The 56,424-nt window shown below is 62.1% G+C and carries 55 protein-coding genes and 1 pseudogene (2 of these 56 running past the window's edge); 27 read left to right on the forward strand and 29 right to left on the reverse strand.

The annotated features are described in order from the left end of the window. A protein-coding gene (locus P3T17_RS30140) for a LysR substrate-binding domain-containing protein (protein ID WP_429410182.1) crosses the window boundary here: on the reverse strand, positions 1 to 594 show its 5' portion. 417 nt of this gene lie to the left of the window's left edge; only the first 594 of its 1,011 coding nucleotides appear in the window; its start codon is at positions 592 to 594; its stop codon lies beyond the left edge, outside the window. 261 nt (positions 595 to 855) lie between these two features. On the opposite strand from P3T17_RS30140, the gene P3T17_RS30145 reads away from it, so the two are divergent. The 3 genes from P3T17_RS30145 (at position 856) to P3T17_RS30155 (ending at position 2,728) form a co-directional block, all read left to right on the forward strand. Beyond that, on the forward strand, positions 856 to 1,437 hold the full coding sequence (locus tag P3T17_RS30145) for a TetR/AcrR family transcriptional regulator (protein ID WP_074268750.1): 582 nt from the start codon (positions 856 to 858) through the stop codon (positions 1,435 to 1,437). 219 nt (positions 1,438 to 1,656) lie between these two features. Then, complete coding sequence (locus P3T17_RS30150) at positions 1,657 to 1,821, forward strand: hypothetical protein (RefSeq protein WP_254369102.1); 165 nt, start codon at positions 1,657 to 1,659, stop codon at positions 1,819 to 1,821. A gap of 40 nt (positions 1,822 to 1,861) precedes the next feature. After that, positions 1,862 to 2,728, forward strand: a complete 867-nt coding sequence (locus P3T17_RS30155) for an aldo/keto reductase (protein WP_429285723.1) — start codon at positions 1,862 to 1,864, stop codon at positions 2,726 to 2,728. A 90-nt stretch (positions 2,729 to 2,818) separates the two neighbouring features. Here P3T17_RS30155 and P3T17_RS30160 read toward each other — a convergent pair whose 3' ends face one another. Beyond that, positions 2,819 to 3,628 carry an SDR family NAD(P)-dependent oxidoreductase gene (locus tag P3T17_RS30160; RefSeq protein WP_074268752.1) on the reverse strand — a complete coding sequence of 270 codons (810 nt, stop codon included), beginning with the start codon at positions 3,626 to 3,628 and terminating at the stop codon, positions 2,819 to 2,821. Positions 3,629 to 3,767: 139 nt separating this feature from the next. Here P3T17_RS30160 and P3T17_RS30165 point away from each other — a divergent pair, with 139 nt between their 5' ends. Together P3T17_RS30165 and P3T17_RS30170 are read left to right on the forward strand one after the other, a co-directional pair. Beyond that, complete coding sequence (locus P3T17_RS30165) at positions 3,768 to 4,718, forward strand: GlxA family transcriptional regulator (RefSeq protein WP_429410185.1); 951 nt, start codon at positions 3,768 to 3,770, stop codon at positions 4,716 to 4,718. Positions 4,719 to 4,871: 153 nt separating this feature from the next. Then, positions 4,872 to 5,601 (forward strand): annotated as a pseudogene (locus tag P3T17_RS30170) (hypothetical protein). Positions 5,602 to 5,690: 89 nt separating this feature from the next. On the opposite strand, the gene P3T17_RS30175 reads toward P3T17_RS30170, so the two are convergent. From P3T17_RS30175 to rhaM, 8 genes are all read right to left on the reverse strand, one after another. Further along, complete coding sequence (locus P3T17_RS30175) at positions 5,691 to 6,515, reverse strand: NAD-dependent epimerase/dehydratase family protein (RefSeq protein ID WP_429410187.1); 825 nt, start codon at positions 6,513 to 6,515, stop codon at positions 5,691 to 5,693. Positions 6,516 to 6,581: 66 nt separating this feature from the next. Further along, a complete protein-coding gene (locus tag P3T17_RS30180; protein WP_429285726.1) occupies positions 6,582 to 7,889 on the reverse strand; it encodes an MFS transporter in 1,308 nt (435 codons plus the stop codon). 389 nt (positions 7,890 to 8,278) lie between these two features. Further along, a complete protein-coding gene (gene rhaS, locus P3T17_RS30185; RefSeq protein WP_122158912.1) occupies positions 8,279 to 9,286 on the reverse strand; it encodes a rhamnose ABC transporter substrate-binding protein in 1,008 nt (335 codons plus the stop codon). 90 nt (positions 9,287 to 9,376) lie between these two features. Continuing rightward, complete coding sequence (locus P3T17_RS30190; protein WP_429410189.1) at positions 9,377 to 10,390, reverse strand: ABC transporter permease; 1,014 nt, start codon at positions 10,388 to 10,390, stop codon at positions 9,377 to 9,379. Then, positions 10,383 to 11,447 (reverse strand): ABC transporter permease, encoded by a 1,065-nt coding sequence (locus P3T17_RS30195; protein ID WP_074268758.1) that lies wholly within the window; start codon positions 11,445 to 11,447, stop codon positions 10,383 to 10,385. Before P3T17_RS30195 ends, P3T17_RS30190 begins: the two co-directional genes overlap by 8 nt. After that, the gene (locus P3T17_RS30200; protein WP_429410192.1) at positions 11,444 to 12,973 is read right to left on the reverse strand and encodes a sugar ABC transporter ATP-binding protein; all 1,530 of its coding nucleotides are present in this window, start codon (positions 12,971 to 12,973) and stop codon (positions 11,444 to 11,446) included. The genes P3T17_RS30195 and P3T17_RS30200 overlap by 4 nt, the downstream gene beginning before the upstream one ends. Before the next feature lie 95 nt (positions 12,974 to 13,068). Next, entirely contained in the window at positions 13,069 to 13,962 is an 894-nt protein-coding gene (locus P3T17_RS30205; RefSeq protein ID WP_429410194.1) for an amidohydrolase family protein, read from the reverse strand. A gap of 17 nt (positions 13,963 to 13,979) precedes the next feature. Continuing rightward, positions 13,980 to 14,303: an L-rhamnose mutarotase gene (gene rhaM, locus P3T17_RS30210; protein WP_429410197.1), complete on the reverse strand. Its 324-nt coding sequence runs from the start codon at positions 14,301 to 14,303 to the stop codon at positions 13,980 to 13,982. 207 nt (positions 14,304 to 14,510) lie between these two features. On the opposite strand from rhaM, the gene P3T17_RS30215 reads away from it, so the two are divergent. Beyond that, positions 14,511 to 15,536: a LysR family transcriptional regulator gene (locus tag P3T17_RS30215; protein ID WP_429410199.1), complete on the forward strand. Its 1,026-nt coding sequence runs from the start codon at positions 14,511 to 14,513 to the stop codon at positions 15,534 to 15,536. A gap of 11 nt (positions 15,537 to 15,547) precedes the next feature. Here the strand turns inward: P3T17_RS30215 and P3T17_RS30220 are convergent, their stop codons facing one another. From P3T17_RS30220 to P3T17_RS30240, 5 genes are all read right to left on the reverse strand, one after another. Continuing rightward, positions 15,548 to 16,330, reverse strand: coding sequence for an SDR family NAD(P)-dependent oxidoreductase (locus P3T17_RS30220; protein ID WP_429410201.1), 783 nt, complete (start codon positions 16,328 to 16,330; stop codon positions 15,548 to 15,550). Positions 16,331 to 16,421: 91 nt separating this feature from the next. Next, positions 16,422 to 17,600 (reverse strand): L-rhamnonate dehydratase, encoded by a 1,179-nt coding sequence (gene rhmD, locus P3T17_RS30225; RefSeq protein ID WP_074268764.1) that lies wholly within the window; start codon positions 17,598 to 17,600, stop codon positions 16,422 to 16,424. A 73-nt stretch (positions 17,601 to 17,673) separates the two neighbouring features. Next, positions 17,674 to 18,996 carry an MFS transporter gene (locus P3T17_RS30230; protein WP_429410203.1) on the reverse strand — a complete coding sequence of 441 codons (1,323 nt, stop codon included), beginning with the start codon at positions 18,994 to 18,996 and terminating at the stop codon, positions 17,674 to 17,676. Positions 18,997 to 19,206: 210 nt separating this feature from the next. Next, positions 19,207 to 19,959 carry an SDR family NAD(P)-dependent oxidoreductase gene (locus tag P3T17_RS30235; protein ID WP_074268766.1) on the reverse strand — a complete coding sequence of 251 codons (753 nt, stop codon included), beginning with the start codon at positions 19,957 to 19,959 and terminating at the stop codon, positions 19,207 to 19,209. Between the two features lie 146 nt (positions 19,960 to 20,105). Beyond that, positions 20,106 to 21,644: a sensor domain-containing diguanylate cyclase gene (locus P3T17_RS30240; protein ID WP_429410205.1), complete on the reverse strand. Its 1,539-nt coding sequence runs from the start codon at positions 21,642 to 21,644 to the stop codon at positions 20,106 to 20,108. 312 nt (positions 21,645 to 21,956) lie between these two features. Here P3T17_RS30240 and P3T17_RS30245 point away from each other — a divergent pair, with 312 nt between their 5' ends. From P3T17_RS30245 to P3T17_RS30255, 3 genes are all read left to right on the forward strand, one after another. Beyond that, positions 21,957 to 22,505: an RNA polymerase sigma factor gene (locus P3T17_RS30245; protein WP_074268768.1), complete on the forward strand. Its 549-nt coding sequence runs from the start codon at positions 21,957 to 21,959 to the stop codon at positions 22,503 to 22,505. Continuing rightward, a complete protein-coding gene (locus tag P3T17_RS30250; protein ID WP_074268769.1) occupies positions 22,502 to 23,422 on the forward strand; it encodes an anti-sigma factor in 921 nt (306 codons plus the stop codon). Before P3T17_RS30245 ends, P3T17_RS30250 begins: the two co-directional genes overlap by 4 nt. 138 nt (positions 23,423 to 23,560) lie before the next feature. Beyond that, the gene (locus P3T17_RS30255) at positions 23,561 to 23,998 is read left to right on the forward strand and encodes a CHRD domain-containing protein (RefSeq protein ID WP_429410208.1); all 438 of its coding nucleotides are present in this window, start codon (positions 23,561 to 23,563) and stop codon (positions 23,996 to 23,998) included. 48 nt (positions 23,999 to 24,046) lie between these two features. Here P3T17_RS30255 and P3T17_RS30260 read toward each other — a convergent pair whose 3' ends face one another. The 4 genes from P3T17_RS30260 to P3T17_RS30275 form a co-directional block, all read right to left on the reverse strand. Continuing rightward, entirely contained in the window at positions 24,047 to 24,442 is a 396-nt protein-coding gene (locus P3T17_RS30260; RefSeq protein ID WP_074268771.1) for a hypothetical protein, read from the reverse strand. Positions 24,443 to 24,520: 78 nt separating this feature from the next. Continuing rightward, positions 24,521 to 25,489 carry a hypothetical protein gene (locus P3T17_RS30265; protein ID WP_429410379.1) on the reverse strand — a complete coding sequence of 323 codons (969 nt, stop codon included), beginning with the start codon at positions 25,487 to 25,489 and terminating at the stop codon, positions 24,521 to 24,523. Positions 25,490 to 26,023: 534 nt separating this feature from the next. Further along, entirely contained in the window at positions 26,024 to 26,794 is a 771-nt protein-coding gene (locus P3T17_RS30270; RefSeq protein WP_429410210.1) for a hypothetical protein, read from the reverse strand. Continuing rightward, positions 26,791 to 27,639: a DUF2092 domain-containing protein gene (locus P3T17_RS30275; protein WP_429410212.1), complete on the reverse strand. Its 849-nt coding sequence runs from the start codon at positions 27,637 to 27,639 to the stop codon at positions 26,791 to 26,793. The genes P3T17_RS30270 and P3T17_RS30275 overlap by 4 nt, the downstream gene beginning before the upstream one ends. 713 nt (positions 27,640 to 28,352) lie before the next feature. On the opposite strand from P3T17_RS30275, the gene P3T17_RS30280 reads away from it, so the two are divergent. Beyond that, complete coding sequence (locus P3T17_RS30280; RefSeq protein WP_074268773.1) at positions 28,353 to 28,757, forward strand: helix-turn-helix domain-containing protein; 405 nt, start codon at positions 28,353 to 28,355, stop codon at positions 28,755 to 28,757. A gap of 32 nt (positions 28,758 to 28,789) precedes the next feature. Here P3T17_RS30280 and P3T17_RS30285 read toward each other — a convergent pair whose 3' ends face one another. After that, positions 28,790 to 29,074, reverse strand: coding sequence for a hypothetical protein (locus P3T17_RS30285; RefSeq protein ID WP_429410214.1), 285 nt, complete (start codon positions 29,072 to 29,074; stop codon positions 28,790 to 28,792). A 30-nt stretch (positions 29,075 to 29,104) separates the two neighbouring features. Between P3T17_RS30285 and P3T17_RS30290 the strand changes: the two genes are divergently transcribed. From P3T17_RS30290 to P3T17_RS30315, 6 genes are all read left to right on the forward strand, one after another. Next, positions 29,105 to 29,398, forward strand: coding sequence for a hypothetical protein (locus tag P3T17_RS30290; protein ID WP_429410216.1), 294 nt, complete (start codon positions 29,105 to 29,107; stop codon positions 29,396 to 29,398). A gap of 219 nt (positions 29,399 to 29,617) precedes the next feature. Continuing rightward, on the forward strand, positions 29,618 to 30,031 hold the full coding sequence (locus P3T17_RS30295; protein ID WP_429410218.1) for a hypothetical protein: 414 nt from the start codon (positions 29,618 to 29,620) through the stop codon (positions 30,029 to 30,031). Positions 30,032 to 30,339: 308 nt separating this feature from the next. Further along, a complete protein-coding gene (locus tag P3T17_RS30300) occupies positions 30,340 to 30,993 on the forward strand; it encodes an NADPH-dependent FMN reductase (RefSeq protein WP_074268776.1) in 654 nt (217 codons plus the stop codon). A gap of 367 nt (positions 30,994 to 31,360) precedes the next feature. Continuing rightward, positions 31,361 to 31,579 (forward strand): transcriptional regulator, encoded by a 219-nt coding sequence (locus P3T17_RS30305; protein WP_074269490.1) that lies wholly within the window; start codon positions 31,361 to 31,363, stop codon positions 31,577 to 31,579. Between the two features lie 137 nt (positions 31,580 to 31,716). Continuing rightward, the gene (gene iaaH / locus P3T17_RS30310) at positions 31,717 to 33,171 is read left to right on the forward strand and encodes an indoleacetamide hydrolase (RefSeq protein WP_429410220.1); all 1,455 of its coding nucleotides are present in this window, start codon (positions 31,717 to 31,719) and stop codon (positions 33,169 to 33,171) included. Between the two features lie 101 nt (positions 33,172 to 33,272). Then, positions 33,273 to 34,013, forward strand: a complete 741-nt coding sequence (locus P3T17_RS30315) for a CDP-diacylglycerol diphosphatase (RefSeq protein WP_074268778.1) — start codon at positions 33,273 to 33,275, stop codon at positions 34,011 to 34,013. An 86-nt stretch (positions 34,014 to 34,099) separates the two neighbouring features. Here the strand turns inward: P3T17_RS30315 and P3T17_RS30320 are convergent, their stop codons facing one another. After that, positions 34,100 to 34,594: a MarR family winged helix-turn-helix transcriptional regulator gene (locus P3T17_RS30320; protein ID WP_429410222.1), complete on the reverse strand. Its 495-nt coding sequence runs from the start codon at positions 34,592 to 34,594 to the stop codon at positions 34,100 to 34,102. 242 nt (positions 34,595 to 34,836) lie between these two features. On the opposite strand from P3T17_RS30320, the gene P3T17_RS30325 reads away from it, so the two are divergent. After that, complete coding sequence (locus tag P3T17_RS30325) at positions 34,837 to 35,976, forward strand: fatty acid desaturase (protein WP_429410224.1); 1,140 nt, start codon at positions 34,837 to 34,839, stop codon at positions 35,974 to 35,976. Between the two features lie 9 nt (positions 35,977 to 35,985). Here P3T17_RS30325 and P3T17_RS30330 read toward each other — a convergent pair whose 3' ends face one another. Continuing rightward, positions 35,986 to 38,190 (reverse strand): OsmC domain/YcaO domain-containing protein, encoded by a 2,205-nt coding sequence (locus tag P3T17_RS30330; protein ID WP_429410226.1) that lies wholly within the window; start codon positions 38,188 to 38,190, stop codon positions 35,986 to 35,988. A gap of 442 nt (positions 38,191 to 38,632) precedes the next feature. On the opposite strand from P3T17_RS30330, the gene P3T17_RS30335 reads away from it, so the two are divergent. Beyond that, positions 38,633 to 39,442, forward strand: a complete 810-nt coding sequence (locus P3T17_RS30335; protein WP_429410228.1) for an alpha/beta fold hydrolase — start codon at positions 38,633 to 38,635, stop codon at positions 39,440 to 39,442. 239 nt (positions 39,443 to 39,681) lie between these two features. On the opposite strand, the gene P3T17_RS30340 is transcribed toward P3T17_RS30335, so the two are convergent. After that, positions 39,682 to 40,449, reverse strand: coding sequence for a hypothetical protein (locus tag P3T17_RS30340; protein WP_429410230.1), 768 nt, complete (start codon positions 40,447 to 40,449; stop codon positions 39,682 to 39,684). Between the two features lie 60 nt (positions 40,450 to 40,509). Beyond that, positions 40,510 to 41,430 carry a LysR family transcriptional regulator gene (locus P3T17_RS30345; protein ID WP_074268784.1) on the reverse strand — a complete coding sequence of 307 codons (921 nt, stop codon included), beginning with the start codon at positions 41,428 to 41,430 and terminating at the stop codon, positions 40,510 to 40,512. Positions 41,431 to 41,718: 288 nt separating this feature from the next. On the opposite strand from P3T17_RS30345, the gene P3T17_RS30350 reads away from it, so the two are divergent. From P3T17_RS30350 to P3T17_RS30385, 8 genes are all read left to right on the forward strand, one after another. Further along, positions 41,719 to 42,372: a hydrolase gene (locus P3T17_RS30350; RefSeq protein ID WP_429410381.1), complete on the forward strand. Its 654-nt coding sequence runs from the start codon at positions 41,719 to 41,721 to the stop codon at positions 42,370 to 42,372. A gap of 110 nt (positions 42,373 to 42,482) precedes the next feature. Beyond that, on the forward strand, positions 42,483 to 42,773 hold the full coding sequence (locus tag P3T17_RS30355; protein WP_429410232.1) for a XapX domain-containing protein: 291 nt from the start codon (positions 42,483 to 42,485) through the stop codon (positions 42,771 to 42,773). Beyond that, a complete protein-coding gene (locus P3T17_RS30360; RefSeq protein ID WP_429410234.1) occupies positions 42,770 to 44,671 on the forward strand; it encodes an amidohydrolase in 1,902 nt (633 codons plus the stop codon). Before P3T17_RS30355 ends, P3T17_RS30360 begins: the two co-directional genes overlap by 4 nt. Position 44,672: 1 nt before the next feature. Further along, positions 44,673 to 45,128: a DoxX family protein gene (locus P3T17_RS30365; RefSeq protein WP_429410236.1), complete on the forward strand. Its 456-nt coding sequence runs from the start codon at positions 44,673 to 44,675 to the stop codon at positions 45,126 to 45,128. A 15-nt stretch (positions 45,129 to 45,143) separates the two neighbouring features. Further along, entirely contained in the window at positions 45,144 to 46,076 is a 933-nt protein-coding gene (locus tag P3T17_RS30370; RefSeq protein WP_429410238.1) for a glyoxalase, read from the forward strand. A gap of 57 nt (positions 46,077 to 46,133) precedes the next feature. Further along, positions 46,134 to 46,847, forward strand: a complete 714-nt coding sequence (locus P3T17_RS30375) for a YoaK family protein (RefSeq protein WP_429410240.1) — start codon at positions 46,134 to 46,136, stop codon at positions 46,845 to 46,847. Positions 46,848 to 46,861: 14 nt separating this feature from the next. Further along, the gene (locus P3T17_RS30380) at positions 46,862 to 48,283 is read left to right on the forward strand and encodes an alginate export family protein (RefSeq protein ID WP_429410242.1); all 1,422 of its coding nucleotides are present in this window, start codon (positions 46,862 to 46,864) and stop codon (positions 48,281 to 48,283) included. A 194-nt stretch (positions 48,284 to 48,477) separates the two neighbouring features. Beyond that, complete coding sequence (locus tag P3T17_RS30385) at positions 48,478 to 48,720, forward strand: anti-sigma factor family protein (RefSeq protein WP_074268791.1); 243 nt, start codon at positions 48,478 to 48,480, stop codon at positions 48,718 to 48,720. Positions 48,721 to 48,779: 59 nt separating this feature from the next. Here P3T17_RS30385 and P3T17_RS30390 read toward each other — a convergent pair whose 3' ends face one another. Next, on the reverse strand, positions 48,780 to 49,745 hold the full coding sequence (locus P3T17_RS30390; protein WP_429410244.1) for a D-2-hydroxyacid dehydrogenase family protein: 966 nt from the start codon (positions 49,743 to 49,745) through the stop codon (positions 48,780 to 48,782). 242 nt (positions 49,746 to 49,987) lie between these two features. Here P3T17_RS30390 and tssA point away from each other — a divergent pair, with 242 nt between their 5' ends. Further along, positions 49,988 to 51,028: a type VI secretion system protein TssA gene (gene tssA / locus P3T17_RS30395; protein ID WP_429410246.1), complete on the forward strand. Its 1,041-nt coding sequence runs from the start codon at positions 49,988 to 49,990 to the stop codon at positions 51,026 to 51,028. A 69-nt stretch (positions 51,029 to 51,097) separates the two neighbouring features. On the opposite strand, the gene P3T17_RS30400 is transcribed toward tssA, so the two are convergent. The 4 genes in view from P3T17_RS30400 to tagF are tightly spaced (at most 11 nt apart) and all read right to left on the reverse strand, a layout consistent with a single transcriptional unit that may run on beyond the window. Next, positions 51,098 to 51,520 (reverse strand): hypothetical protein, encoded by a 423-nt coding sequence (locus P3T17_RS30400; protein ID WP_429410248.1) that lies wholly within the window; start codon positions 51,518 to 51,520, stop codon positions 51,098 to 51,100. Between the two features lie 11 nt (positions 51,521 to 51,531). Further along, positions 51,532 to 54,429 (reverse strand): serine/threonine-protein kinase, encoded by a 2,898-nt coding sequence (locus P3T17_RS30405; protein ID WP_429410250.1) that lies wholly within the window; start codon positions 54,427 to 54,429, stop codon positions 51,532 to 51,534. A gap of 10 nt (positions 54,430 to 54,439) precedes the next feature. After that, entirely contained in the window at positions 54,440 to 55,159 is a 720-nt protein-coding gene (locus P3T17_RS30410; protein ID WP_429410252.1) for a PP2C family protein-serine/threonine phosphatase, read from the reverse strand. Continuing rightward, positions 55,156 to 56,424, reverse strand: partial view of a type VI secretion system-associated protein TagF gene (tagF, locus tag P3T17_RS30415; protein ID WP_429410383.1) — the 3' portion only. Its footprint extends 105 nt past the window's final position; 1,269 of the gene's 1,374 nt are visible here — the last part of the coding sequence; its start codon lies beyond the right edge, outside the window; the stop codon is at positions 55,156 to 55,158. The genes P3T17_RS30410 and tagF overlap by 4 nt, the downstream gene beginning before the upstream one ends.

The following is a 56,424-nucleotide window of genomic DNA, read 5'->3' on the forward strand; positions in this document are numbered from 1 at the left end:
CCCGGTGCGGCCCAGGAAGTAGTTAACGGCGACATGATCCTGCAGATCTTCGATCGTCCGCGGCGTACCGCGTTGTTCGAGATAAAGCGGGCTGGCCACCGTCACGCGCTGAAACACCCCGATACGTCGCGCGACGAGACTCGAGTCCTGCAGGGTGCCAATGCGGATCACGCAGTCCACGCCTTCCTGAATCAGGTCGACGGGTTTGTCGCCGAAGCCCACCATCAGTTCGATGTCGGGATAGCGCTCATGAAACTCGTCGATCTTGGGCATCACGACCAGCTTGCCGAGCGCGCTCGGCATATCGACGCGCAACTTGCCGCGCGGCGTCCTTCTCGCCTGCGATAAAGAGCTTTCCGTTTCCTCGATGTCCGCCAGGATGCGCACGCAACGTTCGTAATAAGCGGCGCCATCCGGCGTGAGGCTCAGGCGCCGGGTCGTGCGCTGTAACAGCCGTACTTTCAGATGGGCCTCGAGATTCTGGATGATCGTAGTGACCGACGCACGCGGCAGATCCAGCGTGTCCGCGGCGCGCGAAAAGCTGTTCGTATCGACAACCCGCGTGAACACTTTCATTGCCTGAAGCCGGTCCATATTCCGATCCCTTTGAATTCTGACGTTTGCCCGTCTACCCGGGCAGAGTTTGCAAGGCCGGCGGCACGATAACCCGCGCACGATAAGCGCGCACGATAGAAATTCGCGATTTTCCACCAACCAATACGACTGTCCGTATTAAAATTGAACCCATAATGGATGTCAAGGATTCCCCTGGTATCCAGCGGGATAAGGTTCCGGCTTATCCGGCGGCCGTTTCCGTTGACGCCCGAATATGGACGACCGTACAATTTCCTGACCATGCCAAGACCCTCACACCGCGGAAAAATCCTTACCGAAGGCCTCAAGGTTGTCCACGAACGAGGCTTCGCGGGCGCTAGCGTGCGTGACATCGTCCAGGCCGCGGGCGTTCCGCAAGGGTCGTTCACGAACCACTTTGCCTCCAAGGAAGCGTTCGGTCTCGAGGTTCTCGAGCTTTACTTCGCCAATAGCCGCCAGGTCCTGGACGAGACGCTGCGCAACGATGCGCTTGCGCCGCTCAAACGGCTGGGCGACTACATCGACTGGAACATCTCCCGCCTTTGCGTGAACCAGACGCGCAACGGTTGCCTGCTCGGCAAATTTGCCCTGGAGGCAAGCGACTACAGCGATGCGATTCGCCATCGCGTCGTGGAGATCTTCGCGGAGCAGCAGCAATGCCTCGAATACTGCCTGGCGTCGGCGGTCAAAGCGGGCGAATTGCCGGCGGATTTCGATTGCAATGATGTCGCTGGCTTTATCGTCGCCTCGCTTCAGGGCGCGTTTATGCTCGCCAAGGCACAACGCAGCGCGCAGCCGGTGGTCCGTTTCAGGCATGTCCTGTTTTCGAAAATCCTGCGCTGAAGAAACATACAGCGCGCCGCCGTATTTGCGGCGCTCGATGTCCTGCCATGCGTAAAGATATCGTCGGCTCGCCGGCGTATCTGGCCGAGCGCGGCACGCCTGCCACGCCGGAAGATCTGCTGAACCACGCCTGCCTGCAGCATCGCTTTCAGTCGACCGGCAAGCTGCGTGCCTGGCTTCACCGTACGCGAACCATTGCGACGTGGAACACTCGTGCATGTGCTGCAAGAACTGCCCGGCAATCCCGGTGTACTGCGAGCGTTATGGCCTTCCGGCCGGCATCTCTCGCCGAAGATTCGTGTCTTCGTGGACTTTATGGGCGAGCACCTGTTTCCCTCCTCAGACGCTAGGCAACAAGACGGCTCGCCGGTTGAGTTTCGTTAAATCTTTTAGACTCACGACATTCACCATAAGGAGACGAGCAATGAGCGATCTGAGCAATCCGTCGGCAGAAGCGTCGGGTACTTTCAAACTGGGCGGCGAAGTCGAGATCCATCGTCTGGGATACGGCGCCATGCGCATTACAGGCCCGGGTATCTGGGGACCGCCTGACCATCCGGCCGAGGCAGTGCGCACATTGCAGAGCCTGCGCGAGCTCGGTGTGAATTTCATCGATACGGCGGACTCTTACGGCCCCGATGTGTCCGAGCAGCTCATCCGCGAAGCGTTGCATCCGTACACCGATCTGCTGATTGCGACGAAGGCCGGGCTGCATCGACCAGGACCGGATCGCTGGGAGCCGGATGGCCGTCCGGAACATCTGCGACAGAGGCTACAGAAGAGCCTGCAGAATCTGGGCGTCGAGCAGATTGCTCTATGGCAACTGCATCGGATCGATCCGAAGGTGCCGCGCGACGAACAGTTCGATGCAGTCCGTTCGTTGCAGAACGAGGGGTTGATCCGCTTTGCCGGCTTGAGCGAAGTATCGGTCGAGGACATTCAGGCTGCCTCGAAGTATTTCAAGGTCGCGACGGTGCAGAACCGCTACAACCTGTCCGATCGCGCTAGCGAGGACGTGCTCGAACACTGCGAAAAACACGGCATCGGTTTTATTCCGTGGTATCCGCTCGCAGCCGGCAGTCTGACGCAAGCGGACTCGCCGCTACAAAAAATGGCGGCCGCACGCAACGTCAGCGCGGGCCAGATTGCACTGGCGTGGCTGCTCAAGCGCAGCCCGGTGATGTTGCCGATTCCGGGGACATCGAAGCGCACCCATCTTCGCGAGAATGTGGCCGCCGCGGAGATCAGTCTGAGCGATCGGGAGTTCGCTGAACTGGAAGCGCTGCGCTAATCACGTAAAGCCGTGCCGCGTCGGCAAGCAAAGCCCGGGCACGGATAAAGGAGCCGCGAACACCGCGGCTCCTTTACTTCAAGCAGTACTTCAAGCGGCGCTCTTCACGCCGTAACGCGCAGCCGGCTCACTGCGGGACAGGTTCGGTCCCAGCGCGGCGCGCGCCGCTTCGAACGCGGCCCAGTCGGCCGCATCGGGCAGCGACGGAACCGTGGCCAGTTCGCCCTGATCCAGTCCCGCGAGCGCTGCGTCGACGAGATCGTCCGCGCTCATCACAATGCTCTGCGGCAGGTTCTCAACGGGGTGGCCCGCGACGTCCCAGAACTCGGTGCGAGTCGCACCTGGCAGCACCGCTTGCACGCGGACACCCTTCGCCGCCAGCTCATGGTGCAACGACTGGCTGAACGCCAGCACGAATGCCTTGGTGCCGCCGTACACGCCGTTCAGGATTTCCGGCGCCACCGCCACGATCGAAGCAATATTGACGATCGTGCCCGTTCCCCGCGCGACGAACGCCGGCGCAATCGCATACGTCAGCCGCGTAAGCGAAGTGACGTTCAGATCGATCATCGCTTCCATGGTGTCCACGTCGGAAACGAGCAGCGGGCCGGCACCGCCGATCCCTGCATTGTTCACCAGCATCGTGATGCTCGAATCGCTGCGCAGAATCTCTTCGATGCGCCGCACGTCGGCCTTGTTACCCAAGTCCGCTGCAACCACTTCGATCGAACGGCCCGTCGCGCTCGTCAGACGATTAGCCAGCTTGTCGAGCCGTTCGCGGTTGCGCGCCACCAGAATCAGATCGTAACCGCGGTGGGCAAGGCGATCTGCGTAAATCGCACCAATTCCGGAAGAAGCGCCGGTAATCAACGCTGTGCCCTTGTGTGTCGTGTCGTTCATCAACTTTCTCCGTTAGCGCCAACCCATGTCGGCCTGCATGGAACGAAGATTAAGCGTAGACTCGGAAGTCTCAAATGTCATAGATGCCACTTTTTAGGACATCACTTTGACCATCGGTGCGACGCCCAGGGAATCCATCATGTTGCGTATTGGAATCGTGCTGTACCGCGGCTTCCAGGTCATCAACCTGGCTGTCACGACGGTCTTTGAATTTGCCAACGTGACGGCTAGCGAGCCCCTCTATGAGTTCGTGCTGCTGTCCGAGCATGGCGGCCCAGTGCAGACCTCGACCGGCTTCGCGGTCGAGACGCAGCCATTCGACGACAGCCGTTTCGATACCGTGCTGGTGGTCGGCGATAACGAAGTGATCGAACCCGGCGCAGCACTGATCGCCTTTTTGCAGCGCTCGGCGCAGACCTCGCGGCGCATCGGCTCAACCTGCACCGGTGCGTTCAATCTTGCGCAAGCGGGTCTGCTCGACGGACGACGCGCAACCACCCACTGGTTTTTCGCGGCGCGCCTGCGTCAGGACTACCCCGCGGTGAAGCTGGAGGAAGACCGCATTTTTATCATCGACGGCCCGGTGTGGACCTCTGCGGGCATGACGGCGTGCATCGATCTGGCGCTGGCACTCGTTGAAAAAGATGCTGGGGCCGAGATCGCGCGACTGGTGGCGAAGAAACTCGTCGTCTATCACCGACGCGCGGGCGGCCAGTCGCAGTATTCAGCGCTGCTCGAGCTGGAGCCGCGCTCCGACCGGATTCAGATGGCGCTCGCCTATGCGAAACAGAATCTTCATACCGAACTGTCGGTCGAGCAGCTTGCCGAAGCGGCCCATTTGAGTCCACGGCAATTCAGCCGCGCGTTTCGGGCGGAGACCGGCCAATCGCCGGCAAAGGCGGTCGAGCATCTGCGCATCGAGGCGGCGCGTCTGATGCTCGAGTCGGGTCTGCATCCCATTGAAGTCGTGGCGCGCGATACCGGCTTTGGCGATCGCGAACGGATGCGGCGCGCGTTCCTGCGCGCGTTCGGGCAGCCGCCACAGGTGATACGGCGCGCTTCGCGCGGCGATGAATCGCGCCATTTGTGACACCCATGTCCGCAATGTTCGGAACGTGAGCCTGTTTTTCCCGCTGCACGATCGGCATAGAGTTCTCGTCAAGGCAACGGACTTTCCACACTCTCAGGCAAAAACCTGGCGGAACGTCCACCGTGCTAAACCAGATCTCAAGCAGAGGGAATCATGTCCAAACTCTTTACCGGCGTTCGAGTCGGCCCATATGAATTCGCGCACCGCGTGGTGCTCGCTCCGCTCACGCGCATGCGCGCCGAAGACGGCGCCAAACCAGGCCCTCTGATGGCCGAATACTACGCGCAACGTACTTCCGAAGGGGCATTGCTGATCAGCGAAGCCACTATCGCCGCTGCGAATGGCAACGGTTATCTTGGCGCACCGGGTCTCTTCGACGACAGCCAGATCGCCGGCTGGCGCCTTGTGACCGATGCTGTGCATGCCAAGGGTGGCAAGATCTTTCTACAGCTCTATCACGCCGGGCGGCTCGTGGGGCGATTTGTCGGACCGCGATCCGGTTGGCCTTTTCAGTTACGTGACAGAGCAACTGGACAAACTGGATCTGGCTTACCTGCATCTGATCGAACCGCGGGTGCTGGGGAATGTCGACGATGAAAGCAAGGATCAGCGCCCAGTGGCGGCACAACTGATCCGCCAGCATTACAAAGGCACGATTATCGCGGCGGGTGGCTTCAAGGGCGATTCGGCCGAGGCTATCGTCAAGGCTGGCGACGCGGACCTGGTTGCCTTCGGAAGGGACTTCATCGCCAACCCGGATCTGCCTGCGCGTCTGCGTGACAAGCTGCCGCTGAATCCGTACGATCGCCCGACCTTCTTCGGCGGCACGGAAGCCGGCTATACCGACTATCCGTTTTATAGTGAGGAAGCCTTAGCGGTTTGAAAGCGCAGAGGATACCGGTGAGGCGGCGGTGACGGCACAGAACTGCCTCGCCACCGTCGCCTACCCGGCAGCGCTACCCGAGAATCGACTCAAGACTGCGGCAGCCCGACCACGTACATCCCACCCTGAAACTGCTGCGCGGGATCGTCGAATTCCTCAGTCGGCGCCTGAACCGGAAACAACCCATCGAACTCGGCGGAACTGTCCTGCGGCCGATAACCCAAAAACGCAGCCTTGCTGTTATCCCACCACAAGACCCGGTTGTTCGACACGCCGTACACAATCGCATGCCCCACGCGATTCGTGAACAGCGAGCAGCGCACCAGTTCGATAAAGTCGCGGTAGCTCAGATAGGTCACCAGCATGCGCGGATTCTTCGGTGCTTCGAACGAGGAACCGATCCGCATACAGACCGTCTCCAGACCAAAGCGGTCGAAGTAGTAGCGCGACAGCGATTCGCCAAAGCACTTCGTCACGCCGTACAGACTATCCGGACGCAGCGGGGAATCCGCATCGAGCACAGACGTGGTTGTATGAAAACCGATTGCGTGATTAGAGCTCGCAAACAGCACGCGCTTCACGCCATGCTTCTGCGCCGCGGCGTACAGGTTGTAGACGCCGCGAATATTCGCTTCGAGAAGATCGTCGAAGCGCGCATCCGTGGAGATGCCGCCCAGATGCACGACAGCATCGACGCCCTCGAGCAACGCGTCCACCGCTGCACGGTCTGCAAGATCGAGCACGACGTGCTCTTCGTGCGCAGTCGCTTCGCCCATTGGCGCGATATCGGACAGACGCACCACATCCGCCCATTGCGCCAGCGCGCCGCGCAACTGCCGGCCGAGATTGCCGGCCGCGCCGGTCAACAAAAGCCGTTTAAACGGCTTACCCGTCGATTCCTGCTGATTGCTCATCCTGCGACTTCTCCGATTCTGCCACCGCCATCCAGCAGGCCGTGGCCGGACAGAGGTAGCGGTTGCTTATGCGCGTGCCGCGTCGGCACCGCGCGGAACTGCATCGGCGGCGCGCTGCTGCGGCTCGGCCGGTTCTTTCAACACGAGCCATACTACGACGGCCCCGATAAGATCGAAACAGGCGAGCGAGACAAACAGCGGGTCATAACCGACCAGCGCCACCAGCACACCCACCGCCAGCGAAAACAGCGTGGCGCCGGCGTAACCGGCCATGCCCGTCAAGCCGGTGGCAGTTGCGACATCGTTCTTGCCGAACACGTCGGAAGCGAGAGTGTAAAGGGCGCCGGACAGCGTCTGATGCGCAAACCCGCCGATACAGAACAGCGCGATAGCGACATACGGGCTGGTCACCAGACCGATGCAGGCAGGTCCGATCATACACAACGAACCCGTCACGACCACCAGTTTGCGCGAGGTGATCAGCGAGGTGTTGAAGTGCTTCTGATACCACGGCGCGAGATAACCGCCCAGCACGCAACCGATATCAGCCGCGAGGAACGGCAGCCACGCGAACATCGCGATCTCTTTCAGATTCATGTGACGCACGCTCACCATATAGAGCGGAATCCAGAAATTGAAGGTCTGCCAGGCCGGTTCGGCGAGAAAACGCGGAATCGCGATGCCCCAGAACGCGCGGCGCTTGACGATAGCGCGCCAGGACGGGCGGGTTGCCGTCGCCGTCTTGTGTTGCGCTTCCTGGCCTTCAAGGATGTAATCGCGCTCGCTATCGGACAGGCGTGGCTGATCTTTCGGCGCACGGTACAGCAGCAGCCACAGCACACTCCACACAAGCCCAAGCACGCCGATCGACACGAACGCCATACGCCAGTTGCCATGCAGCACCCACCAGACGACGAGCGGCGGCGCGATCACCGCGCCGATCGACGAGCCGATGTTGAACCAGCCCGTAGCAATCGAACGCTCTTTGGCGGGAAACCATTCGGAGGTGGCCTTGAGGCCGGAGGGGATGCCGGCCGCTTCGGTCAGGCCGAGCATGCCGCGAAACACTGCGAGCGAAATCCAGCCGTTGGCCGCGCCGTGCAGCATGCAGGCGCCGGACCACGCGATGGCGAACAGAGCGAAGCCGATCTTGGTGCCGACCACATCGAGCACGTAGCCAGCCACCGGTTGCATGATCATGTACGCGCCCTGGAACGACGCGACGATATACGAGTACTGCGCGGTCGAAATGCTCAGCAGCCGGTTCATTTCCGGCGCGGCCACCGCCAGCGAATTGCGCGCAATGTAGTTGACGATCAGGCCCGAGGTAACGAGTCCAATCATCCACCAGCGCATGCCTCTAACCTTGCCCATTTGCTCCTCCGGAGTGCCGCCGTGTGCTGACGTGCTGTTTAATTTGGTGTGCGGCGTCTGCTTGCCGCGGATCGCACCGCGGACGCACCACCATGCAGCGTCGCACCATGGACGCCAAGATAATCAACCGGGGGAATAGTTGTCAAGCAACATTGAAGTTGAATGATTTTACGCTCAGGGCCAATCGTTATTTTTGGTTATATTTACGTCTTATTTGACAGATTTTATAGGCGATTTAGGCGATCAAACAGCCGACCGGGTGTTTACCCGCAATGTATTTTTGCCAAACAACTTTGCAAGGTTCATAAATAGTTCCTTCCGATAGCAAAAACGCCCCGAAGGGCGTTTTGCCAGGCACAACCGCATGCCCTCTTCCTGACGCTTGCGCGTTAGAAATTGAAGTTGTCGATATTGCTCGAATCGAACGTGGTCGGCGGTCCAAGAATGATTTCGCCCTGCGGCCCGATGGTGCGCTTGCCGAGCTTACCCGCGTCGAACGACTCGCCTTCCTTGCCGGTAATCGTCCCCGATGAGAGCGCCGCAGCGGCATAGGCAGCGAGGTACCCGAGTTGGTTCGGATCCCACAACTGGAACGCCTTCACGGTGCCGTTCTTGACGAACGCGCGCATCTGGTTCGGCGTGCCCAGGCCGGTCACATCCACTTTGCCCTTGCTCGACGACGTCGAGATGTAGCGTGCCGCCGCCGCAATGCCTACCGTCGTCGGCGCAACGATCGCCTTCAGATTCGGGTAAGCCTGCAGCAGACCCTGAGTCTCGACGAACGACTTCTGGTCATCGTCATTGCCGTAGGCAATTTTCACCAGCTTGATCTTCGAGTATTCCGGCTTCTTCAACTCCTCCTGCATCCATTTGATCCAGGTGTTCTGGTTCGTTGCATTGGGCGTAGCCGAGAGAATCGCAAACTCGCCCTCGCCGCCCATCAGCTTCGCAACCAGTTGGACCTGCCCACGCCCGATGCCTTCTGCGTTGGCCTGATTCACAAACAGTTGCCGCCCTTCCGGCGCCGTATCCGAGTCGAACGTGACGACCTTGATGCCCTGCGACATCGCCTTCTTCAGGTAAGGCACCACCGCGTTCGCATCATTGGCGGCGATCACGATCGCATCCTGGCGCTGCGTGATCAGCGTATTGATGTATTGCACCTGCGACGAAGCGCCCGCATCCGACGGCCCCACCACCTTGCCGACGCCGCCGAATTCCTTGATCGCGGCCATACCGCCGTTATCGGCGATCACCTCGTACGGGTTGTTGATCTGCTTCGGGATGAATGCAATCTTCAGGCCGCTCTTGAGATCGGCCGCGCCGGCCGCGAGGCTGATGCCCAGCAGCGTGGCGCAGAGCGCGACGGCTCCGGCCTGACGTAGGGGTTTGAACATGAAGTGTCTCCTGGCTAGATAATCGGACGTTAATGCGTCCGGGTTGTTGATATCAGGAACGGCACACCGTACAACAGCCGTACGGCAAAACTAGGACGCCGACGACCTGGCGATGAACCGCCGGTCGCGCATCGCGCGCCAGCGGGCCACCAGATTGGGGATCAGCACCGACGCCAGCAGCAGCACGCCGGTGACGATCGTGAGCGTTTCGCTCGAGACGTCATCGAGCGTCAGCGCGTTTTTCAGCACACCGATAATCAGCAGCGACAGCAACACGCCGACCATCGAGCCGCGCCCCCCAAAAATGCTGACACCGCCGAACAGCACCGCCGCGATCACGGAAAGCTCGAAGCCCTCGCCGTTGTCGCCACGCGCGCTGGTAAAGCGCAGCGTATAGACGACACCCGCTAGCGCGCTCATCGCGCCCGACAACACAAACAGGCGCAAGCGGATTTTTGCCACTTCGATACCGGAGAACGTCGCGGCAGTCGGATTGGCGCCGATCGCGTAGAGGCTGCGGCCAAACGCCGTGGCCTGCAACAGCACCGTGAAAATCATGGCGCCGACGATCACGATCACAAATGGCAACGGGATAAACGTCGGGCCAAGGTTGTTCATGCCAAAGGCCGTATAGCCAGCCGGAAAATCCGCGACCGCCTGATCGCCGAGCAGCACGTAAGCCAGGCCGCGAAACAGCGCGAGCGTGCCGATCGTCACAGCAAGCGAAGGCAGGTTCAGCTTGACGATCACGAGGCCGTTCAGCAGCCCGGCCAGCGCGCCGACGATCAGCACCAGCACGATCACGACCGGCATCGGCAGACCCATATGCCACAGCACGCCCATCAGCGCGCTCGATGCCCCGAGCACCGAAGCCACCGAGAGATCGATTTCAGCGGCGACGATGATCAAGGTCATCGGCAGCGCCATCAGCGCGATTTCGGTGAGATCGGCGAGGACGTTGCTGATATTGGCGCCGGTCAGAAACACCGGCGACAGCACGCGGCCCAAGGCCAGCGACAACGCCAGCACAATCACAAGCAGCACTTCCCAGCGCAAAGGCGTCTCGCGTTTGCGGGTCAGCAGCGCGGAATCGGGTTTAGCCATGATCGCGTTTCCTTATCATGCGTTTGGCGACGGAGCGGGCCAGCAAGGTATCGGCAGCGATCGCCACGACGATCAGCGCGCCCTGAATGGCCTGTTCCCAGAATGGCGACACGCGCAGCACCACCAGCGCGATACTGATCACGCCGAGCACCAGCGCGCCCAGTGTCGCGCCGAGGATGGTGCCGACACCGCCCGTAATCGCGACGCTGCCCACCACGGCTGCGGCTACCACCTGCAGTTCGATACCTTTAGCAGTACTGGCATCCACAGTGCCGAAACGCGCGAGCCATAGCGCGCCCGCAAAGCCCGCAATCGCACCGGACAACAGAAACCCCGACATCACGCGCCGCTCGACATTGACGCCCGCGAGCCGCGCCGCCTCCGGATTCGAACCGATCGCATAGTGCTCACGGCCGGCGCGAAACTGCTTGAGATACACCGACAAGCCGATCAGCACCACAATGGCGATCAGGGCGAGCGTCGGCACGCCGAAGAACACGCCGGTCGCAAGCCGCGAATAAGCATCGGGCAAACTCGTTGCATTGATCTGTCCGCCATGCACCCATGCATAGTCCGCGCCGCGGAAGATATAGAGCGTCGACAGCGTGGCGACCAGCGACGGCACGCGCCCTACCGCCACCAGCAGCGCATTGATGCCACCCGCTACCAGGCCGATCGCGAGACCAGCCGCCAGCGCCACGATCACCGGCATATGCGGAAACGCGACATACAGGCTGCCAACCGCATAGGCGCTGATACCGACCGTCGAGCCCACCGAGAGATCGATATGCCGCATCAGGATCACGACCGTCATGCCGGCCGTCAGCAAGCTGATGATCGACACATTCAGCAGCACGTCGCGCAGATTCTGCAGATTCAGAAACTGCGGCCGCGCGAGAGCGGTGCCTACGATCAGCAATATCAGCACGACAAACAGCGTGGTTTCGCGGCTTTTTGCCAGTGCGGAAACCAGTCCGCCCGTTTTCGCAGGCGGTCCACCGGCGACGGGAGGCCGCACCGGCGCCGGATGAGGATGAGTATGGGAGTGGCGCATCATGCGGCGTGCCCTAGTGGGTTCACAGACTGGCCTAGCGCGGCGCCCATGATCCGTTCTTCGTTCGCATCGGCGCGTGCAATCTCGGCGCTGATACGTCCTTCGTGCATCACCAGTACGCGGTCGGCCATGCCGAGCACCTCTGGCAATTCGCTAGAGATCATCAGCACGGCCATGCCGTTCGTGACCAGTTCCGCCAGTGCGCTATACACCTCCGCTTTGGCGCCGACGTCGATGCCGCGCGTGGGTTCGTCGATGATCAGCACCTTGGGGTCGGTCGCAAGCCATTTGCCGAGCACGACCTTCTGCTGGTTGCCGCCCGAGAGCGTGCCGACCGGTGCATTGGCGTCACCTGCTTTCAGACGCAGACGCGTGCCCCACTGCGCCGCAAGTTGCGTTTCGCTGCGCGTGGAAATGAGTCCGTGTTTGACGAGGCGCCCGAGCACCGTCATCGACGCATTGCGCGCGATGCTCAGTTCAAGCGCCAGACCTTGCTGACGACGGTCTTCCGGCACCAGCGCTAAACCGGCGCGCACTGCTGCGGCGGGGCGTCCAGTGGCAAGCGGTTTGCCAGCAATCTGCACCTCACCCGCATCGAGCGGATCGATACCGAAGATCGCCCGCGCCACTTCGCTGCGTCCCGCGCCGACCAGACCCGCCAGCGCCACGATTTCACCCGCGCGGACTTCGAACGAGATGTCCTTGAACACACCCAACCGCGTCAGTCCACGCACCGACAAACGCACTTCGCCAGGCGCGACATCCGCCTTCGGGTAGAAGCTCTCCAGATCGCGCCCGACCATCTTGGCCACAATCGCCGCCGTCGTGAGATCCGCGGTAGGCGCGTCGAATACCTTCGCACCGTCGCGCATGATGGTGACGTGCTGCGTCAAGGCAAATACTTCGTCGAGACGGTGGGTAATAAACAGGATCGCGACATCGCGTTCACGCAACTTGCGCACGATCGCAAAGAGCCGCTCTACTTCGGTCAAGGACAACGCCGCGGTCGGCTCATCCATGATCAGCACGTTCGCATTCAGCGACAGCGCCTTGGCAATTTCAATCACCTGCTGGTCGGCGATCGACAACCCGCGCACGAGTTGATCCGCCTGCAGATCGACACCGAGCGATGCGAGCAGGCCATTCACTTCGCTGCGCATCGCGTCGTACTGAATCCGTCCAATACGGTCCACCGGCTGGCGGCCCATGAAAATATTCTCGGCGATCGAGAGATCGAAGAACAGCGTGGGTTCCTGATAGATCACCGCGAGACCGGCATCGCGCGCCGCGGCGGGCGTCGCAAAGCTCTGCGCGACGCCATCGATCAGAATCTCGCCGGTATCGGGTTGGTGCACCCCGGCAAGAATCTTCACCAGCGTCGATTTGCCCGCGCCGTTTTCGCCGAGCAGCGCATGCACTTCGCCCGGCAATAGCTTGAGGTCGCCGTCGGATAACGCGCGCACCCGCCCGAACGATTTGCTCGCATGCCGCAGTTCAAGCCGGGGCGTAGCGGTTGTCTGTTGCTGCACTGCCTGTCTCCTCCATCATGCGGCGTCGTAAGCGCGCCGCGTTTCATCGGGGATGCTGTGTTGCCACGTCGCCGGGTGACGACGTCAAATCCGCATCAGATCCGGTACACGCGCTCAGCGTTGCGGCGAAACAGCGCGTCCTTTTCGGCAACGCTTGCATCCGCAACGATCGATGCGTAGGCGCGCCAAAGATCTTCGTACGAGCCAAACAAACGGTCCACCGGGAAATTCGACGCAAACATCGCGCGCTCGACGCCAAACGTATCGATCGTCTCGAGCACATAAGGACGCAGGCTTTCCACCGTCCATTGATGATCGAACATCGCGAAGCCACTGAGTTTCACGGTGACGTTCGGGCAGCCGGCCAACTTGCGCATGCCGTCGCGCCATGCGCGGTATCCGGCCACGCTACTGCGGTCAACAAACATTCCCGCGTGATTGATGATGAACTGCGTATCCGCGTGAGCCTGGGCCAGCGCCACGGCCTCGTCCATCTGCGACGGATAGATTTGCATATCGAACGACATGTCATAGCGCCGCAATAGCGCGAAATTCTCGCGCCATACGGAATCGCGCATCAGATGGCGCCCGATATAGTCGAACAGCTTGTTCTCGTGCACGTTCAGGATCTGCCGGATGCCGCGCGTATTCGCAAACGCCGCATGCCCTTCTAAAACCTGCGCAGCATTCGGCGCCGAGAGATCAACTCCCGCGACGATGCCATTCGGCATGCCGCGCGATTCAGCCTCATTAGCGAGGCCTTGCAACCAGCGAGTCTCCTCGACCGGATCGGCCGGGTCGTGATTCGCCTCCACGTGCACCACTTTCAGAATCTGGATCTCGCCCGCTTCGCGCAGCAGATCCGCCAGCAGATAGTCGTGCTTGAGTTCGCGCGCGTCCCCAACAAACGACACGCCCGGATTCGCAAGCCACGGGTAATGGTGCGTTTTCAGATCCCACAGATGGATATGCGGGTCGACAACTTGCATGGAATAGCCTCCTTGCTTCAACCCGCCGACTGCAGATGAAACACCGGCTCCAGCGCCTGCTGCAGCGGCGTGTGATCCGGGGCGGTCTGCATGATGTCGGCCATGTGATCCCACCATTTGCGCATGACTTCGAGCTCGGGCAAACGGTCCATATGATGATCGGGGGTACGTGTCAGGACAGCAAAGAGGTGGTGGGTGCCCGCGTCGAAGAAGATACGGTAGTCGCGAACGCCCGCCTGCTGCAACGCATCAACCAGCTCGGGCCAGATCTGCTGATGCCGGCGCTCGTATTCGTCGCGCATGCCGGGGTTAAGCACCATCCGGAAAGCGATTGTCTCCATTGCGGCCTGTCTCCCGTGTTGGGTTTTGATCTGCCGGGGCGCTTTCTGGGGGAAGCGTCTGAACCGACTATAATTCCTCGATCGATAGCATCTCAATCCGTTGTTGGGATTGGGCGATCCAGAAACCGGATCGCATGCCCGGCGATTGCATTTGCAAGCCGTGCCTTCCGACGCACTTTTCACCGTATCTGTCACCGCATTTGCCCAATGAGCCAGAACGCTGCCACCGTCGCCCTCGTCAACCGGCTCAAATTCAAGCATCTGGCGCTGCTCGTTGCGCTCGACGACGCCCGCAACCTGCATCAGGCCGCCGACGCGGTCAATGTCGCGCAACCCAGCGCGTCCCGCATGCTGGGCGATATCGAGGAAGCGTTCGGCTTCCTGCTGTTCGAGCGCAACGCGCGCGGCATGCAGCCCACCTCGCTTGGCGTCGTCACCCTCGCCTATGCGCGCCGCGCGCTGGCGGAGCTGACCCGCTTTGCCGAAGACCTCGACGTCAAACGCAAAGGCGGACATGGACAGTTGACCGTGGGCGCCATCATGGGCGCCGCGCCCGACCTGCTGGCCATGGCGGTCGCCGCGCTGAAGACCGAACGGCCGCTGCTCAATGTGCGCATCCTCGGTGAAACCAGCGACCAAGTAGTCCAGTTGCTGCACCGCCGCGAAGTGGATCTGGCGCTTGGCCGGCTGACCAGCCCCTTGCAACACAACGACTTCAGCTTCGAACCGCTCGCCCGCGAAACCTTGATGCTGGTGGTGCGCGCCGCTCATCCGCTGGCGCAGCGCTCGGCCATTACCTTGCGCGAACTGATCGACTGGCCGTGGGTCGCGCAGCCCGTGACCAGTCCGGCACGCGTGCTGTTCGAAGAGGAACTGGCCCGCGCGGGGCTCGCCACGCCGGTCAATCTGACCGAATGCGCCTCGATCTTCGCCACCCTGCAATTGCTCGAAAACTACGATGCCGTCGCGATGCTGCCCGAATCCGTCGTGCGCGATCACGTGCGCGGCAAACTGCTGGTGGCGCTGCCCGTCGAAATCGGCAAAAGCCTGTCCGGCTTCGGCATTCTGACTCGCAAGGAAGAAGCGCTCGCTGAACCCGCGCTGCATTTCATCGACCTGCTGCGTAGCGTCTCGCATCAGCTTGCCCGCGACGCGAATGCGCAACCGGAAAGCAGCAAGGAAGCAGCGGTCGCAGCTCCCGCCGGTCACATTGCGCCGCTGCCCGCCCACTGAGCCTCGCACGTTCACTGCAGGTTGACGAACAGACCGCCGTCTACCAGCAATGCCGCGCCCGTCACATAGCGGGCGTAGTCCGAGGCGAGGAACACCACGCAGTCTGCGACATCCTCCGGACGCCCTAGCCTGCCTAGCGGTATCCGTTTCTCAAAGTAGGCTTTCTTGCTTTCGTCGGCCAGGTCCTCCGCATTCAGATCCGTTGCGATGGTGCCCGGCATCACCGAGTTGCACCGGATGCCATACGGTCCCAACGCAATTGCGCATGACTGCATCAGCGAATGCACACCGGCCTTGGTCGGCGTGTAATGGGTCTGCATGCCGCCGCCCACCAGCGCGCTGATCGAACTGGTCGCGACGATCGCACCGCCTGTTCCCTGCGCCTTCATCTGCTGTGCCGCAGCCTGCGTCACAAAGAACGCGCCGTTCAGGTTGACCCCAACCGTCGTTTCCAGCACCTCCGGCGGCATGTCGAGGAACGCGTGAAACGGACAGATGCCCGCATTGCTCGCCAGCACGTCGACCTTGCCGAACGCTTCCACCGTGCGGCGCACCAGCTCCGTGCCGGTTTCATGCGCGGCCACGTTGCCTTCCACTGCCAGCGCGCGCCGGCCGAGTGCCTCGATCTCGGCCAGCACTTCTTCGACGGCCGAGCGGCGTCCGTACGACGCGTCGTTATCGCCCCAGTAGTTGATCGCCACATCGGCGCCTTCGCGAGCGCAAGCCACCGCGATGGCCCGGCCGATGCCGCGCGATCCGCCTGTGACGATCACCACCTTGTCCTTGAGCAGCACTTCTTTCTCCTTGATCGATCGGATTGCATCGTGCACCTTTCGACGCACGCTTCGACATGCCGTTCAACGTGCCCGGCGCATCTGGCGAATTTCAACGCGGATAAGGCCGCACCAACGCGCATTCCGGATTGAGCCGCACGCCAAAACCCGGGGTGTCCGGCACCTTCATGCGGCCATTCACGGGCACCGGTTCGTCGAGCAGCAGCGGTGTGAACATCGGCACCACCTCATCGGCCTTTGGCGCCATCATCAGAAACTCGGCGAACGGCGAGTTATGACGCGTCACCACGAAGTGATAGCTGTACACCGACGAGCCGTGCGGCACCACCATCACGTTATGCGCATCGGCCAGCGCGGAAATCTTGATCAGCTCGGTGATGCCGCCACACCAGCCAACGTCCGGCTGGATCAGATCGCAGCATTCCATCTCGAGCAGCATGCGAAAGCCCCAGCGCGTTGCCTCGTGTTCGCCCGTGGAGACCATCATGCCGCGCGGGACGTTGCGGCGCAGTTCGGCGTAACCCCAGTAGTCGTCCGGCGGCAGGCATTCTTCCAGCCATTTCAGACCGTACTCGTGCGCCGCGTGTGCGAGTTTCGTTGCATACGGGACGTCGAGGCTCATCCAGCAATCGAACATCAGCCAGAAGTCGTCGCCGACTTTCGAGCGCATATCAGCGAGTTTCGCGAGATTCTTCTTGAGTCCTTCCGCGCCTTCGGCCGGGCCGTGTTGCAGCGGCAGCTTGCCGCCGATAAAGCCCATCTCCTTGGCGAGATCAGGCCGTGCGCCGGTTGCGTAGAACACCAGCTCGTCGCGCACCGGACCGCCCAGCAGTTGATACACCGGCTCCTTGCGGACTTTGGCGAGCAGATCCCACAAGGCCAGGTCGACACCCGAAATCGTATTCAACACCACGCCTTTGCGGCCGTAGTAGAGCGTGGAGAAATACATCTGATCCCACATTTTCTCGATGTCGGTGACAAGCTGGCCTTCGAGGAAACGCGCCAGGTGCTTCTCGACGATAAACGCGCCGATCTCGCCACCTGTTGTCACAGCAAAGCCGACGGTGCCGTCGCTCGCTTCGATCTCGACCACCAGCGTGCCCAGCACGTTGATGCCGAACGACTGACGGCTCTGGCGATACTCGGGGTAACGCGCCATAGGCGTCGAGATGTGATCGTCGATCCAGTGGCCGTCGGGCTGGTCGTGATAATCCGCGCCGCCGCCACGGACGATAAAGGCACGCACGTGCTTGATAGTAGGCATGGCCATAAGAGAGGCTCCGTTTGTAGTGCAGTAAAGCGCGGCCGTCGATGCCTGGCGGGCGCGGTGTCTCGGTGATGCGTCAGTGATGTGTCAATGGGGTAAGCGGTTGGGGCGTCGGCGCGCTATCCCGGCGAAACAGCGTGCCGATCAGCAAGGCAGCCAGCAGACTCGCCGCGCCGAGCACCAGCAAGCCCGCTGAGGTCGAAGCGAAGTTATGTTCCGCCGCGGTGCGCAGCGACGGCGCGATAAAACCGCCCAGGCCGCCAAACGAGTTGATCAGGGCAATGCCTCCTGCTGCCGCTGCGCCGGTCAGATAGCGCGTGGGGAAGGTCCAGAACAGTGGCTGCGCGGCGATAAAGCCACTGGCCGCGCAACACAGCGAAAGCAGCGCAAACAAGGGGCTATGCGTCAATCCCGATGCACCGATGCCAAGCCCGGCAAGCACCAGCAACGCAACGGCCCAGGCGCGATGTCCGCCGCTGCGGTCAGCGCGGCGCGGCACGAGCCACGTCACGACTAGCGCACACAGCCACGGCAGCGCCGCGACCAGGCCGACACGCAAACCCACCGTCGTGCCCAAAAGCGCGGCCACCTGTTGCGGCAGATAGAAGATCACGCCGTAGACGCTCATCTGGATCAGCAGATAGATCGCGGAGAGTCCCAGCACGCGGCGGTCGAGCAGCGCGGCGAGGAGATTGCGAGGCCCATGCGCGGCGGCATCGCGAGCGTTTTCGTCGAGTGCGGCGCGTAAGGCGATACGTTGCGCCCTATCGAGCCAGCGCGCGTCTTCGGGTTGATTGTCGAGATACCAGAACGCCCATACGCCGACAGCCGCGGCCATCACGCCTTCGATCAGAAACAGCCATTGCCAGCCCGCCAGACCCGCGGTGCCATGCAGTTCGAGCAGCAGGCCCGAGAGCGGACTGCCGAAGATAAACGCGAGTGGCGCGCCGAAATAGAACACGCCCACGGCACGCGCCCGCGACGATTGCGGGAACCAGTGCGTGAGGTAATAGATAACGCCCGGGAAGAAACCAGCCTCCGCGACGCCGAGCAGAAAACGAATCGTGTAGAACGCGGTGGGCGTGTGTGCAAGACACATTGACGCCGACACCAGGCCCCACGTCACCATGATGCGGCACATCCATAGACGTGCGCCCACCCGATGCAGCAGAATATTGCTTGGCACTTCGAACAATGCATAGCCGATAAAGAACACCCCGGCGCCAAACGCAAACGCAGCGTTCGACAAACCGGTATCGTGCTGCAGCGCTTTTTGCGCGAAGCCGATATTGGCGCGATCGAGGAAAGCCAGCACGTACATCAGCAAAAGAAACGGCAACAAACGCCGCATGACCTTGCTGTTAATCGCCTCGAGGGATGCGGGCGAATTCGGATTCATGTTGTCTCCTGCTCCTGATCCGCTCGTGGGACGTGGCGGCTTGACTGCCGTACGCCCCAGCGACCGGTGTCACTACCCCCGTCTACGCGGGCTCGGCTGGCCGGCAGCGTGCTGACGGCCTCGCCCTCATGGCGCGCTGCGATGCGCGTCCAGGCTGCCACATACGTTGATGAGCACGCAGCACTCGCGTGCTTAACGGCTGACTGAACATCAGTAAGTCGCGCGCCCACCCGACAAATCGAACACCGCACCGGTGCTGAACGCGCAGTCTTCCGACGACAGCCACAGAATCAGCGAAGCAGCCTCTTCGGGCAGCAGGAAGCGGTTCATGGGGATCTTCGAGAGCATGTAGTCGATATGCTGCTGCGACATCGAATCGAAGATTTCGGTCTTGGCGGCCGCGGGCGTGACGGCGTTGACCAGAATGTTTTTGGTGGCGAGTTCTTTGCCGAGGGATTTGGTGAGGCCGATCAGGCCGGCCTTCGAGGCGCTGTAGTGCGACGCGTTCGGGTTGCCATCCTTGCCGGCCACCGAGGAGATATTGACGATGCGGCCGTAGCCCTGCTTGAGCATCTGCGGTACCACAGCGCGGCAGGTCAGATACGGGCCGATCAGGTTCACGTCGATCACGCGGCGCCAGACATCGGGCTCCAGCTCCCACGTGGTGCCGTTACCGCCGGTGATGCCCGCGCAGTTGATCAGCACGTCGATCGTGCCGTGGGCGGCAAGCGTTTCGCTGACGGCTTTATTCACCGAGGCCTCGTCGGTCAGTTCGACGATCGCCGTCGAGACTTTGCCGAGTTCGGCCAGTTCGCCGCGGCTGCGCTCGAGACGCGCCGCGTCGACGTCCCACAGCGCCACCGAGGCGCCCGAGTTCAGCGCGCGCTGCGCCACTGCATAGCCAATTCCACGCGCCCCGCCAGTAATGACGACGGTACGCCCCTCCAGATCGATTCGGTTCATCGCTTGTCTCGCTCCTATGACACCCAGTCGTACCCGGGTCACAGTGTGGTTGTGTTGGTGTCAGCCAATATACGGCGTGGCCGATACCGGAACAATTCGAGTATTGGAAGATGCGATAACAAAAATGGATCGCGAGAGCGCGAACGTCAAGCCGCCGCACTCACCCGATTCCGCCCCGCCGACTTCGCCGCATACAACTGCGCATCAGCGGCAGCCATCAACCCGGAAGCACTCGCCCCCTGAGCCGGTACACAAGTGGCGCAGCCCACACTCACCGTCACGCTGCCGTGGCCGCTCTGCCCATAGAACAGGCTCATGCCCTGGACCCTTTTGCGGATCTTCTCCGCGACGCTCGTCGCCCCTGCCGCCGGGGTATCCGGCAGCACCACGGCAAACTCTTCGCCGCCATAGCGTGCCACCAGATCCACCGGACGCCGCACCGCCGACGCGATGCATTCGGCCACCGCGGTCAGCACTTCGTCGCCCGCGGCGTGGCCGTAGGTATCGTTAAACTGCTTGAAGTGATCGATGTCGACAAACAGCACCGACATCGGACTGCCATGACGCCGCGCGCGCAACCATTCTTCGTCGAGCCGGCGGTCGAGCACGCGACGGTTGCTCAGGCCGGTCAGCGGGTCCGTCGCCGCGAGCCGGATCAGTTCTGCCTGCGCCGCGACCTTGTCCTGAAGGGTAAATGCAAGCAACCACGACAGCACCACGAACACCGCGCCCAGCGCGAGCGTGAGGCCGCCGGCAATCAGGCTGCGCCGCCGCCATTCGGCAAGCACATCGTCGAGCGACGGCGCCACCACAGCGATCAACGGCGTGTTGCGCACACGCGCATAGGTGAACATGCGCCGTACGCCGTCGACCGCCGAACTCGCGATATACGACCCCTCCGCGTGCGCCGCCATGATCGTGAAAGTGGGAGACTTGGCGATGCTGGTGCCGATATCGCTTTCGGCAAACGGCTTGCGGGCCAGCAAGGTTCCATCGTCGAGGACGATAAACACAGACCCGGACGTGCCCGTGTTGATCCTGTCGAGCAGGTGCTGAAAATATTCGAGCCGGATAGCCAGCATCGCAACGCCCGCGAAGCTGCCGTCGGGTGCGTTGATACGCCGGGTCAGCCCGATCGACGGATTGCCGCCGCGCCATCGGGAACGATACGGATGCGATACGAACAGGCCCAGCGACGGATTGCGCTGCTGAGCGACAAAATAGTCGCGGTCGCTAAGCGGCACCACTGGATTGCGGTCGCCATTCTGGGAAGCGCGCGGGAGGCCGTCTATGCCCAATACATAGGCGCCACCGAGGTAGGCGGCGGTAGTCGCGCGATCGAACAGCACAGCTTGCCGCAGCGCCGGCGACAGGCGCCAGGTGGCCGGGTCCTGCGCGTTGTCGACCATCGACTGCAACGACAGATCGTAGATCTCGACATTGCGCGCAAGGTCGCTGGAAATCAGCGATACGAGGTTCTCCGAGGTTTCGTGGGCATGGCGCAGCGCGTCGGCCCGGCCATCGTAGAGTGTCAGAAAGGTCAGGCTCGCCATGGCCGTCGCCACCACCGTCCCGGCGAAACCCGCGAGAAACGGGTGGCCGCCCACGCTCTGCGCGACCAGCGCTCCGTACGTGCGGAATGCTTTGCGCCAGCGTCGACGCAGGGAAAGCTTTCGATGCCTCACTCGTCCCCCTTCGTCGTGAGTAGAGCGCGCGTTCGCGGCTCGCGGCTGGCCCGCCGCGCCTTCCCGGCAGACGGTCGCCCTGCCGGGCGCCTGCCGTACCTCGTCTGCGTTACAGCGCACTACTTCGACCGCAGTAGTTCGACCGCAGTAGTTCAACTTTAACCGCTTCGTGTCGCCACGGGAAATCCGCATGTCCCCGGTTCGGACCCGCCTTGCCCGCCCGGCGAGGCCAATGTGAGCGAAGAACACCAGTTGTCGTTAAAATCCAGCCATCCGTCCAAAGACACCGAACACCTAGCAAGGAACCTGTCGATGACCGGCTCAGACTTACCCAGCCAGCTACCGGAGTTGCTGCCGCGCCTGTGGTCGTTCGCGTTACGCATTTCAGGCGACCGGCACGATGCCGAAGACCTGGTGCAGCGCGCCTGCCTGCGCGGGCTCGAACGCGCCCACCAGTTACAGCCCGGCACCTCAACCCTCAGCTGGATGTTCGCCATCGTGCACTCCACCTGGATCGACGAGTTGCGCGCCCGCAGCCGGCGTAACCGCTCCAGCACGGAGTGGGACGACGACATGCTTGAAACCGTCGCCGATCCGGCGGCGCGCACGCCGGAGGAAAACGCGATCAATAACCAGATTGTCAATGCGGTCGGACAGTTGCCGGAAGCGCAGCGCGTCGTCATGCTGCTGGTCGCCGTCGAAGGGCTTAGTTATAGTGAAGCGGCGGAGGTGCTCGAGGTCCCGATCGGCACCGTCATGAGCCGCTTGTCGCGCGCGCGCCAGACCATCGGCACGCTGTTCGGGGTTCGGGACAATCAAAAAACAAAAGTCACAGTTGCGAGTAAGGACCCGGTCTCATGAAAATGGACTCTGTTTTGTTGATGGCATATGTGGACGGCGAGCTGTCTGCAGAAGAATGCCAGGAGATCGAAAAGGAGATCGCTGTGTCGCCTGATACCGCCGAACTCGTCGCGCAGTTACGCGCGTCGCAGTTGCCGTATGCGCAAGCGTTCGCCCAGCAAAAGCTGCCGCCGGTGCCGGACAGCCTGACCGAAGCCGTTGCCGCGATGGCGCGCGCCCATGCACAACGCACCGCCACGCCGGGCGCCAACGACGCCGCCGTCACGCGCGACGCCTTTACGGCACCTTCGGCGCCCATCCGCTCGCGCCTGCGTATCGCGCCGCAGTGGCTCGCGGTCGCCTTTGTTGCGGGCGTAGTCTGCTACGGCATTGGAACGCGCTTCCTGCCGGGTTTTGGCGCGACCCCGAACAGCAGTCCCACTGCGACGCTCGCGGCAGCCAATCCCGAAGAGCCAGGCTGGGTCGCCGCTGCAGCGGGATATCAGCAGCTCTATTCGCGCGAGACCGTGGCACAGGTGCCGGTCAATGCCGAACTCACGGCGCAAACCGTCGACGAAATCCAGCATCAGGACGGTCTGAACGTACGGATTCCGGATCTGAGTCAGGCGGGCCTGACCTTCAAGCGAGTGCAACGGTTGCGCTTTAAAGACAAACCCCTGGTGCAGATCGTCTATCTGCCGCAGCAGGGCGCGCCCATCGCGCTATGCGTCATGAAGGAAGGCAAGCCTGACACCACGATCGCAGAACGACGCGTTGAGAGCATGAACGTCGTGACCTGGCGGCACGCCGATCTCAGCTACGCGCTGATCGGCAAGCCCGAAGGGACCGACCTGCCTGCACTGGCCAAACGTATCTCCGATAACGACGTGCAGACGCTGTTCGGCGATGCGGGCATCTCGATGCTGGCGGCTAACTGAACCCGGCAAAAAAATATCGTTGCGGCAGGGAATAAGCCGGAAACAGCGAGCGTTCAATGGAGTAACCGGTGACGCACCGCATGGCCGCAAGGCCACGCGGCGTCGGAGGTTACATCCTGTCCATTTCAAGAGACGTCCATGAAAATGAATCGAACGCTTACCGCACTGGTGTTGTCTCTGAGTCTCGCCGCACCTGCGCTCGCCGTTGCCGACACGCTCAACCTGCAAGCCCACCTGCTCGCCTCCTCCGAAGTGCCGCCCAAAACCAGCGACGGACACGGCGAATTGACGGCAACCTACGACACCGCGTCGAAGGTGTTGCATTACAAGGTCACCTACGCGGACCTCACCGGGCCCGCCAGCATGGCGCATTTCCACGGCCCGGCACCGGTCGGAAAGAACGCGCCGGTGGCGGTTCCGATCCCGATGGACAAACTGGCCAGTCCGATTGAAGGCGACGCCACGCTGAGCGCTGCGCAGGAAAGCGATCTGCTGGCCGGCAACTGGTACTTCAACGTCCATACCGCGAAGAACCCCGGCGGCGAGATTCGCGGTCAGGTCGAACAGGTGAAGTAAGGCATTCGCCGCCTGGCGGCCTGAGCGCTGTATCGCTTTGCGGGACACCTAAGGCTTCGTCTGGCTGCTGTTGTCAGGCGCCTTCGTAACCCGCTTGCCGATTCTGTGCAGCGTCGCGCAAACGAGGTGCACCCGCGATTCGTAGTCCTGCGGGTCACCCACTTTCAGCGACTGGTATTGGAGCAAGGTGGGGGTCGCCCGCTGCCATCCGTAGTCCCATTGCGTGTCGAAGCTGGGCGGCGAGGAAAGCGAGCGCTTCAGATTCGCCTTGTAGGTCGCGATTTGCGCGGCCGTGAAGCCGCACAGATCACGTCCGAGGTGTGCGCCGCGGCCGGCCGACTGGATGCGGTCAGCGACGGCCTCGTCATCCGCGTAGGCGCTCGTCGTAACCAGACTACCCACAGCCAGGCACAACGCGACGATGACGGAACCTGTATGGGCCATGGAGTACCTCCTTCAGCAATACGCCTGCGCAACCTGCGCCGCCCTCGTTGCCGGTTCGGCTCGCGTTTCAACCGGCCGTCAGAACCGATAGCCCGCACCGGCAAATATCACATCAGAATCGCGGTTGTATCGGGTCACCACCCGGTTCCATTCAAGCCGCGCATCCCAGCTTCTGGTGAAACGATAGGAACCTGCAATGGTGACGAGACCGGAGAATTTGCCAGCTCCTGGTCCCGGTGATTCGCTGTTCTCGTTTTCGTTGATCGCGTAGTAGGCGCCGGCGCCCACGCCGAGCGTCACCTTGTCGTTAAAGAACGCACGGGTTGCCCAGAGCTGACTCGTAATGCCATCCCGGCGCGCCAGTTTGCTGCTGCCTTCATGCAGATAGCCGAGCGTCACATCGAGATATCTGGCAAGACCGCGCCGGTACTCGATGGCGCCGCCCAGCGCAGACGGCGAGCTGGTCGAGTTGACGATAGTCTTGCCCAGATACACAGCCACCTCGTTATTGGTCACGTTAGTGCTGCTGCCGGCTGCCCAGTCTCGCGGGCCTGGCGTATCCGGTGCGTCGAGCTGATAGCCTACGCCGAACATAACGCTGGTCGCATCCGGACCACGCTGTACATGCACGCGATTGAGCTGCAGCTGCGTAATCCAGCGACTCGATGCGTAATATGCTGCACGCACGCTATAGACCACGCCCCAGCCGTGGGTGTCGGAATAGCTGCCGCCCTGATCGGCGGTGGTCGTGTCGAAATAGCGATACGGGCCGATACCCGCCTGCAGAACGAACTTAGGATTGCCGACGGGAATGCGGCCCCAGAGCTGAACCAGCTGGCCGTCACGATGATGGTCGGGAATATGGCCTTCGTTCAGCCAGCTAAAGCTGGCTGCAAAGTATTGTCCGAGACCTTCCTGGTAATTGAAGGCCCATGTGTAGGTATTGGTGCTGCCGGCGCGGGAACCCCCACCGAACAGTGAGAACTCCTGTGCATCGGCCGCCGGAGCACCGAGCAATCCACTCGTGACGAGCGCGACGCCTAGCACCGCATTGCGGACTGGGCGTGCCGCGGAACGCGCAGCGGCAGCGGCCTCGAGCGCCTCTTGCGCGTCCGCGGGCAATTCCTCTTTGGCGGCTCGGGCATGCCGGTAGACCTCTTCGCGCGCTTCACGGGCAAAGCGCTGCTTTTCCACGAGTTTGAGTTTGCGGGTGCGGTCTGCGCCGAGCACCGTGTAATAACGCTCGGCGTGCAGACGCTTGAAGCGGGCGTAGAAGTCCGGGCCCGGCAAACCCGAGTCAGTGCAGAGGAGCGATGCGTAATCGGCAAGCTGCAAATCGCAGATGGATGCAGCCGTGCGCTCCAGGGCGGCATAGCGCCTGTTTAGCGCGTAATCCGCGGGGAAAATAGCATGGAACGCGCCGTACGGAACCAGTTTCCTGTGCCGCGCTGCCCGCAAAAGCAACTGGGCGATCCTCGCCTCGAAGTCGATTTGCATCTACAGTCCCTATAAAGACAGCGAGCGTGAGCGGGCACCGCTGCAGCGCGCGGCCTGGACCTGGCCGGCGCGCGGGTTCAGCGTTTACCGGGGCGGCGTGACCACCACGTATTTCACCGTCGGGCCCACGTATTGCGGCTGATACCAGTTCGGCCCGCACTGCTGATACAACACACCGCCGACCATCACGCTATTGCAGCTCGGCGGTAAAGCCGCGACGGTCGTTCCGACTACGACTGCCGTCGTCACGCCCACTGCCACGCCGACCGCCACCGGGTCGACGTACCAGCCGTCGTCGTGATGATGGTGATCGTAGTCATCGTCGTGATGATCGTGGTCGTCGTCGTGGTGGTCGTCGTCGTGGTGTCCGTCGTCGTGGTGATCGCTGCCGCCGTTGTGGTCGCTACCACCATTGTGGTCGCTACCGCCGTTGTGGTCGCTGCCACCGTTGTGATCGCTACCGCCGCCGTTGTGGTCACTGCCACCGCCGTTGTGGCTGCTGCCACCGCCGCCGCTGTGTTCGCTGCTGCCAACGCCGTGCGAGTTCTGGCCGCCCCCTCCGCCGTTGCTGCCGCCACCGCCTCCGTGCGCAGATTGACCGCCGCCACCATGAGACGGACCACCGCCCTGCGCCCCCCCGAAATTACCGCCACCATGAAAGCCGCCCCCACCTCCTCCACCACCGCCCTGAAATCCGCCACCGCCACCGCCACCGCCTCCATGGAAACCACCGCCACCACCGCCATGAATGCTGGTCCGCGCGCCACCACGAAAACCAAAGGCAAACGTCGAGGTTGAGGTTGCCGAAAACATCACGGCGAGCGCAATACCGGTCAATCGCGTCAGTGGTTTCATTGCGCGTCTCCCTGTTGGTCGTCACCCGTCGTGGTTGGCGGCCGCATCGGAATCTCCCTCGCGCCAAGGCTCGGATGGAACGTGAAGGTGCCCGCTTCGAAGGTGGGGTTCAACGTCCACTGATAGTTGACCGCATGCTGCGGCCGCGATGGCTGGGTCGTATCCGTCACGACAAACCGGCACGGCAATGGCCGCGCGCCGGTCTGGATCCAGAGCTCCCAGTCGAGGCCCGGCTGTTGATAGGCATAGTGGTTGCACCATTTGCCGTCGACCTTGTCGAGGCCGATAAACAGCGCGCTCGTCAGCGACTTTTCGTCGTCCGACTGCTCGCCCCAGTAGAACAGGTCGACGAGCGGAAGCTGGACGCCGTACTTGTCGTCGGCGTCGGCAATGAGTTCGCGAATGGTGGGTGGCGCCGGCACCCGGCTGTAGTAGTGATGGGTGTCGTTGAACAGCACGAACGTGTGACCGTCGTAGATCAGGCCCTTCGGCGCGCGGCTCCCTGTGACCACGACCCTGACCTTGTCCGGACGCTGCACCGACATCTCCGTGCGATGCAGGAAGCCGACGTTTTGGCCCGTTGTCAGCACGGCGTCCGTCACGCTATCGGCCTCGATACGGAAGCTCTTCAGGGTGCGCAAGTAGTTGCCGAGCTTGTTCAGCGCATCGACGGCCTGCTGCTGCATCTCGGGTTGCGCCTGCGCCGGCGCGTTGCTCCCGGACGTAGGCGCCTGGGCGAGCACCACGGGGGCACCGGCCAGCGCCGCCAGCGCGGAGCCCATCAGGACCATGCGCCGCACCCGCAAGGCAGGCTCGCCGCCATCACGCGAAATAAACAGGTTCACTATGCTCTCCTAACTCATTGAAACGTTGCACTGACCCGGCATTCCGGCAGACAAACCGCTATACGGCGCTCCGCCCGCGCCTGCGCTTAAGCGCGAATTGCCATTTCCGACTCCGCAGTCGCTCAGGAGTCAAGCGATGGCCAAACGGATAAATCTGTTTATATCGAATCTCAAAACAACTGATGTTTTCTGTCAGAGAATGACGGTGAAACCGAAATTCGCGATGGGAAGAATAGATAAAACCGCGATATCTCATGTTCTTCCATCAGTCGCGCATTAAAATAAGAGAATGCGGTGATGAAGCGCCGCACAACGTTTCTCAACGAGACGTGGCAGACAGACGGTGAGCCCGGTGTGGATTGAGTTTCTGCGACATTCTGCAGACCATGTAAAAGTGTTACTGGATGCTAGCAAACGTCTTGCCGAACATCAAGCACCATTAAGGTGATATCGAAATCAGAAATAATCAGGAGGATTGTTTCAATCCGACTGAACCGCCAATTCCCCACCCACCTCTTCATAGGAAAAATGGAAAAATCACGACCGCAATTATTTTTATCCCATTCCAACACATTCAATAAAAAATCATTTATTAGTAATGCTATCCGCCCCTGCGCGGCCGTTTCTGGGTTCAATGACAACGGCTGGGCATGGTTTTCCAGATGGAACGCTCGCATTGCCTATGCGCCCGGACTTTGACGGACGGTCAATCTATGCCATCCCGAACCGAAGAGCTTCCCACTGTTGTCCGGCGCATGAGCGCGGGCCAGATGCTGATGGCGGGTTCTTCGGTCAGCGCAGTGGCCGATGCCCTTCATCTGTCTACCGCCACCGTCAAACGCTATAAGGCCATGCTGGAGAGCGGCGGCCTCGACGCGTTGAAGAAGATGAGCGTCGGTGGCCGGTCGTCCGCGCTCGACGCCGCGGCGCTCGAGTGGGTCGCCGCCGCGCTGCGCGGCTCCGCGCGCGAGCACGGCTTTCCGAGCGATGCATGGACCAACGTGCGCTTGCGCGAGTTGATCGCCGCGCGCTTCGGGGTGCAGTACTCGCGGGTCTACGCCTGGCAGATCGCGACCAATCTGGGACTCGGCCACCGGCTGTCGAAATCGAGCCGTTGACCGAACCCGTTATCCTCCTCTGCTCGCGCTCCTCACAAGCGCCAGATGTCCTTCAACCGGCCAAATTCCGCGGGCCGGGTAAAGGAACGGTACAACTCGCCCACCGTGCCGATTGCGTGGGCCGGCTTGAGCGTCGCGCCGGGTAGCGCCTGGGTGATCCAGTCGTAGGCATTCATATCGCGCTGTTCGGCATGCACAGCGTCGGTCAGTGCGATTAGCGCCTTGTCGGCCGAATGGCTTCCAAGGTCCATGAAGCAACTCTCGAACGGGTGTTTCGCAGCAATCGCGGGGCGTACGTCGGTAGTTCGGATGCTCACATCGGTCTCCTACGAGGGTTGTCCCTTCCCATGTACCAGATCGATGTGACAACGGATCGAATCTCTACAGGAATTCGCCCTGATTTTATGGGTGGGTTGCCGGCGCGCAACAGGTTTAAGGCCATTCAAGCCAGCGCGGCGGAGCGCCGTATTCTGGAGTTCCATAAAAATGCATGCCGCATGCGAAACCGTCCTTATTATTCGAGCGATTATGTCAGCACGTTGACACAGCACACCTGCCTCACCCTATCGGACGGCCCGGAAGCACACGCCGCAAGCGATTCGAATATTTTCGACCCGGAATGCATGATTCCAAATAGTTAAATCGAACTGATGATTACCCGTCATTGCCGCAAGGACTCGGGATCTCCTCACGATTATTTTCAAGCTGACTTTTAAAAATCAAAAAATTAAATCAATATGAGAGCGAGCGCATATAAAATCGCGACTCAAAATCCAGCAAGTCTGTGAGTTTTACCCAAGATGAATAAAAGAAAACATCCGGCCCTGCGAGGTTCCAGAGGGAAATCGGCAGCGAAAGCCATGCTGCTGCCGCTTACAGTCCAATCGATCCGAGAACGGTCGTTACGCAGCCATCTCGCACTGGAAGCGTTGCGTGCCGGCTCGGGAAACGGCCATCTGCTGAGCGAACTGATTCATGTCCTGTATGTGGCCTGGTATCTGCAGGAAGCGGGTTTCGGCACGGCTGACGCCATGCTCTATACGCATGCGGAGCAGGCACTCGAGCGCAGTGCGGCGCGGGCCACCGGGGCAGATGTCTGGCACCTGGAAGACGCCGAAGCGCATGCACTGGAACGGTTGCTGGCGCTGCACGACCAGCAGTTGCAGGAGACCCCCGTCAAGGTCATACAGGACGTGCACAAACGTCTCGCCCGCTTTGCGCAAAGCGACCGGATTGCACCGTGGCAAAAAAATGGCCCCGTCATCTCGCGATAGCGGGGCCGAGACCCATGTCAAGGAGTTAGTCATGGAGGAGACGGGCCAATCATAGCGGCGCCCCCAGCCCACAGCCAACGAAGCGTTTTCGCTTTGCTTATCCATGCCCGCTTCAGGTGCATTTCACGGCAGCCCTGCGTCGATAACCCTCCCGGCGTATATCGTTAGAACGAAAAGTCGCTTCGTGCTGCTAGTATCGATCACTAAGATGGCGGTTTAAGTCCCGCGGGCCAAGTCCCGTTTGCCGGGCGAGTTTGCGCGCAGCCCTGCGCCGCGCCCCCGGCAGCCGCTACCGAAGGAGCATTTCTTTGACCAGTTTCGATCACCAACGCCGGCCGCTCGTCATCGGCATCGGCGGCACCACACGTGCGGCATCGTCGACCGAGCGTGCCCTCGGTTTTGCACTGCGCGGCGCCGAAGCAGCCGGTGCACGTACCCGGCTGTTCGGCGGCACGTTCCTGCATAGCCTGCCGCACTACGCCCCTGAAGATCCGCAACGCACCGACGCCCAGCTCGAGCTGATCGAAGCCGTGCGCGAAGCCGACGCGCTGATCATCGCCACCCCCGGCTATCACGGCGGCGTCTCCGGCCTCGTGAAGAATGCGCTCGATACGCTCGAAGAACTGCGTGGCGACGAGCGTCCTTACCTCGACGGCCGTGCGGTGGGCTGCGTGGTCACGGCCTATGGCTGGCAGGCCGCCGGTTCGGTACTGACGTCGCTGCGCTCGATCGTGCACGCCTTGCGCGGCTGGCCCACGCCGTTCGGCGCCGGTATCAATACGCTCGAGACGCGCTTCGAAACCGTCGATACCTGCTCCGACCCGAAAGTGGTCGACCAGCTTGCTACAGTCGGCCAGCAGGCCGCACAGTTTGCCCTCGCGTTCAGCACGCAGCACACGTCGGTGCCTCGCGGCGCGGCGCCCGAAGGCCGCACGGCCAAGGTGTTCACGCTCGCCAGCTAACTGGCAGGCGAAGGTACGCGGCGCCCCGGTGCCACGCAGCCCGTCAAACGGCGCCGCTACCTGCATCGGCATACGCCGCCAAAGCCGCAGCACGCCTGAATCAACCCTAAAAAGCACCCCTACGCTGCGTGTGCCAAGTAACAGACAGGCAGCGCGACGCACCGGATAGTGGTCTCGACGCATCCGGGGTCGCCTCATCCGAAATTGCGAAGACAGTTCCAGGTCGAGCGTAATTTGCTTGCGACGAATGATTGGTTCACTGGCGAGGCTACCGCGCCTACGCTTGTTCCTGCCCGCCGACCCTCCGGTCGACACTATGCGTCTGGCTTCCCTTGCAACGCACATGGGCAGAATCATCGCCAAAATCATGAATCGACAAGCTATCCAATACAAAGGTTACGAGGTCGCTCCGGTCGCGCAACAGTTGCCCAACGGGCTGTTCGCCGCGAATCTGACCATCGGCAAAACCACTGCAGATCCGAGCCGGGCGCATTCGTTCGATGCGCTCGATTATTTCTTCGACGAAGAACACGCGGTGGCCTACGCGTATCGTTGGGGACGTATGTGGATCGACAACCATCAATGACCAACACGTGACACGCACCAGTGGGAGCTGGTGTACCGGTTGGGTTTGACCTGAACAGAACGGCTTACGCCGGTCTGCTCGATGACGCGCCTGGAATGGCTGTGACAGAATAGGCGTCATTCGAGGAGATCTCACGCATGACATGGACCGTCGACGAACAGTTGGCCCTAACGGCAACGCAAGCGGTGACTGCGATCCAGACCGGCCGGCTGAAAGCCACGGACTATATCGCCACACTACTCGCTCGCGCTGCGGCGCTTTCGACCCTCAACGCCCTCACTGCGCTCAACATGGAGGGCGCACTCGATGCGGCCAGGCGGATCGACGCCATGACACCTGAAGCGCGCTCGGCATTGCCGCTTGCGGGTCTGCCAATCGTTGTCAAAGACAACATCAATACGGAAGGGCTTGTCACTTCGGCCGGCACGCCCGCGCTGGAGAACTTCGTGCCGCGCGCGAACGCGCCCACCGTGCAGCGCCTGCTCGACGCGGGCGCAATCGTGCTCGGCAAGGCCAACATGCACGAACTGGCGTGCGGCATCACCAGTACGAACTTCGCGCCGCATGCCGGTCACGTTCGCAACCCTTACGATCCGGGCCTGATTCCGGGCGGCTCCTCGGGCGGCACCGCCGCTGCCATTGCGGCGCGCATCGTACCAGCCGGACTCGGCACCGATACGAGCGGGTCCGTCCGCATTCCTGCAGCGCTAACCGGTACTGCGGGCCTTCGTCCATCGGTAGGCGACGGAGGCGCAGAGCGCCGCTATCACGATCCGGACGCCGTGGTGCCGATCTGCCATACACGCGACACCGTCGGGCCTATGGCGCGCGACGTCGCCGACATTGCGCTGCTGGACGGCATCGTGACCGGCGCCGGGCCGTTGCCTGAGGTTGCGCTGAGCGGTCTGCGCATCGGCTTGCCGGCGCCGCTATGGGACGGCCTGGAGTACGCCCTGGAAGACGTCGTGCGGGACGCGCTGACGCGGCTCGAGGCGGCAGGTGTGACGCTGGTGCCGGTCGAGATGGACGAGTTGTTGCCACTGAGCAGCAAGGTCAGCTCGGCGGTGGCGATTCACGAAGCTCATCTGGATGTGCCGGCATGGCTCGTCGCCAACGATGCGCCGGTCAAAACGCTGGCCGAGCTGGCGGCACGCATTGCCAGTCCGGATGTACGCGACATCTACGATGCGGTGCTTGCCGACCCGCTCGCCCATGAGTATCAGGATGCCCTGACCATGTGGCGGCCGCAGCTTCAGCAACTGTATGCCCAGACCTTCGCCACGCAACAGCTCGATGCGCTGTTGTTCCCAACCACCCGCCTCGCCGCGGTGCCGATCGATGACCTCGCAGGTTCGTCGGCCGTGTCGATCAACGGCGGAGTACCCATCGACGAAATGGACGCTTATCTGCGCAATGTTCAGCCTGCCAGCAACGCAGGCATTCCGGGCCTGTCGCTGGCTGCAGGCTTGACCGCTGAAGGTCTGCCGGTCGGTCTCGCACTGGACGGACCGCTTGGAAGCGACCGGCGGCTGCTGGCTATCGGCGTGGCGTTCGAGCAGTTGCTCGGCGCGCTACCGGCGCCGACCCTTTGATGCGCGCGCGGAAAGTTTCAGCGGCCGCTGACGGCCGCTTGCGCGAGTCAGCTCGCGTGGTAAGGACCGGAAGCAGATTCAGCGGCCGCGCATCTCTCGTGATGGCCAAGGCAGCCGCTCTGGTGGCTGTCGCCGTCGTAGCAAGCAGTTGCGCCGAGCTTGCTGCGGCCGATCCTGACGCGCTATGGAAAATCGTCGGCGGACAATGCGTGCCCGAAGCGCGCGCCAGCGGTCATCCCGGCCAATGCACGAGCGTGGATCTGGCCGACCACTACGCGATTCTGAAAGACATCAGCGGACGCAGCCAGCATCTGCTGATTCCGACTGAGCGTGTCACCGGCATCGAAAGCCCGAGCATCGTGGCGCCCGATGCGCCGGACTACTGGGCCGACGGCTGGAGTTCACGCAATACCGTGGAGGCATCGCTCAAGAAGCCGCTCGCCGCCGATCAGTTCGGACTGGAAATCAATTCGGAGTTCCGCCGATCGCAACAGCAATTGCATATTCATATGGATTGCATGCGGACGGATATCATCGACGCGTTGGCGCCTTACCGCCGCGATCAACCTGGCCAGTGGCACTGGGAGACGATAGACGGCGTTCGCTACCGGATCATGCGCGTCACCAGTCTGTCGCAGGACAACGACCCGTTCCGCATCGTTGCGCGTGATCACCCGGACTCGCAGTCGATGGCGACGCAGACGATCCTCGTCACCGGCGCGGGGCCTTCCGCCGATCAGGACGGCTGGCTCGTGCTCAATAGCGGACTGGATGTGGACAACGGCACGGGCACGGCAGAGGGGTTGCTCGATCATGAGTGCCATCTGGCCGACGCACATTAGTGCGCAGTCGGCTGCTGGGCGGTTGGCTGCCGCGAGGCTGACGGCCACCTGGTCAGTCACGCGCAAGCCGCGCTCATCAGCCACGTTCACTCGGCCACGTTCGAGCCGCCCTCAACAGCAACGCTCACCAGCCAGCGGCGAATCACACGCTCCTCATCGGCGCTGAAGCCCGCGAGAATCTGCTGCTCGATCGCTTTCACGCGTGAGCGGCATTGCTTGAGCAGCGCCTTGCCGGCCTCGGTGACATCGATATGCTGGATGCGGCCGTGAACCGCATGAGGCCGCCGGGCGATCGCGCCACTGCGCAGCAGGTTCGCGACGATCACGCTGACGGTTTGCGGTGTGAGCATGGCAAGGCGGGCAACATCCGCATTTGACAGCCCGGGGTACGCCACCAGCATCGTCAGCACCGTGAGCTGCGGCGGCGTCACGCCGAGGTCGGCGAGCGCCCGCTCCATGCGTAACCGGTGGGCGCCCCCCGCCTGACGCAGCAGGTAGCCGATATACCCCTCCTCACCGCGCTTGCCCTCGCCGATGCGGGGTATATCAGGTCGATCGTGTGTGGTGGCCGGTTTGTGCATGGGTATCAGAGGTTTGGAAAGTATCAGAACTCGAATATTTTAACGTTCGTGCTCTGATATTAACTGGTAACGCGGTGCGCTGATAGCGGGCCCCGACAGCCGCCCTACCGCCCTAAGCGCTTTTTTGCAGATGCTTTGCGCAACAAATTGGTTCGTCACCGGCGCAGGTCCCCGTACGATCGGTTTTAACGCGTCTGCTGACGCTCCCTGCATCCCGATCCGGTCCGACCCGTACTCTGCCGATGGCGATTTACCTCGACGACAAGCAACGCGACGCCCTGACGCGCATGAGCGCGAGCTGGACATGGCGCACAGAATGGCCGACCTGGGTGTTGATCGTCACGATTTACGGAGGATGGTTCGGCGTCGCGACGCACGCGCGCAGCCTGGGACTGCCGCTCACCGCCGGTCTGCTGGCGCTGCTGAGCGCCTGGTACATGTCGCTGCAGCATGAACTGCTACACGGCCACCCTACCCGCTCGCGCCTCGTCAATGGCCTTCTCGGTTTCGCTCCGCTCGCTGTGTGGTTCCCGTATGGCATCTACCGCAATTCGCATCTGCGCCATCACGACGACGTGCATTTGACACGGCCCGAGCACGACCCGGAAAGCTACTTCGTCACCGGCGAAACGTGGCGACGTGCAGGCACCGCGACACGCGCGCTGCTAATGTTACGCAATACTTTTGTTGGGCGCCTGCTGGTAGGGCCGGCCTTCGCGATTGCTGCGACGACCATCGACGCGATGCGCAAGGTCGGTCGTGGCGACTGGCGCGAGGTTCCGTTGTGGCTTGCGCATGGCGCGTCACTCGGTGGCCTTGCGTGGTGGCTGCACACAGCCTGCGGAATACCTGTGTGGCTGTTTATGCTCGGCATCGGCTACGGCGCGCTGTCGTTGAGTTCGATCCGCTCGTTCTACGAGCATCGTGCAGCCGAGGCTGTCGAGCACCGCACCGTGCTCAACGAAGCTGCGTGGTTCTGGCGTCTGCTGTTTCTGAATAACAACTATCATCTGGTGCATCACGACCTGCCGCATGTGCCATGGTTTGCACTACGGAATGTCTATGCAACCTGCCGCCAGCAATACATGGAGCGTTCAGGAGGTTTTCTGGTGCAGGGTTATAGCGAATGGCTAAGGCTTTTTGCATTCGCTCCGGTTGTGCATCCGGTGCATGACGGTCTGCCCGATCTCATTCAAAGGAATCAACCTGCTTCCGCCAGTTTGCGGGTAAATTGCGGGCTAAATTCATGGCCGTTGTTCCCCGAGGAGAACTCCGTGAAGCTAACCCACCCGCTACTGCTGAACGCCAACGCGCAAGACAAGTCCTATAAGATCCGCGCCCGCTACTCCATGTATGAACAGCATGATCGCATCCAGCCATGACCCGCGCCCCTAACTGGTTGTGGCTGCCACATTGGCCCGTGCCTTATGCAATTTTCTGTAGCTGTCGATCAGTCGGTGGTGCCTATCGAGACCCTCCAGTTTCATACTCGTTGGCGTCAATCCGAAGAAGCGCACGCTGCCGTCCACTGCCCCCATTACCGCGTCCATCCGGGCGTTGCCAAACATCCGGCGGAAGTTGACCACGTAGTCGTCCAGTTCGAGGTCGTCATCGAGCAGCACCTCCAGCACTACATTCAACGCCTGGTAAAACAATCCGCGCTCGACCGTGTTGTCGTTGTACTGCAGGAAAGCGCCCACCAGTTCCTGCGCCGCCTCAAATTGCTGCAAGGCGAGATGAATCTGCAGCTTCAACTCGAGAACTGTTAGCTGCCCCCAGTCCGTATTCTCGTCAAATTCGATGCCGATCAAAGTAGCAATATCGGAGTGCTCGTCCAGCTCACTGTTCTCCAACCGATCGAGCAGTGCCGCCAGGGCGGCATCGTCCAGTCGATGCAAATTCAAAATATCGGCGCGGAACAACAGCGCCTTGTTTGTGTTATCCCAGATCAAATCTTCTACCGGGTAAACTTCCGAATAACCGGGCACCAGAATCCGGCAGGCGACGGCACCCAGCTCGTCATACACCGCCATGTAAGATTCTTTGCCCATGTCTTCGAGAATGCCGAACAAGGTTTTTGCTTCGTCGGCGTTGGAGTTTCCGCCCTGGCCAGAAAAATCCCATTCGACAAACTCGAAATCCGCTTTGGCGCTGAAAAAGCGCCACGACACTATGCCGCTGGAATCAATGAAGTGCTCGACGAAGTTATTTGGTTCGGTCACGGCGTTACTGACGAAGGTGGGCTGAGGTAGATCGTTCAGGCCTTCAAAGCTACGCCCCTGCAGCAATTCCGTCAGACTCCGTTCCAGCGCCACCTCGAAGCTTGGGTGCGCGCCGAACGAAGCAAAGACACCGCCTGTGCGCGGGTTCATCAAAGTGACGCACATTACCGGATAGGTACCACCCAGCGACGCATCCTTGACCAGCACCGGAAAGCCCTGCTCTTCCAATCCCTGAATCCCCGCCAGAATGCGAGGGTATTTCGCCAGCACTTCGCTCGGCACATCAGGCAAGGCGATTTCACCTTCCAGAATTTCGCGCTTCACCGCCCGTTCGAAAATTTCGGACAAACATTGCACCTGCGCTTCGGCCAGCGTATTACCGGCACTCATGCCATTGCTGACATACAGGTTTTCAATCAGGTTGGACGGAAAGTACACCACTTCGCCGTCCGACTGCCGCACAAACGGCAGCGAACAGATACCGCGCTGCACGTTGCCGGAGTTGGTGTCGATCAGATGCGAGCCGCGCAACTCGCCATCGGGGTTGTAAATCTCCAGGCAGTACGCATCTAGAATCTCAGCCGGCAGTGCGTCCTTACGGCCGGGCTTGAACCAGCGCTCGTTCGGGTAATGGACAAACTCCGCATTGGCGATGTCTTCGCCCCAAAACGCACCGCCATAGAAATGGTTGCAATTCAGGCGCTCGATAAACTCTCCCAACGCCGACGCCAACGCGCTTTCCTTGGTCGATCCCTTGCCATTGGTAAAACACATCGGCGAGTGTGCATCGCGGATATGCAGCGACCACACATTGGGAATGATATTGCGCCACGAAGCGATTTCAATCTTCATGCCCAAGTCCGCCAAAATACCCGACATATTGGCGATGGTTTGCTCCAACGGCAGGTCTTTGCCTGGAATATTGGTGCGAGCCTCGGGATCGGGATTTAGCGTCAGCAACGCCTGGGCATCGGCATCCAGATTCTCCACCTCTTCAATCACAAACTCGGGTCCGGCTTGTACCACTTTTTTGACCGTGCAACGGTCGATGGAACGCAAAATACCCTGGCGATCTTTGTCAGAAATGTCCGCCGGCAACTCAACCTGAATCTTGAAAATCTGTTGGTACCGGTTTTCCGGATCAACAATATTATTCTGCGACAGACGGATATTTTCGGTAGGAATATTGCGGGTTACGCAGTACAACTTCACGAAGTAAGCTGCGCACAAGGCCGATGAGGCCAGAAAATAATCGAAGGGTCCAGGCGCCGAGCCGTCGCCCTTATAACGGATAGGCTGGTCTGCCACTACCGTGAAGTCATCGAACCTGGCTTCGAGACGTAGCTTATCGAGAAAGTTGACTTTAATTTCCACGGCGAAATTCCAAAAATGGTACTCAAGACAAAATATAAAGCGCCGCAAAAACTGGGCTTTAACAATAGCCAATCAACTAGCGAATGACGTTTCCTAGCGCGAATTCTACTCCCACCCGGCCGTCAATCGCGGGGCCGAGTCCTTGTGGGGTGGCGTTCCTCCGCCGACCAAGCTCGTCAAAAACGCAACGCTGCGGTCTATCCCGGCTACCCGCACGGCGTGCCCACCACTCACGCCGATGTGATCAACCCGGATCTGCTTGCCTTTATCGAGGGCTATTCTCGCGACTTCCGTATATGGGGAACGACTGGAGATTCGTATCACAGAGATATGGAATCGAAACTTTACCTATTAAGCTCGTGACTTCATGATACCCGGCTGAGACATGTGGCATCACGGGGTGCTCCGTTGCGCCATCACCTTGCTTTTTTGGAGAGCATCTATGGTCGACGTAAAGAGAGAAAAGCTTGATCTGCGGGTTCGAGGAGTGGATTTGCGCATCTCGTCTATGCACAGGCAAGGTGTCGGCGAGCCGATTGTCTTTCTCCACGGATTCGGCTCCACCAAAGAAGATTACGCGGACATCGCGAGACTGTCCGCGTTTGATGGACGACCGTTCATCGCCTACGATGCGCCAGGCTGCGGCGAGAGCGAATGTGGCGAACTATCGGCGATATCTGTGCCATTCCTTGTTGACACCGCTCGCGCAGTGTTGAGCCGCTTTGATATCGAACGACTCCATCTGGTCGGCCATTCAATGGGTGGTCTGACATCGTTGCTGCTCGCACATGAAGAAGGCAGTCGTGTGCTGAGCTTTGTCAACATCGAGGGTAACGTCGCGTCTGAGGATTGTTTTCTGAGCCGGCAAATCGTGAGCCATTCTTCCGATGACCCTCACCGGTTCTTTACGGAATTCATCGACCGGAACTGGGGTGGCGTCGATCTTTCAAGCTCGCTGCACGCGGCGAGCCTCAAGCACAAAGTCCGCGCAGAAGCCGTGCGAAGCATCTTCATGTCGATGGTCGAACTATCCGACCACGGCGACTTGCTAGCGAAGTTCGTCGGATTGTCGTGTCGCAAGATGTTCATGTATGGCGAGCAAAACGTCCATCTCTCATACCTTCCGCATCTGGAGAAATCGGGCGTGACTCTCGCGTGCATTTCACAGTCGGGGCATTTCCCGATGTACTCAAATCCCGTTGAAATGTGGAAGCGAATCGCCTGCTTTCTTGGGTACGTCGTCCCCGAATGAGCCGCACTAAAAAGCCATTGTCGACAAAGCGCTTCGCTTCCTTGGGCATGGAAAGCTCCGTCGGCAGGAGCCTAACGGCTGGCGATTGCCCGGGAGGCAGAGCACTTCCCCCCCTTGGGGTCTGCATCTTCATCCATGACTCGTATCAGACGTATCCGTCATTGCGATTTTGCATATCAGGGTGAAAACACGAAATCCGGTTGCACGACATAGGCAGGTCCGACCTATCGTACTGCGCCTCAGCGTCTGGTCTTCGGTTTACGTTCCGGCTCGGGCGGCTGGTTCCACAGATCGGCTCCGAGATCCCGCACAAGCGTTCCGTGCACGTGCCGCAGCCGTGCCAACGCATCGCCTGCCTGCGCGGCCAGTTCCCTGCGGGGGAACCGGAGTGCGCGCGGGCAATCGTCTGCAGCCGGGCGCTCCCAATCCCATTCCAATGTGAATACCGCATCCGGCGTGGTGACCATGCGCAGCGCCCACCCCTGGTCGAGATTGTCGTAGAGCGTGTCCGGCGGCGCGTTGACATCGGCCAAAAGGGTAAGCAGTTCGCCGGCGCCGCATGCCGCGCCATTGAACATCTCGAGCCGCAGTTCGTGCTCGCCATCGATGCATATGACGAGGTCAACATCGAAGCAGCCACGGTGGGCGGCACGCCACTGGCGCCATGAGGGCGCGGCCAGCAGAATGCGACGGTAATGCTCCGCGAGGGTCGCCTCCTGACCGATCGCGGTTTCGGCGCGGACATACCCAAAATCATTCGCGAATGGCGTCAATGCGACCGGCGGAGTCTCGCGCGACCCGTCTGCCAGCATCCAGCCCGGCACGTAGTGAGGCGCCTCGAAGCAGGCATCGAGACGGAAAGGTGGTGATGGGCGGCTGGAGGGCATCCAGTCTGTCGTGTCGGCTTCGCCAAGCCTGCTGACGGTCTCGAGGGCGTCCGCTGGTGCGATTGGCGCCAACGCGCGGGGCCACCAGCGCCGCCAGAGCTGGGCGAGAGATACGGGCATCTCAAGCCTCCAGGCGGTTGGTCGACGTCGTGGCACTCCGTTGCGACGATGATCGTGCCGTCATGTGCCGGTCACCGCCCACGGCGCAACCAACAGGCATTCGGCCAGGTAGTCCAGCAACACCGTCACGCGTGCCGGCCGCAGAATACCCGGTGGAGTCACGAGGTTCACGTTAATGTCCGCTATACGCCATTCAGGCAGAACCTCTTCCAGTTCGCCACGTTTCAGGGCATCCCAGACGATGAACTCGGGCTGCAGCGCGAGGCCCCGTCCGGCGAGAAGCGCGGGACCAATCACGTCCGCATTGTTGCTTCTGATCCTGCCGCTTACCGGCACCGCGCACTCTTCCCCCGACGCGTGACGGAAGCGCCACAGGTCCGGCGTTGGCAGGTTGGTGTAGATCAGGCAGGCATGCCGTTCCAGTTCTCGCGGATGACCAGGGCGCCCGTGATTGTCGAGATAGGCGGGCGAAGCGACCAGCGGCCGGCGCACTGCGCACAACCGCCGCGCACGTAGTGAGGAATCCTCCAGTTCTGCGATGCGGATGGCCACGTCGAGCCCGCTGGCCACCACATCGACCAGATGATCGCTGAGCGAGAGGTCGACGCCAACGTCCGGGTAGCGGTCAAGGAACGCAGGGATCAGCGGAGCCAGATATTTGAGCCCGAACGACATGGGCGCCGTAACACGCACGATGCCCTGCGGCGTGAGCGCCTGGGCGGAAGCCTCGGCTTCCACGGCTTCGCCATCGTTCAGGATGCGGATCGCGCGCTCGCGCGCCATCTCGCCGGTAGGTGTGAGCGAAAGCCGCCGCGAAGTCCTGTAAAGCAGCGCCGTTCCCAGCCGCTGTTCCAGCCGGCCAATGGCTTTCGATACGGTGGGTTGCGACATACCGAGTGCTTCCGCGGCTTTCGCAAACGAACCGGCGTCGGCAACGCGGGCAAAAATTGCCCACGCTTCAAGGTCAGGAAGAGTGTTCATGAAAGATCTGGCATAGGTTCAATTCCATTCATTCTATTTCTTGATTGGCAACGCTCAAATAGTATCAGCGCTACTGAGCACGGTGCAGACGGATCGGACCTAAGGGCGCTTCGCAACGCTTCAATGGAAGCGACACGCCTGCGTCACGGCAGCATGTTTGCGCGCCCGACAGCCAACGATGCTCAGTACGTATGGATGACCGGCTCGCCGATCTCCTGCGGGCGTGCTGCCGCGACCCGACGAGTCGCGGGCCGCTGCGTGTCCACTCCTTCCAATCGAGAGACGATGATGCCCCAAGCTCAAGCCAAACCCGGAAAGTTGCTTTTGTCCCCTTCCGACCACACGCTGATCCTCATCGACCACCAGTCGCAGATGGCCTTCGCGACAAAGTCGATCGACCCGGTCGTGCTGCGCAACAACGTAGCGCTAGTGGCGAAGGCGGCGAAGGAGTTCTCCGTTTCGACGATTGTCACAACCGTTGCTGCGAAGACGTTCTCCGGTCCGATCTTCGACGAGATCCGTTCGGTGTTTCCCGGCGAGGAGTTCATCGACCGCACTTCGATGAACACCTGGGAAGACGCGCGCATCACCGACCGCGTGAATGCCATCGGCAAGTCGCGCATCGTGATTGCGGGCCTGTGGACGACCGTGTGCGTCGTCGGCCCGGCGCTGTCTGCGCTCGACCAGGGTTTCGAAGTGTACGTGATCGCTGACGCGAGCGGCGACGTCACCGACGAAGCGCACGAGCGCGCGATGCAGCGCGTGATCCAGGCAGGCGCGCGCCCGATGACCTCACTGCAGTATCTGCTCGAGTTGCAACGCGACTGGGCTCGCAGCGAGACCTACAACCAGACCGTTGCCACCGCGATCCAGCATGGCGGCGGCTATGGACTCGGCCTGGTCTACGCGAAGACGATGTTCGGCGGCAGCGAAGGCCACTGATCCCCACACGCACCGCACGCACTATAAAAATTGCGGCCCTCGGCCCGACGCAAGCGCGGGCCGCCGTCCGCTTTCCGACCCAACTCCGACGAAGCGAAGTCAGCCCACCCATGAAGGTCTATCTGCTCTCCCTCGGAGCCGGCGTCCTCGTCGGCGTCATCTATAGCCTGATCAACGTGCGCTCGCCGGCACCACCGCTCATCGCACTGCTTGGCCTGCTCGGCATGCTCGGCGGCGAGCAGGTGATACCGGTCGCGAAGCGCCTCCTGTCAGGAACCACCCTGTCGTCCGCGTGGCACGACGCTCATTGCACGAGCCACGTCTTCGGCATGCTGCCGGGCCGCCAGGCTTCAGAGCAGGAACGACGCGAGACGACCGACACTGAGGAGAACCGTTCATGACTACCTCTCACACCACTCCCGATCTCGTACTGCGCAACGCCCGCTTCACGGCGCTCGATCGCGCGAAGCCGATAGCGAGCGCCGTTGCAATCCGGGAGGGCAAGTTCGTTGCCGTCGGCGACGATGCCGAGGTTGTGCCGCTTGCCGGCGCGACGACTCGTGTGATCGACCTGAAGGGCCGGCTGGTTCTGCCTGGTCTCATCGATAACCACACGCACGTCGTACGCGGCGGGTTGAACTTCAACATGGAACTGCGCTGGGACGGCGTGCGCTCGCTCGCCGACGCAATGAACATGCTCAGGCGTCAGGTTGCTGTCACGCCACCACCGCAGTGGGTGCGTGTGGTTGGCGGCTTCACCGAGCAGCAGTTCGTAGAGAAGCGACTGCCGACCATCGAGGAGCTGAACGCCGTTGCGCCGGATACGCCGGTCTTCATCCTTCACCTTTACGACCGGGCGTTGCTGAATGCGGCCGCGCTGCGCGTCGTCGGCTATACGAAGGACACGCCCGAGCCGCCGGGCGGCCAGATCATGCGCGATAGCCAGGGCACCCCGACCGGGTTGTTGCTCGCGAAGCCCAACGCGTCGATTCTCTACGCGACGCTCGCGCGAGGGCCGAAGCTGCCGTTCGACTATCAACTGAATTCGACGCGTCACTTCATGCGCGAGCTGAACCGGCTCGGCATCACGGGCGTCATCGACGCAGGCGGCGGCTTTCAGAACTACCCGGACGACTACGAGGTCGTCCAGAAGCTGGCTGACGAAGGACAGATGACCATCCGTCTCGCCTACAACCTCTTTACGCAAAAGCCCAAAGCGGAGAAGCAGGACTTCCTCGACTGGACCAGGACGTCGAAATACAAGCAGGGCGACGATTACTTCCGGCACAACGGCGCGGGAGAAATGCTTGTCTACTCCGCCGCCGACTTCGAAGACTTCCGCGAGCCGCGTCCGGACATGCCGCCCCAGATGGAGGGCGAACTCGAGGAAGTGGTGCGCGTGCTGGCCGAAAACCGCTGGCCGTGGCGCCTGCACGCCACCTACGACGAGACGATCAGCCGGGCGCTCGATGTCTTCGAGAACGTCAACCGCGATATTCCACTAACCGGCATCAACTGGTTCTTCGATCACGCGGAGACGATCTCGGAACGTTCGATAGACCGTATCGCCGCGCTTGGTGGCGGCGTTGCTGTGCAGCACCGTATGGCCTATCAGGGCGAGTACTTCGTCGAGCGTTATGGAGCGTCAGCGGCGGAGGCCACACCGCCGGTCGCGAAGCTGCTCGAAAAGGGCGTGAAGACTTCAGCCGGTACCGACGCGACACGAGTCGCTTCGTACAACCCCTGGGTCTCGCTTGCGTGGCTGGTGACCGGCATGACGGTAGCCGGCCTGCGTCTCTATCCGCGGCGCAACTGCCTCGATCGCGAGACGGCGCTGCGCATGTGGACCGAGAAGGTCGCCTGGTTCTCCAACGAGCAGGGCAAAAAAGGCCAGATTGCGGTCGGCCAGTTCGCCGATCTGATCGTGCCAGACCGCGACTTCTTCGCCTGCGCGGAGGACGAGATTGCGCAGACGACATCGGAACTGACGATCGTCGGCGGACGCGTGGTGTACGGCGCGGGCGAATTCGGCCCTCTCGACGACAGCGCGCCGCCGCCCGCGATGCCCGACTGGTCGCCGGTGCGCCGGTTCGGCGGCTTCGCGGCGTGGAAGGACACTGCCGGCTCGCGCAGCGAAGGTGAATCCACGTTGCAACAGGTCGCCGCCGCGGCGTGTGGTTGCTCCACTGCCTGCTCGGTGCACGGCCACAGTCACGCGCGCGCGTGGTCGGGCAATGCTCCGACCTCCGACCTGGGCGCATTCTGGGGCGCGCTCGGGTGCGCGTGCTGGGCGGTCTGACGTGAGCACCCTCAAAGCAGGCAACCCCGGCTGGGTGAGCGCGATCCTCGAATGGCGCTGGCTCCTGCCGGTGGCGCGCGCGGCGCTGGTGTCGGCGTACGTCCTCGGCGGCGTGACCAAGCTCGTGCATTTTCCCGCGGCCATCGCCGAGCAGGAACATTTCGGGCTTCGTCCGGGATGGCTCTGGGCGGCGCTTGCGATCGCCGTCGAGCTTGGCGGGTCGGTCTGCGTGATCGCGAACCGGCTGGTCTGGCTGGGCGCGGGTGGACTGGCCTGTCTGACGGCCATTGCCATGCTCGTCGCCAACGACTTCTGGAACGCGGCGGGCAACGTGCGCTTTTCGGCGACCAACAGTTTTTTCGAACACCTGGGACTGATCGCCGCCCTCATCATGGTGGCACGGCTCTCCGATCTGGATGGCCGGCGCGGCGATGCCCGCTCCCAGCAAAAACACTAAAGGAACTCCAATACCATGCCAATGATCCGTTCCCTGATCGCGACCGCTCTGGTTTCAGCCGCCGTCGCGATGTCGTTTCCCGCTACCGCGACGCCTCCGGCGAACAGCGGCGTGCTTGCTGCACTGCATCCGGCGAGGCCGTCCATTGCCGTCGGACCACAATACGATACAACGCACGTCTATGTCGCCCCCGAGGACTTCGACCGCTTCACGGACAGCCTCGTCGCAACCTTCGGCGGCCACAAGTCACAGCAAGGTGTGTTTCAGGTGACGCCCACGCCGAGCCAGACCATGTCGCAGCTTGTCTTCACACCGGTCGGCACGGTTTCGGTATTCGGTTTCAAGACGCCTGTTCCCTGGCCGTTCGGCGACGAGCGTACAGGCTATCTCGTCACCGACATGGACGCCGCGGTCAAATCCGCGAAACTCCACGGCGCCGACGTGAAGGTCGCGACGTTCCCCGACCCTATCGGCCGCGACGCGATCGTCGAATGGCCGGGCGGTGTGCACATGCAACTGTACTGGCACACGCAGGCGCCGCACTACGACCCGCTGCAGACCGTGCCGGAGAACCGCGTCTATGTGTCGCCGCAGCGTGCCGATTCGCTGATCCACAACTTCGTCGCGTTCTCGCACGGCAAGGTTGTCTCCGATGAGCGCAATGCGCCGGGCGTCGAAATCGGCCGGCCGGACGACACGTATCGGCGCGTGCGCATCGAGTCGGGCTTCGGCAAGATGACCGTGCTGGTAACGGACGGCCATCTGCCTTGGCCGTTCGGCCGGGAGACGACCGGCTACGAAGTGACTGACCTCGCCGACACGCTGAAAAAGGCCGATGCCGCGGGCGCGAAGGTACTGGTCCCGCCGTTCTCGGCCGACCAGCGCGAAGCGGCACTCGTGCAATTCCCGGGTGGCTATATCGCCGAGATTCACTCGGTGGCCCATTAACAGCAACGTGCGCCGTGGGTACTTCTTGCACGACATCCATTTAACCGGACACCGGCGATGAAACCGGAAGACAACCTACTCGCGGCGATTGCCGGCTATGTGGATACGCTCAGCTTCGTGGCCCTCTTCGGTCTGTTCACGGCGCATGTGACCGGCAACTTCGTGCTGATCGGCGCGGACGTTGCGGGTTTCGGACAGGGCGTATTCATGAAGCTGATGGCGTTCCCCGCGTTCATCGCTGGGGTGGGGTTGAGCAGCGCGCTCGTGAAGGTCGCGCGACCGCAGGGAGCGAACTGCAGCGCAGCGTTGCTGTATGCCGTTCAGGCGTTGCTGCTGCTGGCTTTCTGCCTCTCTGGAGTCGGCGCTGAGCCGGTCATTAGCGCGGGCAACCTGCCGGTCGTCGCGTGCGGGATGCTGGGCGCTGCAGCGATGGGCGTACAGAATGCCCACGGACGTCTGATTGTCCGCGGCGGCGTACCGAATACCGTCATGACAGGAAACGTCACCCAGGCTGTGCTCGACGCGATAGAACTCGTTTCGTCCGAGATACCGGCCGACGCGAAAACGGCCGTCCGCGCACGCTTTGGCAAGACGCTGCAGGCAGTAGCATGTTTCGGTGTGGGCGCCATTGCCGGCGCGCTTGCATACCGGCATGTTTCGTTCTGGGCGCTGCTGTTGCCCTTTGCGTTGCTCGTCTGGCTGGCACTCGCCGCGCGCCGCGACGGGGCGGACACGGCCGATCGCGAAGCGTTGCCGGATTCGCCCCGATGATCGGGAGATTGCGTATGCGCAATGTCCCGCCGCTGTTTCGGTGTTCGCCGTACATCGTCGCGACCACGCTTGTCCTGAATGCCGGGTCATACGCGAACGCCGATGAGCCGGCGTCGGTTTGTACGGTTCCGCGGCCGTCGGTGTTGTTCAACCGGTGGCAGGAAGACTGGTCGGTTCTGGCGAATCCGTGCGTGCCGGCAAAGCCGCTGGATGGACTCAAATACATGCCCCTTGGCGGCGATCCGGATTCGTACCTGTCTCTTGGCGCGAATCTGCGGGAGCGTGTCGAGGTCAACGATGCGCCGCTTTTCGGCATCGGCGCGGGACATTCGGATACGTATCTGATTCAACGGGCTCAGGTCAGTGCCGATGCATATATAGCGCAGCATTTCCAGTTCTTTGTCCAACTGGAGGATGCGCGAGCGTTCGGCAAGGACACCGTCTCGCCGGTCGACAAGAACCCGCTGGATCTGGAGCAGGCCTTTGTCGCGTGGGTTGGGCAACTGGCAGGCGGAACGGTAAAACTTCGCCTTGGCCGTCAGGAAATGGCGTTCGACCTGCAGCGATTCATCTCCGTTCGCGATGGCCCGAACGTGCGGCAGACCTACGATGCCGTCTGGGCCGACTATGAAAACGGCAAGTGGCGCTTCATCGGCTATGCGACGCAGCCGGTGCAGAACCGCGACGTCTCGGCGTTCGACGATGTATCGAACCAGCACCTCACGTTCAGCGGCGTACGCTTCGAGCGTCAGGATGCCGGGCCGGGCGATCTCTCCGGATACTACTCGCTGTATAGCCGGAGCAATGCGCAGTTTCTCGACGCAACCGGCGATGAGCATCGGAACGTGTTCGACCTGAGATATGCGGGGAAAACCGGACGTGCCGACTGGGACGTGGAATCGATGTGGCAGACCGGCCATGTCGGCAGCAAGACGATCGGCGCGTGGGCGGTCGGCTCGCTTGCCGGCTACACGCTCGATGCACCGTGGACACCGCGCCTCGGCATCCAGATCGACTCGGCATCCGGTGACCGGCATCCCAACGACGGACGAGTGGAAACGTTCAATCCGCTCTTTCCGAACGGTTACTACTTCACGCTGGCGGGTTATACGGGCTATGCGAACATCATCCACATCAAGCCATCGATTACGCTGAAGCCGTCGAGCCGGCTCGCGTTGCTGGCCGCATTCGGTTTCCAGTGGCGCGAGACGACGGGCGACGCCGTGTACCAGCAGGGTAACGCCATCGTGCCGGGTACCGCGGGGCACGGCACCCGGTGGACGGGCATGTACGCGCAGCTACGGGCAGACTGGACGATCGCTGACAACCTGATCGGCTCGGTCGAAGCGGTCCATTTCCAGGTCGGCAATTCCATCCGGAGCGTGGGCGGCAGCAATGCCGATTACGTCGGTGTCGAACTCAAATATGGCTGGTAATCCTTAATCAATCCAGTGATCTGGGAATAGAATCGACGTCCCATCTGTTTACGAAGTTGTATTCGCTTCTCTGCATCTCGGTTGGCACAGTCCTGAGCCGCCTGTCGTAGGCACAGCGGAGAATTGGCAAGTTTTTCAGGCGAGCGGGAAGACCAGAAAACAAAAAATACCGGAAGCAAAAAGGAATCGCGTTCATGAAAACGGACGATATCCAGCTCATGGCGTATGCGGACGGCACTTTGTCGCCGCATGAGCGCGAGCAAATCAACGCCAGGATCCGCCGGTCAGTCAAGACCGCGATCCGGGTAACGCGACTGCAGGCATCCCGCCTGCCCTACAGGGAAGCGTTCGCGCATCAAAAGTTGCCATCTGTCCCGCAAAGACTGATTGAGAAAATCACGGAGATGGTGGCAGCTGCCGCAAAGACGGGCAAGTGAGGCATGGCCCCCGCACACGACGAGGGGCCCCCCGTTCGAAAACGCTGCAGTCCCTTCGCTCAAAGCTGCCGGATCGGCGCCCCGTCAATCCATGCGCGAATCGCCTCCACAATCTGCGGATAAGCCACATGGTAGGTATTCTCCGTGACATAGCCAATGTGAGGCGTAGCCAGTACGTTCGGCAGAAACCGGAACGGATGCCCCGCGGCTAGCGGCTCTTCGTCGAATACATCAAGCGCGGCACCGCCAATACGGCGTTCCTGCAGCGCTTCGATCAGCGCGTCTTCCGAGACAATGGGCCCGCGAGACGTGTTCACCAGGTACGCGCCCGGCTTCATCAGTCCAAGCTCTCTCGCACCCACAAGCCCCTTTGTGCGATCGCCAAGCTTGAGGTGAATCGTAAGCACGTCCGCCTCACGAAAGAGTTCGTCCTTCTCGACACGTTGCACGCCCACTTCCGCGGCCCGTTCGGAGCTCAGGTTCTGACTCCACGCAATAACCCGCATTCCGAATGCGACGCCGATGCGAGCGACGGCCTCGCCGATACGTCCAAGCCCGAGCACTCCTAGCGTTTTGCCATTTACATCCATCCCCACACGGGTCTGCCAGCCACCGGCCCGCAATGACGCAGCCTCGCCGTACAGATTCCGCGTGGCGGCGAGTATCAGACTCCAGGTCAGGGCCGGGGTGGCGGCCGCATCGCCGCCTGTGGTGCCCGATACGACAATGCCGCGCGACTTCGCGGCATCGAGATCGATGGCGGCATTCCACATGCCGACGCTGACAATCAGCTTGAGACGCGGCAGACGTGCGAGGAGATTCGCGTCGAAGCGAGTCCGCTCGCGCATCAGCACGACAGCGTCAAACGGTGCGAGCCGGGCCGCAAGCGCATCCGCGTCGCTGACATGATCGTGAAAGAATACGGTGTTCGCCTGGGGCTGCAGGCTCGCCCAGTCCGCGAGCGAAGGGGCGACATGCTGGTAATCGTCAAGGACGGCGACATTCAAGGCAGCGGAACCGGACATGCAGTTTGTCTCCTACACAGGTGATATTCGTGGATGCGCTCAGATGGGCAGTCTAATGCGGCTGCTGTTTTTCTGCTGGCGGGCCCTCCGGTCAGCGAGCCGTTGGAATAACCGGGTCGGCTCAAGCGTTTCCATTTCCAGAGACCCTGCGTGAAAGTCATGCGCCGACTCACCTGCGTCAGCCGAAATCCTTGACGGGTTTCACTTTCCCGCAACCCTTCCCCTAACCTCAGATCTCCACGATGCAACTCGACCTCGACCGCTTCCTGGCCCCAATCGATGACAGCGCGCCAACGGGGCAAAACCTCGAATACGACCCTGCGTTTGCGGAACTGGAGCGAATCGCCACGCCGGTTTCCGAACGCGCGATGGGCGACAGCATCAAAGCCGCCGTCGAACCCGACTGGGACAAAGTGGCCGATGCGGCCGACGCACTGCTCGCTCGCACCAAGGACCTGCGCGTCGCGCTCCATCTGAGCGCAGCGTGGACACGCAAAGCGGGACTTGATGGCTGGGCTGCGGGCCTCGGTCTGGTTCGCGGGTTGCTTGAGCGCTACTGGGACGACGTCCACCCTCAACTGGACGCCGACGACGACAACGATGCCACTGCGCGTGCCAACGCACTCATGGCGCTTGGCAATCCGCAGAGCGTGCTGGGCTACTTCCGTGCCGCGACGTTCGTGCAGTCGGTGAGGCTCGGCCGTTTCTCGCTGCGAGATCTGCGCGTCGCGACGGGCATGGCGGCCGCCACACCGTCCGCGGACGGCACATCTGCTCCCAGCCTTGTCGATCTCGAGGCGGCCTGCATGGATTGTCCGGAGGATGAGCTACCCCGTACTGCTGCGTTGCTTGCCGACGCACTGGAGCACGCAGAATCGATCGATGCGCTTCTGGGCGAAAAGCTGGGAACGTCGAGCCCGGACCTGAGCAATCTGCCGGCCGATATCAGGGATCTGAAGAAATTCGTCGACGCGCAACGCACCCGGCGATTTCCGGACCAGCAAAACACGGATGCTAACGGCCGCGAGCCACAGATGCAGTCAGAAGGTACAGACCCGATCGACCCGCCCCGCCCGCGAGGCATCGCAGGACCTGACGATGTCAGGCTGTGCATCGACGAAATCTGTGAGTACTACGAACGCAACGAACCCTCCAGTCCGCTGCCCATCCTGCTCAAGCGGGCCCGCCGTCTGGTAGGCAAGAATTTTGTCGAGATCATGCAGGACATCACGCCCGGCGGTCTGTCGGAACTGCAAACACTGTCCGGTTCCGAAGTCGACTGACACGCTTGCGAGTCTTGCTCATAGCGCGCTCGACCCCGGTACCGTCCTCGCCCATACCGGTAGACCCCCTCACGTGCACGTAAGCCAATAGCACAGCAAAACACCCGAGCAGAGGGCGATCGCGCAAAGCAGTGCGGCTCTTTCAATGAGCCACGCTGCGTCGAAGGCCGTGCCCGAGCTGTTTAGCTTTCGCTCCGCTTTGCCGTTGCGCGCCTTTCCCAACTCGCCTGGCGTCGACATGTCGTAAGCCGGGACCGCGCGACGCACCGTTTCGCGCTCCGCCTGAGCAATCTCGTCACCCAGCGATTCGAGCAAGGCGCGCCGGCGGTGCCGGTATTCGTCGCGCGCAATGCGGCCCAGCCGATGATCTTCGTCGAGCGTGCGCAGTGCTTCGTTAACCTGGCGTTCGCGGACCTTCATTGCGGCCCGCGCGGCGCTCCCGACCAGGCCGCGCGGGCCGTCGCCTGCCGCAACCGACCACTGTTCCATCATGCCGTTCCTCATCAGTTATCGACGCCGCTGGCGGGGAGCGCAGAGCCGTCCGGCGTGGAGGCAGCATCTCCACCGACATCGCCAGACGTGTCCGGGTTCTGCGTCTTGATCTGATCGAGCAACGCACGCAGGCCGCCTTGTGGCAATGTCACGCGGGCGCCAAGGTCGCGCTCCAGTTGCTGCATGCCGTCCGGATCGGCAGCGGCTGCGCTTGCGTAGCGCGCGCGCAGAGTCTGGTAGTCGGGGTCCGCCATCGGCTGGCTACGGGCCGCGAGGATGCTCGCAGCCACCTGGTAGCGTTGCGCCGCGTTGCTCAGTCTTGCGTCGTCGCTGAGCGCGCCGGCACCCTGCGCCGCAGTCTTCGCGGCATCCGCGAGCAAGCCCTGCTGACACAAGGCACGTGCATTGCCAAGAAAGGCGGCGGCCACCAGTTGCCTCCCTTCTGCGCTCACGAACGGATCCGATGGCTGCAGCGTGCGCAACCGCTCGAACGCGGTCAGCGCACGTGGCCCATCGTTAGCACTCGCGGCAAGGCGCACCGCGTCCATCAGCGAGGCCGAGTCTCCGCTCGCAATCTGCTGGTCGATCTTCTGCTGCTGCAACAGGTCCTGCATACGGTCGCGCTGTGCAGCCAGTGCCGTCGAGCGCGGTGCGTAGCGTAGCCCTGCCTGGACCAGATCGAGATATTGCTGCGCCTGGCCCGGGTCGTTCACCTTCTCCGCCGCAGTGATGATGCCGTCAACCAGCATTTCGATCGCCTGCTCGGTCTCGGGTGCGTCGTCGCCTCGCAGCGACGACATCGCACTGGTCACTGCGTCAAGCCACTCGCTGCTCGCCGCAGGCCTGGCGGCGAGTTGCGTCAGCGCGCGGCGCGCGTCGGCCACGCTCGCGCGATTCGCGTGCGCGTCCGGATGCGCGGCCGCATCCGCCACTGCGGCATCCAGCTGCGCGTGACGTTGCTGCAGGAGCATCGAGTCCGGGAATAGCTGCAACGCCAGCGTCATTCTCGAGCGCGCCTTGTCGAGTTGACCCAGATCGATCGACTGCCCGATCGCAGCGTCGTATTTCGACTCCAGCTGGCTGTTTTTCAGCAACGCGCTACCCGGGTCGAGCGCGCGGATGCGCTCGAGAATTTCGGCGGCGCTGCCGGGCTGATCTTCGAACAATGCGTCGCGCTCGCTCGCCTGATCGAGGTCACCGCCCAGTCTGCCGAGCAGATCGTTGCGCTCGTCTTCGATCTGCTTACGGCGCCCGTCGAACGTCGGTGAAAACAGCTTAAGCCGATCGCGCAGCTCGAACACGTGCCGCACCGCGCCATAGTCGAAGCGGCCAAGCGTCGGATTCCAGTATGCGTCGAGGCGCTCCAGCAAAAAGGCCTGGATAGCCTCGCTCTGGTCGAGCACCGCGCGTTCGCGTTCGTCTTCGCCGAGCGCGTCGAGTGCCGTCATCATCTGATTTTCGTTCACGTAGTGCTGCGGATTCGCTGCCGCGAGGCGCTCGATCGCCGCTTCCAGTTGCCGATGACGCATCTGGGTATGCAGCATCGTCCCACCCGCCGCCAGCGCCGCAACGGCGAGCGCCGTGCCGACGTACGGCGCGAGGCGCTCGCCCGTGCTCCTGCGGCGCAGTCCGTCGATCAGCGACTCGACACTATGCGGCCGCTCCTCGCCATGAAACGCAACTGCGTCGCACAGCGCCTTCTGCTGGCGTCGGGACAGACCGGGTACGACGGGCGGTTGCCGCCCTTCCTTCATCGCCACATCGGCGCTGTGACGATCGAACGGGTGGCTGCCGGTCAGCAATTCGAAGATCACGCAACCGAGCGCGTAAACGTCGTCACGGACGGCAGGATGCGCGCCTTCGATCATTTCCAGACTCGCGTAGGCGGGCGTAAGCGCACCGAGCGTGCCCGCGTCGAACACCGTTTGCTCGCCCACCGCGCCGGCGCCGGACATACCCGCGCGGGCGATGCCGAAGTCGAAAACCTTGGCGACGTAATCGCGCGTGACCATCACGTTACCAGGCTTGAAATCCGAGTGCACGATGCCGCTCGCGTGGGCCCGCTGCAACGCGTGCGCCATGCCTTCGATCAACGGCCATGCCTCGTCGAACGGCATGCCCCCGGAGGCCCGTTCGCGGATCAGCGTGCGCAGATCGGTGCCGTCGATGTACTCCATCGTCATGTAGACGATCGTGCCGTCCTTGTCGAAGTCGTAGACGTGCACGATGTGGTCGTCGGCGAGCCGTTGCGCGCGGCGCGCTTCGCGTTGCAGCGCAATCAGCGCATCGGGATGGCGGCGGAACTCGTCGTTGAGCACCTTGACCGCCACGTAAGGATCGCGGTCGCGCGCTTCCACCTTGCGCTCGTCCTTCGCGAGATAGACCACACCCATGCCGCCGCGGCCCAGTTCACGCTCGAGCAGAAAGCGGCCTTTCAGCAGCATACCGACGCTCGCGTGCTCCACGCTCTGCACCTCTGCGAGACTCTGCCAGCTGGCGCGGTTCAGGCTGCCGTCAGCGGCCGAGTTGCCTGTGCCGGTGCGACGACTGTTGGCGCTGCTCGCAGGCTTCACGACCGTCGCGTCGGCGTCCGCCTCGTGCACGGATGCGAGAGCACGCTGATGACCGCTGCGTGCAGACTGCACCCTGGTCGGCTCGAAGTCATCGGCGTCGGTTTCGGCCTCTGATCCGGCATCGGAATCGGATAGCGAACTCGCGGATGACGCAGCGTGCCCTGGCGGAGGATGCGATTCGACGTCAGCCGTCCGGTGCGTGCGCGGTGGCAACGCAGCGACGGCAGGCTTCGATGCAATCAGCCGTCCATACCCGGCCTTGAGCGAATCGAACAGCGTCGCGAGCGTCGAAGTGCGTTCGCGGCATGCGGCCAGAAAGTCGTTGAAGTTGTTCATGACGAGAAGTTCACGATGCGTCGAGCCGCACGAAAACGGCCGAAATGTTGTCCCGTGCGCGTCCCGCGAGCGCGAGCGCAAACAGGCGCCTGACCTGCTCCTGCGGATCGTCCGGCGTGCAGCATGCGTTCGCCAGTTCCGCGTCGTTCAATTCCTTGTTGACGCCGTCCGTGCACAGCAGAAACTGCATCCCCGGCCGGCTGCCGGCCACGACCCAGTCGACGTAGAGCGTCTCGTCGACGCCCACCGCCCGCGTCAGCACACCCGCTCCCGCGCCGGGCGGCGCGCGGCGTCCGAAATGCGTCACATCGACCGGCTGACCGTGCACGTGGTCTTGCGTGAGCAACGTGAACGCGCCGTGATCGTCGACATAGACGCGGCTGTCGCCCACCCAGCCGCACAGCACGAACTGCGGGTCGTGCACCAGCAACGCGACCGTCGAGCCAATTACATCGACCTGTTGCTCGATAGCGGCGGCGCGCAGTTCGTCGTTGACCTGCTGCAGGCTGTCCTCGATCGCTGCCACGAACTCGTAGACATCCCCTTCGCGTCTGAGCGAGCCGAGCCGCTCGACGATCAGCGCGCTCGCAAGGTCGCCTGCCGCGTGACCGCCCATGCCATCAGCGACCACCCACAATCCGAGGTCGTCACGCAGCAGGATCGCGTCCTCGTTGCGGCGTCGCACCTTGCCGGTCTCGGTGTGGCCAGCGGAACGGCAACGGGTCGTCATGCGCCCACTCCGACGACCGCGAGCGGCCACAGTTCGGACCGGCCGCTGAGCCCCGCGCAGACGGCCAGATGAATGCGAGCGTCTTCGTGACTGGACAAGCCAAGCGCTTCGGCAAGACAGGTGCGCGGGAGTTGAACCAGCTCACGGGTGACGAGCAGCAACAGACGATCGCCATGCTCCAGCACGATGTGCGCCTCGTCGCAATCCGGTTCACCTGCCGCGCCGATGCCGGGCATGTCGATCCATGTGTCGCCGAACAGCAGATCGTCGAATTCGCCGCCCGCGCCTGCTGCCCGTTCGACAAACAGCGGATGCAACTGACCGTGCCGCCAGAGCCACGCGGATGCCGCGCCGAAGCGCAGCAGGCGCACCGCAGCACCCTCGAAGCGGGCGATCAGCGCGGCGCCGTTTTCCGGTGTCTCGTCGCGCGACGCCTCGTCATGCACGCGCAATTGCGCGTGCAACTCCATTAGCGCCGATCGCAGGCGTTCGAGATCCCCCTCGACCGTACGCGCGGCTTCGCGGATGCGGTATGCAGCGAGACGACCCGGCATATCGGGACCATCGTCAGCGCACAGCACCAGCATGCGGCCGTCATCGAGACTCGGCATCGCGGGTTGCATATCCACGGCAACATCGACGTCATGGACCGGTTGCAGACCCCGCTCGCTTCCGGAATCAGGAATGCTTAACGAGGCAGTCTCGCCGGGCTGCTCGGCACGGTGCTCCAGCAGAGTCGCATAACTGCGCGGCAAGCCACGCGTCGCGAGCAGAGTGCCCGCGCTCGCAGTCCACCACAGGCACCACGGACCCGGGCGCAAGCTCAACTGCGTCCACGTTTGCGCCAGCATGATCCCCGTAGCCGCACCGGCAGGCGGCGTCATCATCCATTGCCCACTGTCCCAAGGCAGCGCCCGCCAGATTGCGCCAATACCCGCCTCGTATGTCGAAGGGCCGGCCAACGCGGCGACCCGCGCATCGAAGGTCTCGACGCTCACAGCGTCGTAGAGCGCGCCGCGATAGACACGCTCGAGTGCATCGAACCACGCATCGTTACTGAGGATCGCGGTGACATCGCCGCTACAGGGCGCCGCCAGCACGAGCGGAAACGCGCGACCGAGCCGGTCCACCGCCGGCCCGACGAGTCCGCACCACGCACCCTGGCCACACACCTGTGCAGGCAATATGAAGCGCCACGCCGCACCTTGCTTCCAGGCCTGCGTCCACTGCTCACCCAGTTCGCGTCGCCCGGTTTCCACAGCGCG

Origin of the sequence: Paraburkholderia sp. GAS82, assembly GCF_050436285.1 — a bacterium.
GTDB classification, from domain to species: domain Bacteria; phylum Pseudomonadota; class Gammaproteobacteria; order Burkholderiales; family Burkholderiaceae; genus Paraburkholderia; species Paraburkholderia phenazinium_B.

Excerpts from the sequence above, each read along its gene's own strand:
- P3T17_RS30350 (WP_429410381.1), top strand. The coding sequence starts at position 41,719 with ATGCCCCAAGCTCAAGCCAAACCCGGAAAGTTGCTTTTGTCCCCTTCC.
- P3T17_RS30175 (WP_429410187.1), bottom strand. The coding sequence starts at position 6,515 with ATGAGCAATCAGCAGGAATCGACGGGTAAGCCGTTTAAACGGCTTTTG.
- rhaS (WP_122158912.1), bottom strand. The coding sequence starts at position 9,286 with ATGTTCAAACCCCTACGTCAGGCCGGAGCCGTCGCGCTCTGCGCCACG.
- P3T17_RS30245 (WP_074268768.1), top strand. The coding sequence starts at position 21,957 with ATGACCGGCTCAGACTTACCCAGCCAGCTACCGGAGTTGCTGCCGCGC.
- P3T17_RS30305 (WP_074269490.1), top strand. The coding sequence starts at position 31,361 with ATGAATCGACAAGCTATCCAATACAAAGGTTACGAGGTCGCTCCGGTC.
- P3T17_RS30335 (WP_429410228.1), top strand. The coding sequence starts at position 38,633 with ATGGTCGACGTAAAGAGAGAAAAGCTTGATCTGCGGGTTCGAGGAGTG.
- P3T17_RS30355 (WP_429410232.1), top strand. The coding sequence starts at position 42,483 with ATGAAGGTCTATCTGCTCTCCCTCGGAGCCGGCGTCCTCGTCGGCGTC.
- P3T17_RS30360 (WP_429410234.1), top strand. The coding sequence starts at position 42,770 with ATGACTACCTCTCACACCACTCCCGATCTCGTACTGCGCAACGCCCGC.
- tssA (WP_429410246.1), top strand. The coding sequence starts at position 49,988 with ATGCAACTCGACCTCGACCGCTTCCTGGCCCCAATCGATGACAGCGCG.
- P3T17_RS30320 (WP_429410222.1), bottom strand. The coding sequence starts at position 34,594 with ATGCACAAACCGGCCACCACACACGATCGACCTGATATACCCCGCATC.
- P3T17_RS30205 (WP_429410194.1), bottom strand. The coding sequence starts at position 13,962 with ATGCAAGTTGTCGACCCGCATATCCATCTGTGGGATCTGAAAACGCAC.
- P3T17_RS30390 (WP_429410244.1), bottom strand. The coding sequence starts at position 49,745 with ATGTCCGGTTCCGCTGCCTTGAATGTCGCCGTCCTTGACGATTACCAG.
- P3T17_RS30160 (WP_074268752.1), bottom strand. The coding sequence starts at position 3,628 with ATGAACGACACGACACACAAGGGCACAGCGTTGATTACCGGCGCTTCT.
- P3T17_RS30230 (WP_429410203.1), bottom strand. The coding sequence starts at position 18,996 with ATGAATCCGAATTCGCCCGCATCCCTCGAGGCGATTAACAGCAAGGTC.
- rhaM (WP_429410197.1), bottom strand. The coding sequence starts at position 14,303 with ATGGAGACAATCGCTTTCCGGATGGTGCTTAACCCCGGCATGCGCGAC.
- P3T17_RS30270 (WP_429410210.1), bottom strand. The coding sequence starts at position 26,794 with ATGAAACCACTGACGCGATTGACCGGTATTGCGCTCGCCGTGATGTTT.
- P3T17_RS30295 (WP_429410218.1), top strand. The coding sequence starts at position 29,618 with ATGCTGCTGCCGCTTACAGTCCAATCGATCCGAGAACGGTCGTTACGC.
- P3T17_RS30195 (WP_074268758.1), bottom strand. The coding sequence starts at position 11,447 with ATGATGCGCCACTCCCATACTCATCCTCATCCGGCGCCGGTGCGGCCT.
- P3T17_RS30400 (WP_429410248.1), bottom strand. The coding sequence starts at position 51,520 with ATGATGGAACAGTGGTCGGTTGCGGCAGGCGACGGCCCGCGCGGCCTG.
- P3T17_RS30165 (WP_429410185.1), top strand. The coding sequence starts at position 3,768 with ATGTTGCGTATTGGAATCGTGCTGTACCGCGGCTTCCAGGTCATCAAC.
- P3T17_RS30190 (WP_429410189.1), bottom strand. The coding sequence starts at position 10,390 with ATGGCTAAACCCGATTCCGCGCTGCTGACCCGCAAACGCGAGACGCCT.
- P3T17_RS30410 (WP_429410252.1), bottom strand. The coding sequence starts at position 55,159 with ATGACGACCCGTTGCCGTTCCGCTGGCCACACCGAGACCGGCAAGGTG.
- P3T17_RS30260 (WP_074268771.1), bottom strand. The coding sequence starts at position 24,442 with ATGGCCCATACAGGTTCCGTCATCGTCGCGTTGTGCCTGGCTGTGGGT.
- P3T17_RS30315 (WP_074268778.1), top strand. The coding sequence starts at position 33,273 with ATGGCCAAGGCAGCCGCTCTGGTGGCTGTCGCCGTCGTAGCAAGCAGT.
- P3T17_RS30375 (WP_429410240.1), top strand. The coding sequence starts at position 46,134 with ATGAAACCGGAAGACAACCTACTCGCGGCGATTGCCGGCTATGTGGAT.
- P3T17_RS30215 (WP_429410199.1), top strand. The coding sequence starts at position 14,511 with ATGAGCCAGAACGCTGCCACCGTCGCCCTCGTCAACCGGCTCAAATTC.
- P3T17_RS30345 (WP_074268784.1), bottom strand. The coding sequence starts at position 41,430 with ATGAACACTCTTCCTGACCTTGAAGCGTGGGCAATTTTTGCCCGCGTT.
- P3T17_RS30340 (WP_429410230.1), bottom strand. The coding sequence starts at position 40,449 with ATGCCCGTATCTCTCGCCCAGCTCTGGCGGCGCTGGTGGCCCCGCGCG.
- P3T17_RS30235 (WP_074268766.1), bottom strand. The coding sequence starts at position 19,959 with ATGAACCGAATCGATCTGGAGGGGCGTACCGTCGTCATTACTGGCGGG.
- P3T17_RS30180 (WP_429285726.1), bottom strand. The coding sequence starts at position 7,889 with ATGGGCAAGGTTAGAGGCATGCGCTGGTGGATGATTGGACTCGTTACC.
- P3T17_RS30325 (WP_429410224.1), top strand. The coding sequence starts at position 34,837 with ATGGCGATTTACCTCGACGACAAGCAACGCGACGCCCTGACGCGCATG.
- rhmD (WP_074268764.1), bottom strand. The coding sequence starts at position 17,600 with ATGGCCATGCCTACTATCAAGCACGTGCGTGCCTTTATCGTCCGTGGC.
- P3T17_RS30250 (WP_074268769.1), top strand. The coding sequence starts at position 22,502 with ATGAAAATGGACTCTGTTTTGTTGATGGCATATGTGGACGGCGAGCTG.
- P3T17_RS30370 (WP_429410238.1), top strand. The coding sequence starts at position 45,144 with ATGCCAATGATCCGTTCCCTGATCGCGACCGCTCTGGTTTCAGCCGCC.
- P3T17_RS30405 (WP_429410250.1), bottom strand. The coding sequence starts at position 54,429 with ATGAACAACTTCAACGACTTTCTGGCCGCATGCCGCGAACGCACTTCG.
- P3T17_RS30290 (WP_429410216.1), top strand. The coding sequence starts at position 29,105 with ATGTACCAGATCGATGTGACAACGGATCGAATCTCTACAGGAATTCGC.
- P3T17_RS30385 (WP_074268791.1), top strand. The coding sequence starts at position 48,478 with ATGAAAACGGACGATATCCAGCTCATGGCGTATGCGGACGGCACTTTG.
- P3T17_RS30145 (WP_074268750.1), top strand. The coding sequence starts at position 856 with ATGCCAAGACCCTCACACCGCGGAAAAATCCTTACCGAAGGCCTCAAG.
- P3T17_RS30255 (WP_429410208.1), top strand. The coding sequence starts at position 23,561 with ATGAAAATGAATCGAACGCTTACCGCACTGGTGTTGTCTCTGAGTCTC.
- P3T17_RS30155 (WP_429285723.1), top strand. The coding sequence starts at position 1,862 with ATGAGCGATCTGAGCAATCCGTCGGCAGAAGCGTCGGGTACTTTCAAA.
- P3T17_RS30280 (WP_074268773.1), top strand. The coding sequence starts at position 28,353 with ATGCCATCCCGAACCGAAGAGCTTCCCACTGTTGTCCGGCGCATGAGC.
- P3T17_RS30380 (WP_429410242.1), top strand. The coding sequence starts at position 46,862 with ATGCGCAATGTCCCGCCGCTGTTTCGGTGTTCGCCGTACATCGTCGCG.
- iaaH (WP_429410220.1), top strand. The coding sequence starts at position 31,717 with ATGACATGGACCGTCGACGAACAGTTGGCCCTAACGGCAACGCAAGCG.